The sequence below is a fragment of the Frankia sp. EI5c genome (genome assembly GCF_001636565.1).
GTDB lineage: Bacteria > Actinomycetota > Actinomycetes > Frankiales > Frankiaceae > Parafrankia.
Window position 1 is genome coordinate 287,061 of record NZ_LRTK01000007.1, and the last position, 43,931, is coordinate 330,991.

The window sequence follows — 43,931 nt, forward strand, 5'->3', positions numbered from 1 at the left end:
GGGTCAGCCCCTGGCCGCCGTACTCCTTCGGGAAGCAGAGGCCGGCGAACCCGGCGTCGAACAGCAACCGTTGCAGCCGGCGGTCCTGCGCGACCTCGGCCAGCTCCTCCTCGTCCGGCCGGACGACGAGCCGCCCCGTGGCGCCCGGCGCCGACCGCGGCATGTTCTCCCGCAGCCAGCCGCGGGCCCGCAGCCGGAACTCCTCGACCGACTCGATGCCGCCGCCCGCCACGGCTGCGCCGCCCGTCTCGGCTGCGCCGCCCGTCTCGGCTGCGCCGCCCGTCTCGGCTGCGCTACCTGCCTCCGCTCCCCCAACGCTCACGCCGCGGCCCTCCGTGCGATGTCCCTGGCTTCGAGAATGCTGGTGATCCGGAGGCGGTGTTCGCGAGGCGTGCCCAGAAGCGCGCTGCCGACGACCGTCCGGCGCAGGTAGAGGTGCAGGTCGTGCTCGAAGGTCACGCCGATGCCGCCGTGCAGCTGGACGCAGTCCTGGCACAGCTCGGGGCCGTGGTGCCCGATGTAGGCCTTCGCCGAGCTGACCAGCTCGGCGGCATCCTCGGCGTCGCCCTGCACGGCGGCCGCGGCCGCGTCGGCGAGGGCGTGGCTCACCTCCAGCCACATCTTGAGATCGGCGAACCGGTGCTTCAGCGCCTGGTAGGAGGCCAGCGGCCGGCCGAAGGAGTAGCGGTCGGCCGCCCAGGCGACCGTCAGCTCGAACGCCCGGTCCATCGCCCCGACCATCTCGGCGGTCTGGATGACCAGGGCGATCGCCAGCTGCCGCTCCAGCGCGGCGGACGCCCCGCCGGGCACGCCCACGACCGCCGCCGCGGGCAGCCGGACGTCGCGGAAGTCCACCCGGGCGAAGCGGCGGGTCAGGTCGAGTGTGCGCAGCGGCGTCACCGTGACGCCGTCGGCGCCGGCGGGCACGAGCAGCTGCGTCAGGCCGTCCCCGGTCCGGGCGGTGACCAGGAAGTAGTCGGCCTGGGCGCCGTGCTCCACCGGGGCCTTCACGCCCGAAAGCACCCACTCCGCCCCCGCGGCCGCGGCGGTCGCGGTGACCTCGCCCAGCCCGTCGTGCGGCGCGGGCTCACTCACGCACCAGGCCGCGACGGCCTCGCCCGCACAGATCCGTTCCAGCGCCGCGCCGCCGGCGGGGTCGGCCCCCGTCGCCCCGGAGCCGGACGCGGACAGCGCTGCGGACAGCGCGGCGGCGACGACGTTGCCGCCCAGCAGCGGGCCGGGCGCGGCGTGGCGGCCGAACTCGTACGCGACGAGCGCCAGGTCGCGCAGGCCCTCGCCGCTGACGCTCCCGCCGCCGTGCTCCTCGGCCACCAGCAGCGACGCCCACCCCAGCTCGGCCCCGGTCCGCCAGTAGCCCGGCGCGTACCCCCGCGGGTCGTGCCGCAGCTCGCGCAGCACCTCGCCGGGCACGCTCGCCTGCAGGAACTTCCGGGTCGTGCCGACCAGAAGTTCCTGGTCGGCGGTGAGTCCCACTTTCATGCATTCCTCCGGTCGTTCATCCGCGCCGCGTCCGCGGCGGCTCAGGCGAGCGAGATGCGCAGGACGTCGAGGGCGTTGTCGCGGGCCACGCGCCGGACGTCCTTCTCGGGCAGTCCGGCCAGCGAATCGGTCAGGAAGTCGACGGGTTCGCGGGTGCCCTCGGCGTGCGGCCAGTCGGACCCGAGCAGCAGGCGGTCGACCCGGACATCCGCGATGAGCTCGTCGATGTGGTCCTCCCAGAAGGGCGTGATCCACACGTGCTCGCCGAAGGTGTCGCGCGGGTGCTCCCGGAAGTAGCCCGGATTGCGGTTGGCGGCGTCGTCCAGCCGGTGCAGCAGCTCGGGGACCCAGGAGGCGCCGTTCTCCACGCTGGCGAACCGCAGGGCGGGAAAGCGGTCGAAGACCCCGTGGCAGACCGCGGCGGCGTAGAAGTCGCTGACCGCCCGGCCCTTCGTGACGATGCCGCGCAGCGGGGAGCGGAACAGCGAGGTCTCCTCGCCGCCCGGCTCCCACATCTGCACCAGGGCGTCGTAGCCGTCGAGGCCGGCGTGGGTCGCCACGGCGATGCCGGCCTCGGCGGCCAGGCCCCAGAACGGGTCGTACCCCGGGTCGAACGGCGATCGGTAGCCCCCGGCCACCGGCACCGGCGCGTTGCGGACGTTGACGGCGACGGCTCCGGCGTCGATCAGCCGCCGCAGCTCCTCGACGGCGAACGCGGGGTCGAGCAGCGGGACGTAGGGCACCGCGAACAGGCGGCCCTCGTACCGGTAGCCCCAGTCGTCGTCCAGCCACCGGTTGAACGCGCGGAACACCTTGCCGGCGGCGTCGGGGTCACGCCGGAGCGCGTCCTCGAGCCCGACTCCGAGGGTCGGGAACAGCAGCATGCCGGCGAGGCCCTGTTCGCCCATCACCCGCAGCCGGCTCGCCCGGTCGCGGTACTCGGGGCGCAGCGGCTCCAGCTCGCCGAAGGCGTCCTTGATCATCTGCTGGCGCGGGTTGCCGCGGTACCAGTCGAACAGCGCGCCGGGCTTCGCCACGGGGTCGAACGTGGGGTTGGCGATGTAGGAGTTGAGCGTGCCCCCCACGAGCAGGCGGCGCCGGCCGTTGACCTCGGCCCAGCGGACACCGCGGTTGCGCAGCGTCGGGTCCTGGTACCTGGTGAAGGCGTCCTCGGCCTCGTAGTAGTGGTTGTCGAAGTCGAAGATCCACGGTTCGGCCGCCGGACTGGTCACGATCCACCTCGCATCCCGATCACTGTGCACGCGCTCCGAAAAGAGTATCGAGGTCGACGTCGATGTCGACAACAACGGACGAGGTCGGCGGCCGGAGAGGGCGGGCGGAGGCGCGGCGCGATCTAGTCAGTCTGCCCCGTGACGAGCGCGGCCTGCAGGCCCGAATCGACCGGGACGTTCACGCCGTTGAGGTACCCGGACGCGTCCGAGCCGAGGAAGGCCAGGACCTGCGCGACCTCCGTCGGCGTGGCCGGCCGCCCGTTGCCCTGCCGGACCGACCAGTCGATGATCTCGTCGGTCATGGTGCGGCGGAAGTCGGGCAGCAGCGGGGTGCTCACCGGGCCGGGGCAGGCACTGTTGATCCGCGTCCTCGCCCAGCTGGCCGCCCTGGCCGCGTACATCGTGTAGAGCTGGGTGCACTGCTTGGAAAGCGCGTACGCGTCGGCCGCGTGCTCGGGATGGGTGTCCAGCCAGCCGAGGGCCTCGTCCCAGTCGTCGATCGCCAGCAGCCCGAGCAGCTCGTCCTTGTGCGCCGGCCAGCCGATGCCCGCCATCGACGAGGTGATGACGACGGCGCCGCCGGTGGGCATCCGCCCGGCCAGCCCCTGGGTCAGCCGCCGCACCGCCAGGTAGTTCACGCTGAAGACCACCGGCGCCGGCTGCGTACCGGCGACCCCGGCGTTGTTGAACAGGACCTGGACCGGCCCCTCGATCTCCGCGAGCGCGGCGTCGACGCCCGCCGGTGAGGACAGGTCGGCCCGGATGAAGCGATCGACCTTGCCGTCCGGCGGCTGCCGGTCGACCACGGTGACGTCCGCGACGTCGAGCTCGGCGAGCACGTCCAACAGGGCCGCGCCGATACCGGAGGCACCGCCGGTGACGACGACCCGCTTCCCCTGGTAGCTGAAGGGATGTGCCACGGGACCTCCATCGTGGAAATCGGTTGGGCGCCGACCGGACGACGCGGTGCCGGTGCTGGTGCTGGTGCCGGCCGCGGGCCGCGGGCCGCGGGCCGCGGGCGCGTCAGGACGCGAGCAGGTCGAGGACTCCCAGATCCTGGATCGCGGCGCAGGCGTTCGCGGCCATGGACAGGAACATGCGGTCGGAGCTCTCGGTCGGCGCGGCACTCGCGTACACACACCCGATCATCGTGATCAACGGCCCCTGCAGCATCCCGCGCCGGTAGTCCTCGAAACAGTCGTCCACGGTGTAGCCGGGAACTCCGTGTTCGACGAGCCGCTGGTGGTAGGCGGCGACCAGCGCGGCTTCGTGGGTACGCCGGTCGGCCGGCGCGAGGGCGGTGGAGACGAAGTAGGCGAGATCGCGCCCGGGGAACCCGGCCTCGACCGTCTGCCAGTCGACGGCCAGGACATCGGCGCCGCTGTCGCCGGAGCCACCACTGCCACGGCTGTCACCGGCGAACAGCAGGTTGTCGAGCCGGTAGTCGCCGTGCAGCAGCGTGTGGCGGGTGGCGGTGTGCCGTCCCCAGCCGGCGACGAGCCGCGCCGCCCGCAGCAGGGTCTCGGTATCCCGCGGCCCGAGCTGTTCCCGGTAGCGCCCGGTGAAGCCGTCCGCGGCGGCGGTCGCCACCTTCCCGAGGTAGGCCAGCCCGCTGTCGCCGGGACGTGCCAGCCACTCCGCGTCGTCCCGCAGGTGCTCGTCGTTCCAGAACGGCGCGTGCAGACCGGCGAGGTTCTGGACGGCGAGAGTCGCCTGCGCCGGGGTGCAGCCCGCGAGCTGACTGCCGGCCCGGGCCGGGTAAGCGTCCTGGAGCACGAGGGTGAAGCGCAGCGAGTCGCCACTGAGCGCGGCGCTCCAGCACCGCGGCATCCGGATCAGCGCGCGGTGGGCGAAGTGGCTGTAGAAGCCGACCTCGTTCCGGAAGCCGTTGCGTAACCGCCGGCGGACGTCGGGCGCACCGGCGGCCATCTTCACCACCACACTCGCCGGACCCGCACTCGCCGGACCCACGCCCGCCGGAGCCACGCCCGCCGGCCCGGCGGTGTCACCGGGGTCGCCGGCGTAGTCGAGGTGGAAGCGGTAGCTGACGGCGGTCTGGCCGGTGCCGACCGGCTCGAAACGCACGCCGGTGACCTCGGCGTCGCTGCCACCCGCCCGCAGGACGCCGGTCATCAAGGCCGCGGTGATCTCGGCGGGATCGTCGACGATCTCCGCCGCGCCGACGGCGAACCCCGGCTGGGCGCCGACCAGGTCGTGCGTACCGCCGGTCATACCGCCCACCCGGGGTTCGCCGGCAGGCCGCGCACATTCCGCGGACGGATCCCGCGGTAGGCCTCGACCACCGGCGCCAGTTCCGCCGGGGTCGCGCCGTGCATGATCACACCCGTCACGCCCAGGTCGAACTGACGGGCCACGGCCTCGGCGCACTGCCGCGCGGTGCCGGTGGCGCTGGTCGCCAGCCACTCCGGGGGGATGAGTGTCGCGAGGTGCGCAAGCTCCGCCGGGGTCGCCTTGGCGTCGAAGGCACCCCGGAAGCCGCGGACGAACGTGTCGGCCCGGAAGCGCTCCAGCACCGCCGGGTCCCAGTCGTTGACCCGGACCAGCAGATCGCCGTACCCCTGCAGGTACGAGGCGAGCCGGCCGACCGTCTTCAGCAGCCGGCGGTCCGCGGGGATCTCGTCACTGACGGTGGCGAGCACCGACCACACCCGCACGCTCGCCGGATCACGCCCCGCCGACTTCGCCCCCCGGGCGACAGCGGCCAGCGCCTCGGTGACGGCGGCGTCCGAGTAGAAGGTGTGCAGGACGACCGCGTCCAGGCACCGGCCGGCGAGCTCCAGGGTGCGGGTACCGAGCGCGGCGATCAGAATCGGGATGTTCTCGTCGAAGTCCCGGTCCTGGTGCAGGTAGGGGTAGCTGCCCGCCGGGCCGTCGTGCCCGAGCACCAGCTCGCCCCGCCACAGCCGGCGCATCAGCCCGGCGAAGTCCGCCAGCTGCGCGCTGGTGACCGGGGGCAGCCCCAGGGCCTTGAACAGGCCGTCGAAACCGCGGCCGAGCCCGAGCGCGAACCGCCCGCCGGTGAGCCGGTGCATCGTGGTCGCCATCGTCGCGGTCACGATCGGGTGGCGGGTGTTGTGGTTCGTCGCCGCGGTCGCGATGCCGATCGTCTCGCTGGCCGCGCCCGCGGCGCCGGCGAGCACCGCCGCGTCCTTCGTGCTGAACCGCTCCGAGACGAACGCGGAGCCGATTCCCAGCCGCTCGGCCCGGCGCACCTCGTCGACGAGGTCACGCGGGCTGCCGCTGTGCCCGGCGAGCGTGTAGAAACCCAGCTCGGTCAGCGTGTCCTGGGTTGATGTCGTCATCTCACACTCCCGGTACGGCGGCGCCGGCGGGCAGGCTGACGGTCTGGTACTCCAGGTAGGCCGCCAGCGCCTCCGGCCCCAGCTCGCGGCCGAGCCCGGAGTCCTTGACCCCGCCGAACGGCGCGGTGTTGTCCAGCATGAACATGTTGACGCCGAGCACGCCCACCTCGATCCGGTCGGCCAGGGCGTACCCGGCGGCGACGTCGGACGTCCAGATCGTCCCGCCCAGCCCGTACCGGGTGCCGTTGGCGATCGCGACCGCGTCGTCCACCGTGTCGTAGGGGATGACGGTCAGCACCGGGCCGAAGATCTCCTCCTGGGCGATGCGCATCCCGGGGTCGACATCGGTGAAGACGCACGGGTCGAGGTAGAAGCCGCCGCCCGGCAGCCCGGCGGGCCGGCCGCCGCCGAAAGCCAGCCGGGCACCCTCGTCCCGGCCGATCCGGATGTACTCCTCGACCCGCTCCCGCTGCCGTGCGCCGGCCAGCGGCCCGAGCTGGGTCGCCTCGTCCAGCGGATCGCCGACCCTGAGGGCGGCGACCCGAGCGAGCAGGGCCTCGACCAGCTCCGCGTACCGCTCACGGGGCGCCAGGATCCGGGTCTGCGCCACGCAGGCCTGCCCGTTCAGCATGAACCCGTACTGCAGGACGCCGGGCAGGGCGGCGTCCAGGTCGACGTCCGGCAGCACGAGTGCCGCGCCCTTGCCGCCGAGCTCAAGGCTGACCCGGCGCAGCCGCTCGCCGCACAGCGCCGCGATGCGCCGCCCGGCGGCCGTGCTCCCGGTGAACGAGATCTTGTCGACGCCGGGGTGTGTCACCAGGTACTCGCTGACCTCCCGCTCGGCCGGGACGACGTTGAGCACCCCGGGCGGCAGTTCGGCCTCGGCCGCGGCCTCGGCGAGCAACTGCAGCGACAGCGGCGCGTCCGGTGCCGGTTTGAGCACGACGGTGCAGCCGGCGAGCAGCGCCGGTCCCAGCTTGAGCACGCTGAGGTAGAGCGGCACGTTCCAGGCGACGATCGCGCCCACCACCCCGACCGGCCGCCGGCGCACGACCGCCGGCCCGAGCATGCCCGCCCTGGTCTCGGTGAGGGTGAGGTCGGACCCGAGCCCGGCGTAGTAGTCCAGCGTCATCGTCGACATCAGCACCTGCGCCAGCCGGCCGATCCCGATCGGGGTGCCGTTCTCCTGGCTGATCGTGACGGCGAGCTCCTCGGAGCGCGCCTGCAGCGCTTTCGACAGGCGGCCGATCGCCGCGCCGCGCTCGGCCGGGTCCAGCCGCGGCCAGGGGCCGGTGTCGAAGGCGGCGCGGGCCGCCGCGACCGCGCGGTCGATGTCCGCGCGCTGGCCCACGGGCACGGTGCCGATGCGCTCCCCCGTGCCGGCGGAGATCACCTCGAACAGCTCCGGGCTGGCGGGCGTGGTCCAGGCCCCGTCGATGTAGAGCTCGTCGTGCGCGCTCACCGCGCTCCTCCTGACCTGTCCGCCGCCGGTGGCTGCCCGGCCGCCAGGCGGTCGAGGTACTGCTGGCGGAGCGGGACCTTGTAGAGCTTGCCGGTCGGCAGCCGCGGGAGCCGGTCGGCGAAGTCGACGATCCGGGGCACCTTCGGCCCCGCGAGATGCCGCCGGACGTACGCCCGCAGCTGTTCACCCAGCTCCGGTGTCGGCGTGACGCCTTCGGCCGGCTGCACGACGGCGTGCACGTACTCCCCCATCTCCGGGTCGGGCAGGCCGAACACGGCCACGTCGGCGACGTCCGGATGGACCGCGAGGCAGCCCTCGATCTCGGCGGGGTAGATGTTCACCCCGCCCGAGATGATCGTGAAGGCGCTGCGGTCGGTCAGGTAGAGATAGCCGTCGCCGTCGACATAGCCCATGTCACCGAAGGACAGCCAGTTCGGGTGCACGGGGTGCCGGGCCGACCGGGTCTTCGCCGGATCGTTGTGGTACTCGAAGACGGTGTCCTCCCGCTCGAAGTAGATCGAGCCGGTCTCCCCGGCGGGCAGCTGCGCACCGTCCGGGCCGCAGATGCGGATGGTGCCCAGGGCCGACCTGCCGACGGAGCCGGGGCGCTCCAGCCATTCGGCGGAGGAGATCACCGTCATGCCGGCGCCCTCGGTGCCCGAGTAGTACTCGGTCACGATCGGGCCGAGCCATTCGATGATCTCCCGCTTCACCGGGACGGGGCAGGGAGCGCCCGCGTGCAGGACCCGCCGCAGGCTCGACAGGTCGTAGCTCCCGCGGACCTCCGCCGGCAGCCGCAGCAGCCGGACGAACATCGTCGGGACCGCCTGGAGGTGGGTGACCCGTTCGCGCTCGACGAGCGCCAGCAGCTCCCGCGCGTCGAACTTCTCCATGATCACGACCTTGGCGCCGAGCTCGTGCGCGCCGCGGACCCAGCCCAGCGGGGCGGCGTGGTACAGCGGCGCCGGGCACAGGTACACCGACCGCTCGCTCATGCCGCCGAGCGTCCGGCACATCCGCGCGCCCTTCGCCACGATGACCTTCGCGTCGGCGGGGTCCTGCAGCGGGCGCCGGATCCCCTTGGGGCGCCCGGTCGTGCCCGAGGAGTAGAGCATCAGCTCGCCCCACGGGCGGCCCGCCGGGACCTCCGCCGGCACCGCGGCGATCGCCGCCTCGTAGGAGTCGAACCCCTCGGCGGAGTCGAACCCCTCGGCGGAGGCGAGGCTCTCGGCCGGGGTGGGACTCTCGGCCGGGGTGGGGTGCTCCGTGACGTCGTCGATCAGCAGCCGGGTGGCGCAGCCCGGGGCGTCCCGCACGGCGGCGCCGGCCACAGCGGCCAGCTTCGCGGTGGTGACCAGTGCGGACGCCGCCGAGTCGCGGAGGATGTAGGCGATCTCCTCAGCCGTGCCGTACCGGTTGATCGCCGTCAGGTACAGACCTGAGCGCACCGCCGCCCACAGCACCTCCAGGAAACGCGGGTGGTTCTCCGCCAGCAGGGCCACGGTGTCACCGGCCGCCAGCCCCCGGTCGGCCAGCAGCCGCGCCAGCCGGGCGGACCGCTCCGCCAGCTCGCCGTAGGTGATGATCTCCCCACCGCGGCCCATGACGACGGCGGGCCGGTCCGGATCGGAGGCCGCGTAGGTGCTGGGAAACATGTGCCCTCCAGCCTCGTCGGGCGGTGCGCGGGGGCCCCTCCGGCCGTGATGGACGTGGACGGTCCGGGATGGGATGTTCGGTTTCCGAGCGTAACGCACCTCGATATCGATGTCGACATCGAGACTGGCTGGCGGCTATCGTGAGCGCGGCTCCGATCCAGCCATGCCACGGGAAGGTGTCAAAGGTGGCTCCCGCGCTCCCGCCCCCCGACGCGACCGACCACACCGGGCCCTTCGGCATCGGCGTGATCGACACGATGGTCGGGCTCCCCCAGGACCCCGCCGCGCTCTACCGGCAGATCCGCGCCTCGCTGCGGGACCGGGAGTCGCGGGAGGACTTCGTCATGCCGGCGTCCTACATGTTTCACGACGTTCCCGCGAGCCATGCCGACGGCGAAGCCGACCCGGTCGCCGTGGTGCTCGGCGAGCTGGACCGGCACGGTGTCGACGTCGCGCTGATCAGCCTGAGCGCCAACACCGAGGCCGCGCGGCGGGCGCTCACCGACCACCCGGAGCGGTTCGTCGGCTCCTGGACCTGCGACCCCAACCGCGGCATGGACGGCATCCGTGAGCTCGTCCGCGTCCACGAGCAGTGGGGCGTCCGCGCCGTCTCGCTGTTCCCGCACGGGGTCTCGCCGCAGGTGGCCATCGACGCGCCGCAGATGTACCCGATCTACGCCAAATGCGTCGAACTCGGCCTGCCAGTCTTCGTGACGGTCGGCGTCGCCGGGCCGCGGGTGCCGTCGATGGTGCAGCATGTCGAGCGCGTCGACCAGGTGATGTACGACTTCCCCGAGCTCGTCTTCGTGATGCGCCACGGCGCGGAGCCCTGGACCGACCTCGCGGTGAAGCTGATGCTCAAATGGCCGAACCTCTATTACTCCACCAGCGCCTTCTCGCCGCGCTACTACCCGGCGAACATCATCGAGTACGCGAACACCCGCGGCGCGGACCGGGTCCTCTACGGCGGCTACTTCCCGATGGGGCTGTCCCTGGACCGCATCATGACGGAGCTTCCCGGAGTCCCCCTGAAAGCGGAGGTGTGGCCGAAGTTCCTGCGGGAGAACGCCGCCCGCGTCCTCGGCCTCACCGACGCGAGCTGAGAGGAACACGCGTGGACCTCGCTTTCTCCGCGGAGCAGAACGAACTGCGGCGGACGGTGCGCGACTTCCTCGACCGGACCTCACCGGAGTCCGAGGTGCGGCGTCTCATGGAGACGTCCGACGGCTACGACCCGGGCGTCTGGCGCCGGTTCGCCGGTGAGCTGGGAATCGCCGGCCTGGCCGTGCCGGAGCAGTACGGCGGTGCCGGCTGCGGCTTCGTCGAGCTGGGCATCGTCCTGGAGGAGGCGGGGCGTTCGCTGCTGTGCGCCCCGCTGCTGTCGACCGTCGTGCTCGCCGTCTCGGCCCTGCTCGGAGTGGACGACGAGGCCGCCCGCGCCGATCTGCTGCCCGGCCTCGCCGCCGGTGAGATGACGGCGACCCTCGCGCTCACCGATGCCTCGGGCCGCTGGGACGATCCCGACGCCATCACCTGCACGGCCACCCGCACCGCGGGCGGCTGGGCGCTCTCCGGCGAGAAAGCATTCGTGCTGGACGGGCAAACCGCGTCGCTGCTGCTCGTCGCGGCCCGCACCGAGGCCGGTCTCAGCCTCTTCGCCGTGGCCGCCGGCCCCGGTGCGCCCGGGCTGATCCGTGCGCCGCGGGCCACTCTCGACCAGACCCGCCGCCTCGCCGACCTCACCTTCGACGCCACCCCCGCCCGGCTGCTCGGCGAGGACGGCGCGGCCTGGCCCGCGCTGGCGCGGGTGGGCGACCTGGCGGCGGTCGCCGTCGCCGCGGAGCAGGCCGGCGGCGCCGCGCGGGTGCTCGACCAAGCGGTCGACTACGCGAAGACCAGAGTCCAGTTCGGCCGGCCGATCGGCGCCTTCCAGGCGGTCAAGCACAAGCTCGCCGACCTGCACCTGGGCGTCGAGTCCGCGCGTTCCGCCGCCTACCACGCCCTGTGGGCCGCCGACGGCGACCCGGCCGGACTGCCCGCGGCGGCAAGCCTGGCCAAGGCCTGCTGCGGTGACGTCTACGTCCACGCGGCCACCGAGAACATCCAGGTCCACGGGGGCATCGGCTTCACCTGGGAGCACCCGGCGCACCTGTACCTGAAGCGGGCGCACAGCTCCCGGCAGCTTTTCGGCCACGCGGCGCACCACCGACAGCGGCTCGCCCAGCTGCTGATCACCGAGCAGGTCGCCGCCCGGACCGGGTGAGGCGGACGGTGCGCGAAGCCNGGCGCGATGCCCGGTGCGACGCCCGGCGCGACGCCCGGCGCGAGGCGGCGGGCGAAGCCGTCCCGAACACGACTGGAGGCGAGAACCCGATGCCGAATCCGTCCGCACCGGCCGCCGGCGGCCCCGAGGAGGGGCGGGCGGAGTTCCAGGCCCGGGTCCACGAGTGGTTCGCGGCCAACGCGCCGCGCCGGGGATCACCCGAGGACTTCTCCGCGGTGCACATCGTCAGCGCCCGCACGGCGCGGGAGTACCACGAATCCGAACAGCACGCGATCAGCGTCACCCGCGCCTGGCAGCGCAGGCTCTTCGACGCCGGTCTGGCCGGCCGGTCCTGGCGGCCGGAGTACGGCGGTCACGGCGCCCCGGCCTGGCAGGACGAGGTCGTCGTCGAGGAGCAGTCCCGGTGGGGCGTGTCGACGAAGATGTTCGCCGTCGGCCTGGAGATGGTGCCCGCCGTGCTGTTCCGGCACGGCACCCACGAGCAGCGCGTCACGTTCCTGCCGCCGATCCTGCGCGGTGAGCACAGCTGGTGCCAGTTGCTGTCCGAGCCGGGCGCCGGCTCCGACCTGGCCGGTGTGCAGACGAGAGCGACACCGGTGGACGGCGGCTGGTCCGTCACCGGGCAGAAGGTGTGGACGTCCAACGCGGGCTGCAGCGAGTACGCGCTGCTCATCGCGCGGACCGGCACCCGGGAGGAGGGGCGCGCGGGGCTCTCCTGCTTCGTGCTGGCGATGACGCAGCCGGGCGTCGAGATCCGTCCACTGCGGCAGATGTCCGGGGCGTACCACTTCAACGAGGTGTTCCTCGACAACGCCTTCGTTCCCGAGCTCGGTCTGATCGGCGGTCGGGGCGACGGGTGGGCCGTCCTGCGGACGATGCTCGCCAGCGAACGCGCCGCGATCGGCGGCGGCACCAGCGCACGCTCCGCCGCCCAGCTCGTCGGGCTGGCCCTGCGGCTCGGCTGCGCCGACGACCCGGGCGTGCGCGACCTGCTGGCCCAGGCCGCCATCCGGGAACGCACCCTGGACCTGCTGCGGGCACGGATCGCCGCCGGTCACACCGTCGCCGCGGCCGGGCCGACGACGAAGCTGCTCTACTCCGAACACGCCCGGCTCAGCGCGGACGCGGCGACCACGATTCTCGGCCTGGCCGCGACGGTCGTCGACGACCCGGTGTCGGCCCCCTGGCTCGAACGGCTGCTGTTCGCCCCGGGCCTGCGCCTGGGCGGGGGCACGGACGAGATCCAGCGCAACGCGATCGCCGAACGGGGCCTCGGCCTCCCCCGCTGAGGCTGGGAACGATCTGACACGTCTGACAGAGCTGGCGGGCCCGACCGGTGTAGCGGGCTACCCGGTCAGCCGGGGGTGCCCGCCGCCCGCGCGGGTGGGAAGACCGGCTTCGCGGTGGGCTTCGTCCTGCGCCCGAGAGCCGCGTCCACGGCGGCGAGGAGACGCCGCGCGGCCTCGTCCTCGGGCAGGTCGAACAGGTCGACGGAGACCACGGTTGCCAGCAGTTCGGGCGGGGGGCAGTCCTCGACCCGCAACGGGATCACCTGGCGTTTGAATCCCTCGGGGTCGCGGCGCAGCGCAGCCTGCCATTCGGCCCTTCCCCACACGGAGCCCAGGTAGGCGTGGGAGAGCACCGGGATCGTGCGCCTGGCATGCTGGATTCCCCGCGTCATCATGTTCATCCAGTTCGAGCCGGGAACGAAGTCCCACTCCTGGATGTAGACCGAGTAATGCGCGTCCTCCAGGCACCAGGCGATCCATTCCGCCCACTGCCGGTCCACACCGGTGTACGAGACGAAGAAATCCCACCCGTCGCCGGCTGACGGTTGTTCACTCACCACGGGCGCTCCCCCCAACGGCCTACCGCCTCCCAGGCGGCCAGGCGCCGCAGCCGCCGGAAGCCGTGGCGGCCGCCGGAAGCTCGTCCACCCACCACCGACTGATCGCCCTGAGTGCCTTCGGCGACCAGGGCGCCCGCCTGGCGGTGCCTGCCAGCAGGCACCTTGACGATCATACCGAGGCCGCGGGCGGCGACCAGCTCTCTCAGCACGGGGGGCCGGCGACCCACCGGCGCCGCTGTCGTACACCCCGGCCGCCCGCAGCCGCCCGGGGATCGGGGAGTGCGCGTCGTTGAACGCGATCCGCCGCCAGACCCGGGCCGGCGCGCAGTTGAACGCGCCCCGCCTCGGATCTTGGTGATTCACCGCGCGCGGCGGCTCTCGGTCTCGGAGAGGCAGAGGGGGCCATCGAGGGCTCCGTTCACGGAACGATGATGATCTTTCCGCGGGTGTGGTTCGACTCGGCGTCGCGGTGCACCGCAGCGAGGTCGGCGAGGGGGCGGGTGGCGGCGACGTCGANGCGGACCGTGCCGGCGTCGACGAGTTTGACGAGGGCGGCGAGCTGGCTGGTGTCGTTGCGCGCCACGAAGTGCATGGCCCTCACGGGGACACCGGCGGGCGGGGAGACCGGGAGGGNGATGGAGACGAGAACGCCGCCGGGGCGAACCAGCCCGACCATGGCCGCGGCGTGCTGTGGGCTGATCGCGGCGAGGTTGAGGACGGTGTCGACCGGCCCGTCCAGACCGTCGCCGATGGGCGAGGCGGTGTAGTCGATGATCTGGTCGGCGCCGAGGTGGCGGACCGCCGCGATGCTGCGGGGGCTGGCTGTGGCGATGACGTGTACCCCAACTTGACGACATTGCTTCCCGACCTCTTGGAACACTGCCCCCGCAGAGATCAGAATGGTCGCGTCGGATCGCTGCTACGCTGCCCGGGTGTCTGCGGACTGTGAGGCTGTTCTCGCTTCTGGCAAGATCTGTGGCGTGGTTGCGGCCGGACGCTGTTCTGGCCCGTGCGAACGAGCCTTCTGCGTGTCTCACACATCGAGGGACAGCGCTGCGACAGGTGCGACGCCCCGCCGCGGGCACCCTGGAGCGATCGATTCACACCCGTCGAGTACGCCGACGAGTCGCTGCGCGATCACGAGGACGACGTGGTTCGGGTTCTCGTGCGGGTCGCCGGTTCGACACACGCGACGATTCTGGAGGTGTGCCGGGCTCTCCGTATTGGACCTGGACCCGCGAGTTCCNTCGATGAGGGCGACCCTCGGGAGACCTCGGAACGCAGCAAGGACACGTACGCCTGGGCCGCCATCCGGGAGCTGATCCAGATCGGCGTGTTCACCACACACGACGACGTGACCGATGAGCAACTCTGGCGCAGCGAACTTGGTTCCTCCTGGCAGCGCGACTACGAGGGCAAATACAAGATCCAAGTCAGGCGGGGGGAGCTGATCGAACGCTGGGCTGGCCCACCGGCATACGACTCCGCCTTCTGGACCGAGTTACGTGACGCTTTACTGGCCCGGCGGCCGACCCGGCAGATGGTTGAGGCGTTCGCCGCCTTTCATGATCACGAACGCCGGGTGGATGACGCGCTCGCCGCTCTGTCGGCGGCCGGGCAGGCTGACCTGGTCCGGTATCTGCGCAGCGGGGCTCAGGAGCACCCAGACGCCTGGTCGCTGACCAACGAAGCGCGTTTGGGCGCGGTCTCCTGGGAGTTCTTGGCCGCCGCCCTAGCCGAGGCTGGTGTGCCGCAGAGGAACTTTCCGGTCGGCACGGTTCGGAACTTCTGAGCTTTAAATTTCGGGGTCAGGGCGGTTTTCTGTAGCTGTCTACCAGCGGGTTTGGGGCGGGTAGACCGGTTGTATGAGGTACGCGACGGGTGGCGGGTTGACGTCCGCCGATCAGGTGGAACGTGAACGGGTCCGGTTGGCCGCGGTCAGCCGGTTCGCGGCGGGGGCGAGCCAGGCCGAGGTCGCCCGGGAGTTCCGGGTGACTCCGAAGACCGCGAGCCGCTGGCACCACGCTTGGGAGACCGGGGGTGAGGCCGGGTTGCGGTCGGCCGGGTCGGGGTCGCGGTGCCGGTTGGATGATCGGGACCTGGCCCGGTTGGAGGCGGTCCTGCGCCGCGGTCCCGGACCGTACGGCTGGGATGATCAGCGGTGGACGTTGGCCCGGATCGCCCAGGTGATCGAGCGGGAGTTCGGGGTGTCCTACACGCTGGCCGGGGTGTGGCTGCTGTTGGACCGGCACGGCTGGTCGTGTCAGCTTCCCGCCCGCCGGGCGGTCGAACGCGATGACACCGCGGTCCAGACGTGGACGGAGCAGGAGTGGCCGGCGGTAAAAGACCGCGGCGACCCAGGATGCCTGGGTCTGTCTCCTCGACGAGACAGGGCAGAGCCTGAGGCCGCCACGGGCACGGACCTGGAGTCGACGTGGGCGGACACCGGTGGTGCGGGTACCCGGGCGGGGCGGGTCCGGGCGGGTGAGTGTGGTCGCCGATGGTCTGCTACCGGCCCGGGTGGCGGCCACGGCTGCTCTACCGGGCCCGGATCTGGCGTGGGCGTCCCGGGGAGCGCAAGGGCATCGGCTGGGAGGACTGCCGGGATCTGCTGGCCGCCGCGCACGCGCAGCTTCCCGGGGGCCGGCTGATCCTGGTCTGGGACGGGGTGAACATCCACCGCCAAGCGGAGATGGCCGCGTTTCTACAGGAACACGCAGACTGGGTGAGCGTGGTGGCGTTGCCTGCTTATGCCCCCGAGCTGAACCCGGCGGAGNGGGTGTGGTCACAGATCAAGCGGACCGCGCTGGTGCACCTGGCCGCCCGCACCCTCGACGACGTCCACCGGGCGGTCAAGCACGGGCTGAAACGGCTGCAGTACCGGCCCGGGGTGCTCCTGGGTTTCCTCNCCGAAACCGGCCTGGCCTGGGAAGAGCTGTGGTCAACATGACTCTCCGCACTAAAGCTCAGTTGCTGGGCCGCGAGAAGACCAAGATGGACGCCGGCTGGGTGGTGGCAAGCGAGCGGCGGGAGCAGTGGAACGGGACGTTCGACATTCCCACCGAGTTTCTCACCAGCCAGGGCGTTCTTCTCGGTGAGACGGATCGCACCCGGGTGACCGGCCCGCCGTTGAGCCCTTTGCCGTCGCCAGGGAAATGCCCGCCCAGACGGTTCCGTGCCATCGCACGCAGACACTGGTCGGCGTAGCGCCCGGCCATCGGTTTCCTGCCGCCGGCTGGAGACCACCCGGATCTACACCCGGCCCACCGACGCCGACCGCGTCGCCGCCCTCGGCCTGCTGCTCACCGACCGCTGACGATCCCNGCGGGCTTACTAAGAGAAAACTAAGGGGCCGGATTGATATAAGTTAGCCGTCTGGCTGGGTGATCGTGTAGTTCCAGTCTCCGTGAAAGTCATGCCTGGCGATCGGGATGTTCTTCTTTTCTTGTTCGGCGATCTTGACCTTGGTGGGATAGTCGCCGGGATCGAGCTCGCAGCGGACGGTGAGGCCGGTCGTGGTCGTCGTGCTGGCGATGAGGCTGACGATGGTCTGGAAGGTGGTCAGTGGCCGGCCGCGCCAGTTCGCAGTGATCCGGGAGAACAGCCGGTGCTCGATCTTGTTCCATTTCGAGGTGCCCGGCGGGTAGTGACAGACGGTGATCTGAAGGCCGGTATCAGCGGCCAGTTTCGCGAGTTCATGTTTCCAGAGCCAGGGGCGGTTCCCGTTGGAACCTCCACAGTCCGCGGTGATGAGCAGCCGGCGTGCGTTCGGGTACTTGTCCCGACCCATGTCCTGCCACCATTTCCTGATGGTGGCGACCGCGAACGCGGAGGTGTCGTGGTCGATACCGACCGACACCCAGGCAGAGTTGTCCGCGAGGTCGTAGACGCCGTAGGGAACGGCCTTCCCGTCGGCGAGCTGGGGGAAGTCGTGGGTGTTGACCTGTTCCGGCTCTCCCGCCCGGTGCCACTCCCGGCCTGCCTGGCCGAAGCGTCCGACCAGCTCCTTCTTCTTCGTGTCGACGCTGATCACCGGGTCGCCGGCGGCGAGGAACTCGGTGGCGGTGGCGTTGAGGTAGCGGAACTGGGCATCACGGTCCGGCTGCTGCGTGCCCTCCAACGTCTTACGCGTCGACTGCAGGCTGTAACCCTGGGTGCGCAGCATCGTGGCGACCGCGGAATGACTGATCGTGTGTCCCCGCCGGGTCAGCTCACGGGCCAGCTGCCGGGTCGACTTCGTCGTCCACCGCAGAGGCGATTCCGGATCTCCCCGGGTTTCGGGCTCGACCAGGCTGTCGAGTGCCTCGGCCAGACCGGGGTTGGCGATCTCCGCCCGCTTCCGGCCGCCACCGGTGGCCCGCACCCGCGTCGGTTCCGCAGGGTCGGTGTCTACCTCCGCGCGACCTCGGGCGACCGTCCCTTTCGCGACGCCAGTCGCCCGCGCGACCGCGGCAATGCCCCCATACCCCCAGGAACGCGCCTCCGCCCCCAACGCCAGCCGCCGGTCCCGCTCGTTCAACCGAGGCAACAGCACCTCAAGCCGTGCGGCCATCGCCGCGAACTCTGCCGACCGGTCAACTGCCACAGCCCGGACTCTATCCAGGCAATCACACAAGCCGATCACCAGCCGAACAAGAAAATTAAGTTATTTCATTACGGCTCATTAAACGTCCCACTGACGATGCGATGAAACTGGCTCATTGGGAATCCGTCGATTCAAGACCATTGAGATGCCCTTCCGCAAGGGCGGCCTCCTCAATACCAATTTTTCCATCACTGGCACTACGAACAAGCGACTTTCTCATAGCGGCGTAGTTGACGCCAGGCTGCACATCGATTGCCCACATGATTCCCGTCCCATCAATCTCCCAAGAGCAGTCAAAGCTTCGAAGTAGTGCTTCAAGAGAGCCTCTCACGGTAGGATCCTTGATAATTATACGAACCGTTGAATGGCCAGACTTGGAAACGAAGTCCTCGAACACGAACTCCCTACGTTCATGATCGGCTCGAACGCGCACGATATCCCCAAAGGCGACTCCTTTCTGGTAAAAGGGGGTGTTCCGAACTTGAACCTCCATCTTCACGGAAGTTTTCGCGGTCCATAGCCGCTCCGTCGACACGTGCGCCCAGCCGGCGGTATCGCCAGGAAGGTCGAATGCTACCCTGTACAGCCTCTCACTCCGACCTTCCGGCATGAAAGCACCGCCGCTAAGGCCCGAGAAATTCTCTGAGCTCATCATCCCAGCTTTCCAAAGACTTCGTTGACTTATCCCTGTTGCATCGACGACAAGCGACCGCACCATTGTGTGCGCCACCATGTCCACCACTAACTCTCGGCACTATGTGATCAATCTGAGCATCGTCCGGGAGTCCCCGTACACCCCGTGTCGAAGGCCGACGCACCACGCCCTGCCCACAGTAATCACATTTCAGAACGCCGCCGTTTCGCCCCAGTTACACCGAAAACTTGGCTCTGTGCCACATTCGGTGGTGACGGATTGTTAGCCGAGCAGGATGCGATGGCGGAGCAGGGTGAACCCGGCCCTGCCGTGCATCTGGCGCATGATCCGTTTGGTTTTGGTGTTCACGCCTTCGGTGCCGCCGTTGTGGTGGGGCAGGGTGAGCGCGGTGTCGACGGCCGCGCGGTCGAGGTCGAGACCGCGGGTGAAGGAATGCAGGTGGGGCAGGTCGGCGCCACGAGCGAGGGTGATCCACTCGTCGAGCCGGTCGGCGTTGCTGTCAGCGGGGTGGAGGAGGCCGGCGAAGCCGCGGACGAGTCCCGCGAGAGCGATCATTTCTGGGCAGGCGGTGGCGATGTCGTCGAGCCGGTCGCGTTGGCTGTCGGTGAGGCTGTCGGGTCGGGTGAGCAGGAGCCGGGCGACCCGCCGGGGCGAGATCGCGGGCCGGTCGGAGTCGACGCGGCCCTGGTTGATGTAGCGGACGAACAGGTTGTAGCTGCCCGTGTAACCCTGCTGTTTGATCTCATGGAACAGGCGCAGCACGGGCACGGCGGGCTGTTCGGCGCGGCGGCGTTTCAGATAGCCGCGGTAGGGATCGACCAGGGTGGGCCGGTAGAGCGGAGCACGGACGAGCCGTTCTGGTTCTGCGGCCCGTGCGTAGCGCTTGACCGTGTTCAGGCTGAGGTTGAGCCGTCGGGCGCAGTCGAGCAGGCCGACCCCCTGGCCGAGCAGGTCGTGGACCTGCCCCCAGCGTTCCCGCGTCGTCTGAGCGCGGGGACCGTCGTTCGGCGGCGGGCCGGCTTTCGCCCAGCAGCCGCTGTGCGCGGCGACCTCTTTGAGTGTCACCTGGGCGAGGCCGTGCCACAGATGCCACCGGTCGCTGGCTTGGACCGCCTCAGGCAGGGCGCGGCGGACCGCTTCGGCGTAGGTTCCGGAGCCGTCCCGGCAGACCACCTGGACGCCGGGGTGGGCGCGTAGCCAGGCCTCCAACGCGTCGGCGCCGCGGTCGGGCAGCACGTCCACCCGCCGGCGGGTCTGCGCGTCGATGAGGATCGTGGCGTAGCGGTGCCTGCGGCGCAGCGCGAAATCGTCCACGCCAAGCACCTGCGGCGCCGTGACCGGCGGGAGTGGCAGGCGCAGCAGGCAGCGCAGCGCGGTCTGTACCGACAGGCACACCGTCAACGCGGACAGCACCCGCACACTGCCGCGACCGGCTAACTCCCGCACGACCATGCCGATCTGCGCGGCCAGCCTCGGGGTCCGCCGCTGGTAACGTTCCAGCACTCCGGGTAGCTGCTCGCGGAACGTCTGCCGGCACCCGCGCGTGGGACACACCAACCGGCGGACCCGCACCCCCAGAAGCACACGGCGCGCGTCGAGCGCCACGTCGGCCACCGTCCGCTCGGCGTAGCCGTGCACCCGCGACGTGCGCACCCCGCAACCCGGACAGGCGACCGCCACCTCCGGTGTCCGTGCCCGCACCCGGACCAGCCCGTCCTCATCCGACACACCCTCGATGACCAGCGGCGACAGCCCCGAAAACACCAACTTGATCAGACGATCCGCGTCACACATGACACATCGTGTCGACCCGCAGCCAGCCAACCACGGACCTTCAAGGTCAAGACCAAACAGAGACCACGTTCCGTCACCACCGAATGTGGCACAGAGCCGAAAACTTTACAGACCCCCACCCGCCGCGGCGCCACCTCCGGCGTCACCGGCACCGCGCCCTCGACCGGCGCCACCCGCGCCGCCAGCTCCGCCGCCTCCGGCACGGCGTCCCGCGACGTCGCCTCCGCCGGCACCAGATGCTCCCGGCCCGCGGCGCTGCCATCGGACGACTCCGGCAGCTTCGCGTCCCGGAACGGGTTCCGTTCCGAGATCGGCACCAGCTTCGGATCCGTCACCCGATCCAGCACGACCCACATGACCCCGGACATGACCAGCGCCGGCACCAGCAGCAGCGCCACCCGGCGCAGCCGCCGGCGCCGCCGCCACAACCGACGGCCAAACGACGAAGAAGGACGCGGGGAGGAGTGCCGGGCGGTCATCACAGCTCCGAAAACTCGCGGGGAACAGGCACGAGCCACGTAGAACACGACCCCAGGCACACAGCCCGACGGCCGCGCACATCCCGGACCAGGCCACCGCGTTCCTCCCTGATGAGAAGGAGGGCACGGCAGACCCGCCGACATGCGCGAACCAACAAGGAAACGAGAGCAGGGAACGGCCAGGCCGCCCCGGCCACACGGACTCAGGGGATACAGCAGAACCCGCCGTCAAGGGCGGGCGGTGAAACGCCGGCGCCGGTGCCGGTGACCTGCCCAGTCACACCAGCTAATGGACGGCTGGCGATATGCGGGCAGCACAGATCGACAGTGATGGGACGAGAAAGGCAACAACACGCCGGCGCAGCGCTGTACACAGCGAAACCCCACCAGCGGCCAGGACGAACCCAGAGCAGCCGGCAGGGCAACGAGCAGGAAAACAAGCCGCCAAAGCAGTCTGAGGTGGCGCCGTGAAGCATGGCACATCCAATTACTACGCGCAAGGAACTACCCAAAGTCCCCACATACGATCAAAGTAACGCTCCGTATACCTCGGGCCATCTTTCAAGGAAGATGCGCGCGGATACCACCACCGCGGATCGGCGTCTGCCAGATGCAAAAAGCTGCCGGAGAACTGCGAGCTAACGGTGTCCCGCCGCGCGGGCAGGCACCACCCACGGACGCCAGGTCGCAGGCACCACCCACCGACTCGGCACCAGCTCACAGGCGGCACACAGGATTTCCAGCAAACCGCCAGCGCGGCCGGCCGCGGTCTGCCATAGTGACTCACCGTCCCCGGACGACCCCGCGCCAGTTCCTACACACGGACCCCGACCTGGCCCGAGCCCAGACCGCCGAGCGGCGGGCACAGGCCACCCCACCCCGCCCGGAAGAAACCGGAGCTACTCGCGACCAGACCCAACGAAATACGGATCTGGACATCACGAAACTCGCCGGAACCGTCCGCGGCGTGTACTTCGACCTGTACGTCATCCTCGACATCTTCTCCCACAAGGCCATTCACTTCGAGTTCCATCCCACCGGGAACGGGAACTCGCGAGGGCCTTCATCGAACACGCCGTCGCCGCGAACGGCGGGGTCCGACCGAACACTGTCTCCCCCGGCCAACCCGGCAGCTGCGTCACCCCAGCAGTAGGTCGAGTTCCGCGCGGTCGGTGTCGTCGAGCCAGCGGAGGGTCGCGCCCTTCGCCGGCCGCCAGACGACGCGGTCGGCCCGCCATGCCTCCCGCCGCAGCCGCATCTTGTCGATCTTCATGCTGGCCAGTTTCGGCAGCTCCTCGGTGACCCGGACGAACGCCGGGACCCACTTGGGGCCGAGGTCCGGCTGGTCGGCGAGGAAACGGTCGAAGGCAACCGGGTCGAACTCGGCGCCACCGTCGAGTTCGAGCGCGACCATCACCCTGTCCCCCACCGGATCGTCGGGCACGGCGTAGACGGCGACGGAGCGGGCGGCCGGATGCCGGGCGACGATCGCCTCGACCGGGGCGGCCGCGAAGTTCTCGCCGTCGACCCGCAGCCACTCGTTCGACCGGCCGGCGAAGTAGAGCCACCCGTCGGCGTCGCGGTAGGCCAGGTCACCGGACCAGTACCAGCNGCCTCGGAACCGCGACCGGGTGGCCTCCTCGTTGCGGTAGTAGCCCTCGAACCCACCGGCCGGCGCGGTCTGGACGATCTCGCCGACAGCCACGTCCAGGTTGGTGGGCCGTCCGTCCGCACCGAAGGCCACCGGCGGACACTCCTGCCCGGTGGCCGGGTCGAGCACCCGCACCGTCGGATCGGCGGTGCCCAGCGCGCCCGCGGGCATCGACGGGTCGCGGCGGATGATGATGACGCCCTCGGTGGAGCCGTAACTGTCCCGCACGCCACAGCCGAACCGGCGGGCGAACCCACGGATGTCCCGCTCCGACGCCTCGTTGCCGATCGCGATGCGCAACGGGTTGTCGGCGTCGTCGGGACGCTCCGGCGTGGCGAGAATGTAGTTCAGCACCTTGCCGGTGTAGGTGATCATCGTCGCGCCGAAGCGGCGGACGTCCGCCAGGGTGTTGGAGGCGGAGAACCTCGGCCGGGTCGCGATCGGGATGCCGGCGTTCAGCGCGGAGGACCATCCCGTGAACAGCGAGCTGGAATGGAAGAACGGCAGCGGGGAGTAGACCGCGTCGCCCGCGCCGAGGCCCGCGATCCGGGCGACATGGGCGCCGGTGCGCGCGTACCTGCCCTGGGTGCAGCGCACCGCCTTCGGCAGGCCGGTCGAACCCGACGTGAAGATCAACAGAAGCAGGTCCTCGGGCCGCCCCGGGTACTCCGGGAGCCGAGCGGGCTGCCGCGCCACCTCGGCGGCGTAGCCGGGGCCGTCGACGACGAGCACCCGTCCCNCGGGGATGCCGGTGTCCACGCCGGCGAGCAGCGGCTCCTGGGTGGCCGACGTGATCAGGAGCTGGCAGTCGGTGTGCCGGATCAGCTGGCCCAGCTGATCCCCGCGGTAGGTGGAGTTGACGCCGACGACAACCGCCCCGGACAGTGCCGCCGCGGCCAGCCAGAACAGGTAGTCGGGCACGTTGTCCAGCAGGACGCCGATGTGCGGCGGGCGCTCGGGGTCGCGGACCTGTTCGAACAGCGCGGCCCGGCGCGACGCCTCCGCGACCAGTTCCCGGTAGGTCCACTGCTGGTCACCGGTCAGCAGCGCGGGCCCGTCACACTCGGCCAGCGCCCGCAGAACCGCGGCTGCCGTCGTGCCTGCCGTCGTGCCTGGCGCGCCTGGCACACCTGGCACGCCTTCGGTATCGACACCCGCAGACGCCGCACCGCCAGGCGCTGCGCCCCCGGACTCCGCACCGCTCGCCGGCTTCACCGCGGGGCCTGTCGCGTCACGGACTCGGCAGACCGGTCCGCGGGAGCTGTCGGACCTGCCGACCTCGGCGCGTGTACTCGCGCCCACCTGCCCGTACGGAGCATGGTTTCTCCTTCGGCTGTGGCACCGTCAACCGCGGGCCGGCCGTCACCAGAGGCTGGCGATCGGCTCCAGCATGCTCAGATCGGCCGGCTCGACGATCATCGTCGTGACCGGCCCGTCTCGCCACGCGGCGAGCTGCTCGGCGATCCGGTCGAGGGGACCCACGAGAGTCAGGTCGTCGACCAGCTCGTCGGGAACCGCGGCACAGGCCGCCGCGCGGTCGCCGCCGAGGTACAGATCCTGGATGCGGCTCGCCTCGGCGGCATACCCGTACCGGGCGACCNGCGAGGCGTAGAAGTTCGTCTTCCGCGAGCCCATGCCGCCGATGTGCAGCGCGATCCGCGGGCGCACCCGGTCCCGGCACGCGGCGAGGTCGTCCNCGACGCAGGCGAGCACGGTGGGAGCCACCTGAAAGCCCGCCGGGGCCTTCGCGAGCGCCTCCCCCCAGGCATCCTTCCAGCGCGTCGGGCTCCACAGATACGGCAGCAGGCCGTCGGCCTCGGCCACGGTCATCGCCACGTTCTTCGGCCCCATCGCGGCCACGAGGATCGGCGTCTGCGCGGCGCCGGGCATCGTGGAACGCAGCGGCCGCCCCTGGCCGGTGGCGTCCGGCCCCGTGTACGGGATCGTGAAGTAGGAGCCGGTGAACTCCAGCCGTTCCTTCGCGGCGAGCGCCCTGCGCAGCACGGCCAGGTACTCGCGGGTCATCGCCACCGGCGGACGGAACGGCACACCATGCCACCCCTCGACGACCTGCGGCCCCGACGCACCGAGCCCGAGCACGAAGCGGCCCTGGGAGAGCTGCTGGAGGGTGAGCGCCGTCATCGCCGTGGTCGCGGGCGTCCGCGCCGGCATCTGGGCGATGGCCGTGCCGAGGCGTAGGCGGGTGGTGGCGGCAGCCATGCAGGCCAGCGGCGTGAAGGCGTCGTTACCCCAGGCCTCACTGGTCCACACCGAGTCGTATCCCGACTGCTCGGCCCGCCACGCCACGGCGTTGAGTGCGGCGGCGTCCCCGCGAATGCCGGCGAGACTGAGCCCGAGCGCAACCTTTGACACCGCCACGCCGGCACCATAACGTTTTCGCAACTTCGATGTCAATGTCGAGGTTCATGCTCCGGGATTGATGCTCCGGGGTTGATGCTCCGGGGTTGATGCTCCGGAGGTCGTGGGGCCGGCGGAACCCGCAGGAGGACGCAGTGGAGCCAGCAGGGCGTTCGGCGATCGTCACCGGGGGCGCGGGCGGGCTGGGTGCCGCGTGCGTCCGGCACCTCACCGGCTTCGGCCTGAAAACCGTGGTCTTCGACCTGCACGCCGACCGCGCCAAGGAACTCGCGGAAAGCATCGGGCCGGCCGCGGCGGCGGTGAGCGGCGACGTGAACGACGACGACGCGGTCCAGGCCGCGATCAGCGCCGCGCAGGCGCTGGGCACCCTGTCGGTCGTGGTGAACGTCGCCGGCGGCGGCATCGCCGGGCGCACCGTCGCCCGCGACGGCACCCCGCACGACAAGGACGCCTTCGTGAAGGTCATGCACATGAACGCGATCGGCACGTTCAACGTGACCCGGCTCGCGGCGGCGGCGATGTCCCGCAACGAGCCGAACGAGGAGGGCGAACGCGGGGTGGTCGTCAACACCGCGTCCATCGCCGGCATCGAAGGGCAGGCAGGGCAGCTCGCGTACGGCGCGGCCAAGGCGGCCATCCTCGGCATGACCCTGCCGATGGCACGTGACCTCGCGCCGGCCGGCATCCGCGTCTGCGCCATCGCCCCGGGAACCATGGGCACGCCGGTCATGCTCGGAGCACCGGAGGCGATGAAGGCGCGCCTGGTCGAGACCATCCAGTTCCCCAGGCGGATGGGCCGGCCGGAGGAGTTCGCACTGCTGGTGGAGTCGATCGTGCGCAACCCCTACCTCAACGGCGAGAACATCCGCCTCGACGGCGCCCTGCGCTTCCCACCCAAGTAGATCCACCGATCCACGGGTCCACGGCTCCACAAGCCCCGGGGTCCACGGCGCACACCTTCACCCACGGCACCTGCCTTCACCCGGCCCTTTCAGGAGGTCCCCGTGACCGAAGCAGTCATCGTCTCGACGGCGCGTACCGCGATCGGGAGAGCCCGCAAGGGTTCACTCGTCGGCCTGGACGCGTTCGAGCTCGCCGAGGCGGTCGTGCCGGGCGTGCTGGAACGCAGCGGTGTACCCGCGGCGGATGTCGACGACCTCGTCCTCGCCGAGTCGTACCAGGGCGGCGGGGTGATCGCCCGCAACATCGCCGTCCGCCTCGGTCTGCTCGGCGCCTCCGGGCTGGCGACGAACCGGCACTGCGCCGGGGGACTGTCCGCCGTCACGATCGCCGCCGGCAGCATCCGCGCCGGCATGGACAAGGTCGTCATCGCCGGGGGCACCGAGAGCCTCACCAACGCCGCTCGCAGCACGAAGCGCGACGCCGCCGGCCAGTACCAGCCCTGGATGGCACCCTCACACCCGAACACCCCGGAGGCGCCCGCCTTCGACATGTCCATCACCGTCGGCGAGAACACCGCGCGGGAGATGAGCCTCACCCGCCGCGACGTGGACGAGTGGACCGTCTACACCCAGGAGCGTGCACTCGCCTCCATCGACTCCGGGGCGTTCGTCGACGAGATCATCCCGCTGGACGTCACCCGCCCCGACGGGACCACGATCCGTTTCGACACCGACGAGCATCCGCGCCGCGGCACCACCCTGGAACGCCTTGCCGCTCTGCCACTGCTGCACCCCGAACTCCCCAACGCGACCGTCACGGCCGCGAATGCCGCCGGCCTCAACGACGCCGCCGCGGCTGTGACCCTGACCAGCGACGACTATGCCTCGGTTCATGGCCTCACCCCGCTCGCCCGGATCCGCTCCTGGGCCACCGCGGGCCTGGAGCCCGCGCTGACCGGCCTCGCACCGACCCTCGCGATCCCCCGGGCACTGGACCGCGCCGGGCTCACCCTGGCCGACATCGACCTGTTCGAGATCAACGAGGCGTTCTGCGCGGTTCCGGTGGCCGCCATCCGCAAGCTCGGCATCAGGCCGGAGATCGTCAACGTCAACGGCAGTGGTGCCAGCCTCGGCCACCCGATCGCTGCCACCGGCGCCCGGATGGTTGTCACCATGGTAGGTGAGCTGCGCCGTCGCGGAGCCGCGCTCGGCTGTGTCTCGATGTGCGCCGGTGGCGGCATGGGCGCTGCCATGATCATTGAATTGATCTAATTTTTCGGCAGGCGCTCCCGGCACCACCGCTTGTCAGCTCGACGCCGATCGTGGGCGTTGGCGCGCGACCAGGACGCGGACCTGGCGCTGCTCGTGTCGCGGACGCCGTTCGACGCGGTGCCCTGCGGGCGGCACGGTGCCCGCGGCCGCGTGGAAGCACCCGCCGAGCAGCTCAGCCGTTCGGTCGAGGGTCACTGCCGCCCGGCCCGACCCCGCCCTTCCGGTCCAGTTCCTGATCCGCCTACTCGCGGTTGGCCGACGATCGACGGAACTGACCGACGCGGGAGCCGCGGCCCGCCTGCGGAACCCCGTGTGGTCTCGTTCGGGCGGGACGAACCAGCCGTCCCCCCACCCATCTAATATCGAACGTGCGTTCGACTTCAGGTCGAGCGCGTCCAGTCCGAGACGGTGGACGATGGCGAGGTATCCCATGCCTGCACGTGGACGTTCAACCAGGCCGCAACCACGCACCGGCGCCGAGCGCGGCGCCCGCTCGCGCCTGACCGCGCTCCCTGCGGCTCGCGGCTCACGGCTTCACAACGAACAGCCCCGCATGGACCTTGCCGGGCAGGGCGGCATCGCCACCCCACCCGACGGGTTCGTCCGTAGCCGTGACCTGTCAGCCCGCGGCAGCTGCGGCGCGCTGGTGGTAGAGCTCCGCCCACTCCTTACGGGGGCGGACGGCGGTGTCGACGTCCGCGGCCCTGGCGCGCAGCGCGCCCACCGTGACCTGCTCCCGGGGAAGCCCGCGGAACGGGTCCCAGCCGAAGAAACGGCAGGAGTTCTGCCAGGTGATCTTGTCAATGTCCTCGTCGGAGGCTCCGGCACCGACCATTTCACTCATGACCTGCTCGGGCGCGTCCGGCCAGATCGAGTCGGAATGCGGGTAGTCGCATTCCCAGGCGATGATGTCGATGCCGATGTCATGGCGCACCTTCAGCGCCACCGGGTCGGTGACATAGCAGGCCAGCGAGTGATCCCGGAACNCCTCACTGGGCAGCTTGCCGCCGAAGTCCCGCCGCAGCCACTTCTGGTTGGTGTAGTGCCGGTCGCAGCGGCTGAGGTAGAAGGGGATCCACCCGATCCCGGCCTCCGACCAGGCAATCTTCAGGCTCGGGTAGTTCCGCATCGCGGGACCCCACAGAAGGTCCTGGGCGGCCAGCGTGGAGACCTGGGTTGCCAGGATGATGAAGTTGTCGATCGGGGCGTCCTGCGCTTGCTTCAGCGCACCGAAGCCCTGCCCGATGTGCAGGCACATCACCGTGCCGGTCTCGGCCAGCGCCGCGAACACCGGGCCCCAGTGGTCGAGGTCGTGGTAGCTGGGCAGGCCCTCGATATGCGGCAGCTCGGGCATCGAGACCGCCGGGCATCCCTTGGCGGAGATCCGCCGGATCTCGGCGACCATCAGCTGTGTGTCCCAGGTGGGCAGCAGTGCCAGCGGGATGAACCGCCCCGGGTAGGCCGCCGCCCACTCGTCGATGTGCCAGTCGTTGTACGCCTGGACCATCACGTAGGCCGTCTCGTTGCGGCCCCGGTTCAGGTTGCCGGCGCTGAATCCCGGGAAGGTCGGGAAGCACATCGACCNGAAGATCCCGTTGCGGTCCATGTCACGGACCCGTTCGTGGATGTCGTAGGCACCCGGTCGCATCTCCGGGTAGCCGGCCGGGTCCAGGCCCCACTCCTCCGGCGGCCAGGAGACGACCGCGTTGAGCGACAACGTGCCCGTCCGGTTGCCGTTGAACTCCCAGGACTGGAAACCCTCGTCGCTCGTGACGACCCTGGGTGCCTGGTCGGCCCACTTCGCCGGCACATGGCGGGCGAACATGTCAGGCGGCTCGACCACGTGGTCGTCGATGCTCACCAGCACCATGTCCTCGATCTTCATCGGAAACTACGCTCCCCTCGCGCCCGTGGATGTGCGGTCCGCCGCATCGTGCAGCAGCTGGTGGGCGATGACGAGCTGCTGGATCTGCCTGGTTCCCTCGTAGGTACAGCGGGTCCTCGGCAAGCGCTCCTCGCACCGAGGGAGAAGCCCACGCCGACAACCGTCAGGCCGGGATCAGCCGGGCCAGGTTGCCGCCCATTATCAGGGCCTTCTCCTCCTCGCCCAGCTCTTTCAACTCGCTGGAGTAGGCCGCCGGCTCGGCCAGGCCCTCCGGGTGCGGATAGTCCGAGCCGAACAGGACCCGTTCCACCCCCAGGAGACCGGCGAGCTCGGCCATGTCCTCCTCCCAGAAGGGGCTGACGTGGATGTTGCGCCGCAGCACCGACACCGGCTCCTCCAGGAACATCTGCGGAGCCTTCTTGTGGACGCTTCTCAGCGACTTGATCAACGGCGCGACCCAGGATGCTCCGTTCTCGACGACGGCCACCTTCAGCTCCGGGAACCGGGACAGGGTGCCGTGGCAGATGAGCGCGGTCACGGTGTCCTCGATCGGCCGCCACTGGCTGACCATCCGGAACAGTTCGGGCTGGAACGGCAGGTACTCCCGCGCCGTGCCCTCCCAGTCCTGGGTGTAGCGGTTGTAGCCACTGTCAGCGGAGTGGAACGCCACCAGCACACCGGCTTCGACGACCCGCCTCCAGAACGGGTCGAACTCGGGCAGACCGAAGGAGCGGGAGCCGCCGTGGCCCGGCACCGGGGCCGGCCGGACGAGGATCGCGCGGGCTCCGCGCTCCACCACCCACTCCAGCTCCTCGATCGCCCTTTCGACGATCGGCAGTGTGATGACGGGCGTGGCGAAGATGCGGTTCTCGTAGTCGAACCGCCAGGTGTCGTACATCCACTCGTTGAGGGCGTGGACGACCGCATGCGCCAGTTCCGAGTCGTCCCGCATCCGCTCCTCAAGGAGACTCGCCAGCGTGGGGAACATCAACGTGCGCTCGATGCCCTGCTCGTCCATCAGGGCGAGCCGGGGTGCCGGCTCACGGAACGCCGGAACGGACCGCATCGGCCTGCCGAGGATCTCGCGGAACGACTTCCCCTCCGGATTACCGACCCGGAAGTAGTCCTCCTGGGCGCCCGGGCGGGCGACGACCTCGAAGGTCGGGTTGGGGATGTACTCGCTGATCCGGCCTCTGATCGCAATCTTGGTACGGCCGTCGACCTGCACGTAGCGGATCGCGCCCCGGTAGCGCTCCGGCAGGAACCTGGTGAACGCCTCCTCGCTCTCGTACAGGTGGTTGTCCGCATCGAAGATCGGATACGGCGACACACTTGACGGCATGGACGTCCTTCCCTGTCAGAGGGCGTTCGGATCGACAGGCCCAGCCCCAGAACCAGACAGACCCAGAACCAGCCCCACCCCCAGACCTAGGTCGAGGTCGAGGTCGGAACCTGGTGGACCGGGACGGGTCGCCGGCCCTCGACCTGGAACCAGCACCCGAGCACCGAGCACCCGAAGGAATCACTCATCGTCACGAAAGACGGCGTTGATCGATGCCGATAGTCATATGCAACGTTGACGTCAATATAGGAACCTGCGAACCTCGAGGCAACATCGAGGTTCGCCGAGAGCGCCGAAGTTCGTGACCCCAGGGAGTGACGTGGCCGAACGCGAGGACCCGAACAGCCCGGTGATCATCGAGACTCGCGGTGCCGTCCGCATCGTGACGCTGAACCGTCCCGATGCGTTCAACGCCGCCGACGAGACCCTGCACCGCGCGCTTGCGGAGCTCTGGCCGGCCCTCGCCGCGGACCACGGCGTCCGCGCCGTCGTCGTCACCGGAGCTGGCGAGGCGTTCTCCGCCGGGGGCGACCTCGGCCTGCTCGACCGCATGACCCGCGATCCACAGCTGCGGGTCGAGGTGATGCGGGAGGCCCACGACATCGTCCGGGGTATGACGTCCGTCCGGGTACCCATCGTCAGCGCCGTCAACGGTCCGGCGGTGGGGCTCGGATGCAGTCTGGCCTCGATGAGCGATCTCGTCGTCATCGAGGAGCAGGCGTACCTGGCCGACCCGCACGTCCTGCTGGGCCTGGTCGCCGCGGACGGCGGCGCGTTGATGTGGCCGCTGCTCACCAGCCTGCTGCGCGCGAAGGAGTTCGTCCTGCTCGGTGACCGGATCCCGGCGCAGGAGGCCCTGCGGCTTGGGCTGGCCAACCGGGTCGTTCCGACAGGTACCGCCCTGACCACAGCTTTGGAGCTTGCGGACCGACTGGCCGCGCTGCCGCCGCAGGCGGTGGCCGAGAGCAAGGCGCTACTGAACAGCGGCGTCCGGCTGGCCGTCGATTCCCTGCTGAGTGCCGGTCTCGACAGCGAGACGGCGTCCTTCAAGGAGCCGGCGTTCCAGCGGAACCTGGCGACGATGCTGAGCCGCAGCGGATCGGCCTGACTGATGTTCGCGGAGCCGGAACAGGAGCCGGAGCAGCGGCAGCCGGCCTGCCCGACCGGCGCGGCGGCAGCCGACAGTTCGCCCCTCGGGGGCATGCCTGGGCGCGTGTCGCCCGAGCGGGCGGCGCGCTACCGGGCGGAGGGCTTCTGGAACAACCGCGGCCTCGCTGACGGTGTCGAGTCGGGGGCAGCCCGACGGCCGGGCGCGGTGGCACTCGTGGACGGCGAGCGGCGGCTCACCCACGCGGATCTGTCCTCCGCCGTGGCCACCGGGGTGGGGCTGCTGACGGCGCGGGGCGTGCGGGCCGGCGACGGCGCCGTTCTCATCAGCGGTAACACCCGCCACGGCGTGATCGCGTACCACGCGCTGCTTCGGGCGGGAACCACGGTGGTGCTGCTCGACCGACGCTGCGGAGCGGCGGATGTGCACCATGCCCTGGCAGCTCTGCGCACCGGGGCGGTTGTCGTCATGCCCGCCGCGGAGCGCGACCGCCTCGGCGACACGCTGGCCGCCACCGAGGCCGTGCCGCTGGAGCTGGAGTTGTTCGACGCCAGGACAGCTGGTTCGGCCGGGGTGGCGGCCCGCTGGGTCGAGCCCGATCGCGACCGGCCCGCGGCAGTCCTTTTCAGCTCGGGCACCACCGGCCGGCCGAAGGGTGTCGTTCACTCGTTGAACACGCTGACCGCCGGCGCCGCCAACCTGGCCCGCATCACCTCCGCCGACGAGGCGACCGTGCTCTTCCTCGTCAGCCCGTTGACCAGCATCACCGGGCTGACGCAACTTCAGCTGGCGGCGGACCAGCACGCAACACTCGTCCTGGAGGACCGCTTCTCTCCGGAGCAGAGCCTGCGGCGGCTGAACACCGCCGGGGCGACCCTGCTGGGCGGCGCTCCGGTCATCGCCGAACGTCTGCTCGCCGCCGCGACGGCCGCGGGGCCGGGCACCCGCATCAGCCTGCGGACGCTCGCGCTGGGCGGCGCGATGCTGCCGCGCCCGCTGCTGGAGCAGGCCACGAACGTGTTCGGCATCGAGATCGTGCGGGTCTACGGCTCGTCCGAGGCACCCATGTTCTCGGGAAGTCTCCCGTCGGACGGGCGGGAGCGACGGCTGTCCGACGACGGCGCTCTCATGCCTGGCGGCGAGGTGCGCAGCGGATCGGCGAACCATCCGCGGGAAGGACTGTTGCGGGGGCCGAGCGTTTTCCTGGGCTATCTGGATCCGGCCGACGACGACGAGGCGTTCGACGGCGACTGGTACCTCAGCGGGGACCAGATCGAGGAGCACCACGGTCGGCTCACGGTCGTCGGGCGGCTCCGGGAGGTCGTGAACCGCAACGGGCTGAAGATCTCTCTCGGCGAGGTCGACGCGGCTTTGCAGGGGCTGCCCGGGGTGACGGAATACGCGTCGTTCGGCGTGCCCGATCCCTCCACCGGCGAGCGGCTGGCAGTCGCCGTCGTCGAGGACGACACCTGCGACGCGGACGACACCTTCACCGTCGACGCGGCGGGCGGTGGGAACAGCGGCAAGATCACGCTGGACGACGTCGTGGCGTACCTTCTCGCTCGGGGGACGGCCCGGCGCAAGCTGCCCGAGCAGCTCGTGCGCTGGGACGGGCCGCTCCCCCGGACCGCCTCCGGGAAGATCGTCCGTTCCCGGCTCGCCCGCGACGCCCCGGCGTACCCCGGTGACCTGGCGGCGCGGTTGCATGAGCGCTGACCGCGGGAGTGCACCTCCTGGTCACAGCCCCTTCACGGCAACAGATATGATCTTCGCCGCCTTTCGCCGTACCGACGCCACACCTACAATATCGACGTCGAACTAGCAGTAGGTCGATACCGGATGCCCCAGGAACCAGGAGACTCAGGAGCACCGAGCCCGTCAGGGAACCGGCGCACGCCGGCCTGGCCCACAGGACTTCCGACCCGTAACTGGTCACCAGGTTCCGGCACCAGCCGACCGAGCCGGTTGAACAAGCGCCCGAGAGGATCTACCGTGCCGGAACGTACGCAACGCGGGACAGCCGTACCGATCGCCCCCCGCGCCGCGCGCGATGACCAGGAGATCGGCAAGCGCCGGGGCACGGGGCGCACCCGCCGCGGCCGGCAGACGCGCAGCCAGCTCGTCGACGCCGCCCGTGCCGTCTTCGAACGGGACGGCTTCCTGCACGCCCGGGTGGCCGACATCTGCGACCTCGCGGGTTTCTCGCACGGCTCCTTTTACACCTACTTCGTCTCGAAGGAAGAGATCTTCCGCGAGGTGGTCGACTCCGTGGAGCTCGACCTCCTCACCCCGGACCCGTCTGTCTCGACCACCGATCCCGTCGAGCGGATCCGGGCGGCAAACCGTCACTACCTCGAGACGTACGCGGCGAACTCGAAGATCATGCACGTGATCCAGCAGGTGGCCACGTTCGACGACGACGTACTCAAGATCCGTCTTCAGCGGCACGAGGTCTTCGCCCGCTCCATCGAGCGCCGGGTGCGGGCGTTGCAGGAGGCGGGGATCGCCGACACCGGTGTCGATGCCGCCTACGCGGCGCAGGCGCTCGGCGGGATGGTCGCCTACTTCGCGGACCTGCTGTTCAACACCGAGAACGGCGCCGGCTTCGACCTCGACACCGCCGTCGACCAGCTCACCGTCCTGTGGGCGAACGCGCTGGGCGTGCGGTCGACCGGCTGACGGCATCGCGACCACCGCGCCCCCGGCCGGAGCGGCTCCCGCCCGAGCACGGCGTCGGCGCGACGCCTGACACTTCGTGGCACGTTGTGCACGTTCACTGGGCAGTCCGCCGAGNGGGAAGAAACCGTGACAATCGCGCAGCACCCCGAGATCTACTATGACCCGTACGAGCCGGAACTTCAGATCGACCCGTTCCCGATCTTTCGGCGCATGCGGGAAGAACAGCCGCTGTACTACAACGAGAAGCACGACTTCTACGCGATCAGCCGGTTCGACGACGTGGACAGGGCCTTCGTGGACGTCACCACGTTCAGTTCCGCCCGCGGGAACATCCTTGAGTTAATCAAAGCGAACATGGAACTCCCGCCGGGGGTGTTCATCTTCGAGGACCCGCCGATGCATCCTGTGCATCGCGGCGTTCTCGCCGGGATCTTCACGCCGCGGAAGATGGCCGCCCTCGAGGACCGGATCCGCGACTTCTGCGCCCAGGTTCTCGACCCGCTGGTGGGTACCCGACAGCTTGACTTCGTCGCCGACCTCGGCGCCAAGATGCCGATGCGGGTGATCGGGATGCTGTTGGGCATCCCCGAGCAGGATCAGGAGGAAATCCGGGTTCACCAGGACGAGAAGCTGCGGCGGGTGGAAGGGGAACCCGGCGAGTTCAACGACGACCAGTTCGCCGACGGCACCTTCTTCGCGCAGTACATCGACTGGCGGGCGAAGAACCCGTCCGACGACCTGATGACGGCGTTGATCAACGCCGAGTTCGAAGACGAGACGGGCACCGTCCGGCGCCTCACCCGCGACGAACTTCTGATCTTCATCAACGTGCTCGCCACGGCCGGCAACGAGACCACGAACCGGACCATCGGCTGGTCCGGCAAGATCCTCGGCGATGCACCTGATCAGCGACGAGAGCTCGTCGCGAACCCGGCGCTCATTCCCAACGCCGTGGAAGAGATCCTGCGCCTGCAACCGGCCGCGCTGCAGGCCTGCCGGTACGTCACCCGGGACGTCGAGATCCACGGCCACACGGTGCCCGAGGGCAGCGTTCTGATGCTGCTCATGGGTTCGGCCAACCGCGACCATCGGGCTTTTCCGCCGGATGGCGACAGTTTCGACATCCACCGCAAGATCGGTCGGCACCTGACGTTCGGCCGCGGCAACCACTTCTGCCTCGGCGCTGCCCTCGCCCGCCTCGAGGCACGCATCGCCGTCGAGGAGGTCCTCAAACGCTTCCCCGACTGGGAGCCGGACATGGAGCAGGCGAAACTCGACTCGTCCCAGGTCCGCGGCTGGGCGACGCTGCCGGTACACATTCCGGCCGCGTGACCGCGGCTTCACGGAAGGCGCGTTACCGGAGGCCGACGATACGTAGCGCGAACTGGCTGTATTCCCAGACCACGGCATCCTCCGTCAGCTCGCCGTCCTCGCGGTACCAGACGGCTACGCCCATTCCGAGATCGAGGATGGCGTAAGAGGCGAGTCTCGCGGAGGTGACCTCGAACCGACCGGCCCGCACCCCGGCTTCGACCAGGTCCCGGAAGCACCGCTCGTACTCCGCGCGCAGGCCGAGGACCCGCTCCAGGTGCGGCTGGACGAGGCTGCGCAGCTCGCGGTTGCCGACGAACGCCTCCAGGCGGTGCCGGGCGTGGTAGCGCACATGCGCCTCGGTGGCGCGCCGCAGCCGCTCGACCGGGTCGGTCGTGGTACTCACAGCTGCCCGGTGCAGCGCCAGCAGGCTCTCCATGGTCCCGGTCATGATCTGCACCAGCACGTCCTGCTTCGAGGCGACGTGCTTGTACAGGCTGGGCCCGCGCATGCCGACGGCGGTACCGAGGTCGGCCATCGTGGTGGCCTCGTACCCGAAGCGGGTGAACAGATCGAGTGCGGCGGCGCGGATCTGGTCAGGGCGCGCCGAGCTGGTCCGGACCACGGCTCCCTCCCTGATCCGCAACGGATCGCGTGCCGATCATCAACGAGCTGACCCGCGGACGGCCACCGGACCGGCCAAGCGACCGACCAGCGGCCGGCCAGTGGCCGCCCAGTGGCCGCCCAGCCGATGGACCAGTGCCGACCGGCCCACGAATGCTAACGAGCGCTAGCACCGGCCGCTCGCGGCCTCGCCGCATCATATCGGCAATCACTTGCGGTTACGACAAGATCGTCGCTAGCATCTTGGCTAATAACCGTTAGCTCAGACAGGCGCCGCGCGGGCGGCCGGCTGGCCGACAGGCCGCGGCCCCGCACCAGGAGGACCGATGGCTGTTGATCTTGCCCACTCGCCGGCCGTCGCCGATCTGGCCCGGCGGGCCGGGGCCTTCACCCGCGAGGTGGTGCTCCCGGTCGAGGAGCGGCTCCGCGGCGCCGCCCCCACCGAGGCGGTGCGCCGCGAGCTGCAGGACGCGGCGCGCGCCGCGGGCCTGTTCGCCCCGCACGTCAGCGCCGAGTACGGCGGCCACGGGCTGGACATGCGGGGCCGCGCGGCCGTGTTCGAGGAGGCCGGCTACTGCCTGCTGGGCCCGCTGGCGCTGAACATCGCCGCCCCCGACGAGGGCAACATGCACCTGCTGGAGGCGGTGGCGACCGAGGAACAGAAGGAGCGTTACCTGCGCCCGCTCGCGGCCGGCGAGATCCGGTCCTGCTTCGCGATGACCGAGCCGGCCCCCGGTGCCGGCTCCGACCCCCGCGCGCTGAGCACCCGCGCGGAACGGATCGACGGCGGCTGGCGCATCAACGGGCACAAGTGGTTCATCACCGGGGCGGACGGCGCCGGTTTCGCGATCTGCATGGCCCGCACCTCGGGCCACGCCGGTGACGCCGGGGGCGCGACCATGTTCCTGGTGGACGCGGACAACCCGGGCCTGAAGACGGTGCGCCACATCGAGACCCTCGACGAGAGCCTGTTCGGTGGGCACATCGAGCTGCTCTTCGACAACTGCGAGGTGCCCGACGACGCCGTCCTCGGCGGGGTCGACGAGGGCTTCCGCTACGCCCAGGTACGACTCGGGCCAGCCCGGATGACGCACTGCATGCGCTGGCTCGGCATCGCGCGGCATGCCCAGGACATCGCCGTCCGGCGCGCCGCCGAGCGCGAGCTGTTCGGCTCCCGCCTCGGCGAGCTGGGGATGGTCCAGCAGATGATCGCCGACAACGAGATCGACATCGCCGCCTCCCGCGGCCTCATCCTGCAGGCCTGCTGGGAGCTCGACGCCGGCCGGTCGGGCGCGCAGTCCACCGCGGTGGCCAAGACGTTCTGCGCCGAGGCGGTGTGGCGGGTGGTCGACCGCTCGCTCCAGATCTGCGGCTCGCTCGGGGTTTCCGGGGACATTCCGCTGAGCCGGTTCCTGCGCGAGGTGCGCCCCTTCCGGATCTATGACGGCCCGTCGGAGACGCATCGCTGGGCGATCGCGAAAAGAGTGCTCCGGCAGGCCTCCGGCGCCGCCACCACCACCGCTGCCCCCACCACGACCACCGCCCCCGCCCCCGCTCCCGCGACTCCGGCCCGATGACCACCGCCGTCGAAGGGCTGGACCTGCCCGCACTGGAACGCTTCTTCGCCGCCCAGGTGCCGGGCTTCCAGGGCGGGCTGGCCGCGACACTGCTGTCCGGGGGCCGTTCGAACCTCACCTACCTGCTCACCGACGGACGGACGCGCTGGGTGCTGCGTCGTCCACCGCTTGGCGGGCTCACCCCGTCGGCGCATGACGTGCTGCGCGAGCACACCGTGGTCTCCGCACTGGCGGGCAGCGGCGTGCCGGTGCCCCGCGCGGTCGCCCACAGCGACGGCGACCTGCTGGGGGTGCCCTTCTCCGTGGTCGAGCACGTCGCCGGCCCGGTGATCCGTACCGTGGAGGAGCTGCACGCGCTGCCGCGGGCCGACATCGAGCGCTGCGCGTTCGCCCTGGTGGACGTCCTGGCCCGGCTGCACGCCGTCGCGCCGGACGGCGTCGGGCTGGGCTCGTTCGGCCGCCCGCAGGGTTATGTGGGCCGCCAGATCCGGCGGTGGTACGACCAGTGGCAGCGGGTCGCCACCCGCGAGCTGCCCGACATAGACGCCCTGCACGCCGGGCTCGCCCGCGCGCAGCCGGCCGAGGGCGGCGCGTCGATCGTGCACGGCGACTTCCGCATCGACAACGTCATCCTGGCGCCGGACGACCCGGCGACGGTGCGGGCCGTCATCGACTGGGAGATGGCCACGCTGGGTGACCCACTTGCGGACCTGGGCGTGCACATCGTCTATTCCGACCCGGCGTTCTCCTCCGTACTGGCCGGNTCGGCCGCGTCGACGAGCCCCCGCCTGCCGGGTGCCGGCGAGCTGGTCGGCCGCTACGCCACCGCCACCNGGCGCGACGTGGGCGACTTCCCGTTCTACCTCGCGCTCGGCTACTTCAAGGTCGCGGTGATCGCCGAGGGCATCCACGCACGGTTCCTGCAGGGTGTGACCCGCGGCGACGGCTTCGAGGGCGCCGGTGAGGCGACGGCCCCGCTCGCCGCCGCCGGCCTGCGGGCGCTGAGTGGAGATCTGGAGACACGTTGACCACCGTTCTTGACCTGTTCCGGCTGGATGGCCGGGTGGCCGTGGTCACCGGGGCGAGCTCGGGCCTGGGCGCGGGGTTCGCCCTGGCGCTGGGCCAGGCCGGCGCGGACGTCGTACTCGCCGCCCGCCGCACCGACCGCCTGGCCGAGGTGGCGGCCGCGGTACGACACACCGGCCGGCGCGCGCTCGCCGTCGCCACCGACGTGAGCGACCCCGAGCAGTGCGAGGCGATGGCGCAGGCGGCCGTCGCCGAGTTCGGCCGGATCGACATCCTGGTCAACAATGCCGGGCTCGGTACCGCGGTGCCGGCCCTGCGGGAACGACCGGAGGAGTTCCGCCGCGTCCTCGACATCAATCTGAGCGGCGCCTACTGGGCGGCGCAGGCGTGCGCCCGGGTCATGGAGCCCGGGTCGAGCATCGTCAACGTCTCGAGCGCGCTGGCCCTGGTCAAGTCGTTCGCTCCACAGGCCGCCTACTCGGCGAGCAAGGCGGGGCTGATCGGGCTCACCCGCGACCTGTCCCAGCAGTGGTCCGGGCGCCGCGGGATCCGGGTCAACGCCGTGGCCCCGGGCTACTTCGCCAGCGAGATGACGGACGAGATCCCACGGGAGAAGCTGATGGCGTTCATCGCGGACACCACTCCCCTGGGCCGCCTCGGTGAGCAGCGCGAGCTGGACGCGGCGGTGGTGTTCCTGGCCGGGCCGGGAGCCTCCTACATCACCGGCGCGACGCTCGCCGTCGACGGCGGGATGTCCGGGCACTGACGCCGCTCCCGCACGGGGCCGGCTTCGGGATCGGCCACCGGCGCGGGCGCGGGTTTCGGGCGCGGGGTCTCGGGCCCCGGGACGGGCGGGGCGGCGCGGGGCAGGGCAGGGCACGGGCACGGGCACGCGGGTAGCCGACGGGTTGACCTGTCACCGCGGGTGCCCTAGTTTTTCCCGGTAGGGAAAAACGGTTGCTGGGCAGCCGACGATACCGCCGGTCGACATCCCCGTGCTTGAGAGGCCGAAGAATGAGCGCACTGCTCGATGTCGAGGACCTCATCGTCGAGTATCCGGCCGGGGACCCGCGGGGGCGTCCGGTGGCGGCGCTGCGGGGGGTCTCGCTCGATGTCCGGGCCGGCGAGTGCCTGGGAGTCGTGGGCGGTCGCGGATCCGGTACCGCCACGCTGAGCGACGCGGTGCTGGGACTCGCGCCGGTCGCGTCCGGCGCCATCCGCTTCAAGGGGCAGGACATCGCCCGGCTTTCCCAGGGCCGGCGCCGCCGGCTGGACGAGAAGATCCAGGCCGTCTCCCGGGACCCGTACAGCTCGCTCAATCCGTTGCTCACGGTCGAGGCATCCCTCGCCGAGCCGTTACGGGCCGAGCGCGTCCCGGCCGGCGCCGCCGCCCGGCGGGTCCGGGAGCTGCTGAACCAGGTCGGCCTGCCGGCGGGAGCTGGCGCCCGGTTACCCGGTGAGCTCTCCGACGACCAGCGCCGGCGGGTCGCGTTCGCCCGCGCGCTCACCCTCTCCCCCGAGCTGGTCATCTGCGACGACCCCGTCTCCGCACTCGCCCCGACCGCGCGATCGGAGTTCCTGGAGCTGCTCATCACCCTGCAGGAGACCACCGGCACCGCCTACGTGTTCATCTCCGACGACCTCGCCCTGGTCCGCCAGATCTCGCACCACGTCGCCGTCATGGACCGCGGTGCGATCGCCGAGCGCGGCACGGGTTACCGGGAGACCGCGGTCCCGCCGCTCGCCTACGCACGGCGGGCGCCCGCGGTGGCGCCCGCTCCGAACCGGACAGCCGCGAACCCGGCCGCCGCCGACCCGGCCGCCGCCGACCCGGTCGGTCCGATCTGGCATGACCCACACCGGCAGCGGATGTTCCGGCGGCCGGTCGGCCGGACGCAGCGCCAGGCGCGGTGCGGCTGCGGTCGCGGCGACGCCGGCGGGCTCCCCCGGGGGCCGCGGCACCGCCCCGGTGATGTGCCGGCGGGCTTCCGCGGCGGCCGGCTCCCGCGGTCGAGCACCGCCCGGGCCAGGCCGGCCCGGGGGGGCCGGCCGCGTGACCACCGCCGCCGGCGGAGGCAGTGACCTCGGGCGGCGAGCTGGCCGGGCCGGCAACCGGTAGAAACGTCGAGGTGGAGACTGCCAGCAGCGGGCCGCGGGATGTCACCGGGACCGTCGTGCCCACCAGCCCCCGCCGCCGGCCCGGCCGGCCGGCCCGCATCAACCGGCAGATGGTCGTGGAGGCAGCCGCCGCCCTCGACCCCGACGGCGTCACCATCCAGGCTGTCGCCGACCGGCTCGGCGTCGACCGCAAGGCTGTCAGCTACCACGTGTCCAGCCGTGAGGAACTGCTGGAGCTCGTCACCGCGCAGACCCTGGCAGCCGAGCTGGAACACCTGGCCCTTCCCGAGGATGACTGGCGGGAGGCCGTCCGGGTCTACGCCCGCGGGGTGCGCCAGGTGCTGCTGCACGAGGCCTCGCTGTCGCTGCTGATCACCCGGCTCCCGGGCGTCGGCGTCCTGGTGCCGGCGGACGCACTCGTCGCCAGGCTGTTCGACGCCGGCTTCGACGAGACCAGCGCCGGGATCGCCCTCAACCTCATCACCCGGGTGGTGTTCACCAACGCCAAGGATCTCCTGCTCGCCAAGCGCTACCGGCGCCACCCGACGCTCAGCGAGGTCCGCAGCGTCCTGGCCGGCCTCCCCCCCGACCAGCTGCCCCACCTGCGCCGGATCCTCACCAACGGCGTGCAGGAGCCGTTCGAGGTCGAGCTGGAGTTCCTCGTGGCCGGTCTGGAGCATCTCCTCGCCCGCGGCACCGGGCTCGACGGGCGGGTCGACGGGTGACGTCCTGACCGGCGCGGCGGCGGACAAGCCTATGATTTCGGAACGTGTCCGGTGACGGCCAACCACTTCGGGTCGGGGCCGTCGCGACGCGGCTGGTAATCGCCCGGTGGCGCCTTCACGCCGCGCCCCCGGGTCGGTGCGCTCGTATGGAGGAGTTTTCGTGAGCAACAAGGTCGAGACATTGGAGTTCCAGGCGGAGGCCCGCCAGCTTCTGGAGCTGATGATTCACTCGATCTACTCCGACAAGGACGTCTTTCTCCGGGAACTGATTTCCAACGCCTCCGACGCTCTGGACAAGGCCCGCCTCGAGTCGCTGGTCGACTCCGACCGCCGGATCGACACCACTGACCTGCATATTGCCATCGAGGTCGATCGGGAACAGCGCACGCTGACCGTGCGGGACAACGGCATCGGGATGTCCCGGGACGAGGTCGTGAACCTCATCGGCACGATCGCCAAGTCCGGCACGGCGGAGCTGCTGGGCAGGCTGCGGGAGTCGGCGGACGCGGCGGCGCCCGATCTCATCGGGCAGTTCGGGGTCGGTTTCTACGCCACCTTCATGGTGGCCGACACCGTCACGCTGACCACCCGTCGGGCCGGCGAGAGCGGCGGGACCCGCTGGGAGTCGGCCGGCGCGGGCACCTACGTCATCGAAGCCCTCGACGACGCGCCGCAGGGCACCGCCGTCACCGTGCACCTCAAGCCGGAGGACAGCGAGAACCACCTCTTCGACTACACGGACGAGCGCCGGATCCGCGAGATCGTGAAGCGCTACTCCGACTTCATCGCCTGGCCGATCAGGATGGCCGTCGAGCGCACGGGCGCCGGCACCGCCGCCGGTGTCGCCGGTGCCGGCGACGGCGAGGGCCAGGCCGACGGTGCGAAGACCACCGAGATCCAGACGCTCAACTCGATGAAGGCGCTCTGGGCCCGGCCGCGCGGCGAGGTCGACCAGTCCGAGTACCACGAGCTCTACCGGCACATCAGCCATGACTGGACCGACCCACTGGAGATCATCCACATGAAGGGAGAGGGGACCTTCGAGTACGAGGCCCTGCTCTTCCTGCCGGCCCGCGCGCCGTTCGACCTATTCGCCCAGGGTGGCCAGCAGGGCATTCAGCTCTATGTCCGGCGTGTGTTCATCATGGACGACTGCAAGGCGCTGATGCCGAACTACCTGCGCTTTGTCAAGGGTGTCGTGGACGCGCACGACCTCTCCCTGAACATCTCGCGGGAGATCCTCCAGCAGGACCGCCAGATCCAGCTGGTGCGCCGCCGCCTGGTCAAGAAGGTGCTCACCACGCTGCGTGGCCTCCAGGAGAACGACGCCGAGCGTTACCGGGCCTTCTGGAAGGAGTTCGGCCCGGTGGTGAAGGAAGGGCTGATCGACGACGTCGACAACCAGGAGACACTGCTGGATGTCGTCTCCCTCGCCTCCACCCACGACCCCGACGAGCTGACGACCCTGCGCCAGTACGCCGACCGCATGAAGGACGGCCAGACCGACATCTACTACATGACCGGCGAGTCGCGGGCGCTGGTCGAGAACTCGCCGCACATGGAGGCATTCAGGGACCGGGGCTACGAGGTGCTGATCCTCACCGACCCGGTCGACGAGGTCTGGGTCGAGCGGGTGGCCCGTTACGACGGCCGACCGCTGCGCTCCATCGCCAAGGGCCAGGTCGACCTGGGCGGGCAGGACGACGCGGAGAAGGACTCCGACACCGGGCGGCAGCAGCGCGAGGAGGAGTTCGGCGCGCTGCTCGCCTGGCTCGGCGAGGCGCTGCGCGACGACGTCCGAGAGGTGCGCCTCTCCAGCCGGCTCACGTCCTCACCCGCCTGCATCGTCGGCGACACGCACGACATGACGCCGGCGCTGGAGCGGATGTACCGCGCGAGCGGCCAGCAAGTGCCGCGCCAGAAGCGCATTCTGGAGCTCAACCCGACCCATCCGCTGGTCACCGGCCTGCGGGCCGCGCACGAGAAGGACGCCACTGCCTCCACCCTCGCCGGGGCGGCGGAGCTGCTGCACGGGATGGCGGTGCTCGCCGAGGGCGGCGAGCTGCGGGACCCGTCCCGGTTCGCCAGGCTGCTCGCCGACCGGCTGACCACCACCCTCTGACCCTGGCCCTGGCCCTGGCCCGTCCGGTTGGGCTGCGCAGCTTCTCGTGGATCTGGGTCGGACGAAAATCGCGTAGATCATGATCTCGCGCCGGGCGGGCGGGGGCGGGCGGTGCTTGCGTACGCGGGGGCGGTTGGCACCCGCGTAGGCGGGGGATGGGTGGGTGCGTCCGGTGATCTGACGGTGGCGGTCAGCGTTTCGGGTGGCGGCGCGGNTGTGTCGTTGTGGCGACTGAAGACCTCGTGGTGTCTCTTCGGTGCAGGTGTTGACAACCCCGGTGGTGGTGGGGGCGCAACCCCGGGGGGAGTGGAGACACGACGAGGTCTTCAGTCGCTGTCGGCGAACATTCGCGGACGGGTGGCGCGGGGGTGGGTGAGGGTGGTTTCGGGGCC

34 protein-coding genes and 13 pseudogenes (1 of these 47 only partly in view) are annotated in these 43,931 nt (G+C 70.8%); 18 read left to right on the forward strand and 29 right to left on the reverse strand.

All coding sequences use genetic code 11. The features are described 5' to 3' along the window. The 8 genes from UG55_RS06285 to UG55_RS06320 form a co-directional block, all read right to left on the reverse strand. Nucleotides 1-232: the 5' end (the start) of an acyl-CoA dehydrogenase family protein gene (locus UG55_RS06285; RefSeq protein ID WP_066064036.1), read on the reverse strand. The gene continues 1,052 nt to the left of window position 1, outside the view; only the first 232 of its 1,284 coding nucleotides appear in the window; the start codon lies at nucleotides 230-232; its stop codon lies off the left edge, out of view. 86 nt (nucleotides 233-318) lie between these two features. Continuing rightward, nucleotides 319-1,500, reverse strand: a complete 1,182-nt coding sequence (locus UG55_RS06290) for an acyl-CoA dehydrogenase family protein (RefSeq protein ID WP_066064041.1) — start codon at nucleotides 1,498-1,500, stop codon at nucleotides 319-321. A gap of 41 nt (nucleotides 1,501-1,541) precedes the next feature. Then, complete coding sequence (locus UG55_RS06295) at nucleotides 1,542-2,732, reverse strand: amidohydrolase family protein (RefSeq protein ID WP_066064044.1); 1,191 nt, start codon at nucleotides 2,730-2,732, stop codon at nucleotides 1,542-1,544. A 122-nt stretch (nucleotides 2,733-2,854) separates the two neighbouring features. After that, nucleotides 2,855-3,652 carry a coniferyl-alcohol dehydrogenase gene (locus UG55_RS06300; protein ID WP_066064047.1) on the reverse strand — a complete coding sequence of 266 codons (798 nt, stop codon included), beginning with the start codon at nucleotides 3,650-3,652 and terminating at the stop codon, nucleotides 2,855-2,857. 103 nt (nucleotides 3,653-3,755) lie between these two features. After that, nucleotides 3,756-4,964 carry an oxidoreductase family protein gene (locus tag UG55_RS06305; RefSeq protein ID WP_083986479.1) on the reverse strand — a complete coding sequence of 403 codons (1,209 nt, stop codon included), beginning with the start codon at nucleotides 4,962-4,964 and terminating at the stop codon, nucleotides 3,756-3,758. Beyond that, entirely contained in the window at nucleotides 4,961-6,055 is a 1,095-nt protein-coding gene (locus UG55_RS06310) for a TIGR03857 family LLM class F420-dependent oxidoreductase (protein WP_066064050.1), read from the reverse strand. Before UG55_RS06310 ends, UG55_RS06305 begins: the two co-directional genes overlap by 4 nt. A gap of 1 nt (nucleotide 6,056) precedes the next feature. Next, entirely contained in the window at nucleotides 6,057-7,517 is a 1,461-nt protein-coding gene (locus tag UG55_RS06315) for an aldehyde dehydrogenase (protein ID WP_066064053.1), read from the reverse strand. Next, the gene (locus UG55_RS06320) at nucleotides 7,514-9,172 is read right to left on the reverse strand and encodes an AMP-binding protein (protein ID WP_066064056.1); all 1,659 of its coding nucleotides are present in this window, start codon (nucleotides 9,170-9,172) and stop codon (nucleotides 7,514-7,516) included. Before UG55_RS06320 ends, UG55_RS06315 begins: the two co-directional genes overlap by 4 nt. Nucleotides 9,173-9,429: 257 nt before the next feature. Between UG55_RS06320 and UG55_RS06325 the strand changes: the two genes are divergently transcribed. The 3 genes from UG55_RS06325 to UG55_RS06335 all read left to right on the forward strand — a co-directional run bounded on the left by UG55_RS06325 (nucleotide 9,430) and on the right by UG55_RS06335 (nucleotide 12,745). Further along, complete coding sequence (locus tag UG55_RS06325; protein WP_066064248.1) at nucleotides 9,430-10,275, forward strand: amidohydrolase family protein; 846 nt, start codon at nucleotides 9,430-9,432, stop codon at nucleotides 10,273-10,275. 11 nt (nucleotides 10,276-10,286) lie between these two features. Beyond that, nucleotides 10,287-11,435 (forward strand): acyl-CoA dehydrogenase family protein, encoded by a 1,149-nt coding sequence (locus UG55_RS06330; RefSeq protein WP_066064059.1) that lies wholly within the window; start codon nucleotides 10,287-10,289, stop codon nucleotides 11,433-11,435. A 110-nt stretch (nucleotides 11,436-11,545) separates the two neighbouring features. Next, entirely contained in the window at nucleotides 11,546-12,745 is a 1,200-nt protein-coding gene (locus UG55_RS06335; protein ID WP_066064253.1) for an acyl-CoA dehydrogenase family protein, read from the forward strand. A 65-nt stretch (nucleotides 12,746-12,810) separates the two neighbouring features. On the opposite strand, the gene UG55_RS28240 is transcribed toward UG55_RS06335, so the two are convergent. From UG55_RS28240 to UG55_RS32975, 5 genes and pseudogenes are all read right to left on the reverse strand, one after another. Next, nucleotides 12,811-13,302 carry a toll/interleukin-1 receptor domain-containing protein gene (locus tag UG55_RS28240; RefSeq protein ID WP_128422866.1) on the reverse strand — a complete coding sequence of 164 codons (492 nt, stop codon included), beginning with the start codon at nucleotides 13,300-13,302 and terminating at the stop codon, nucleotides 12,811-12,813. Beyond that, nucleotides 13,299-13,514, reverse strand: coding sequence for a hypothetical protein (locus UG55_RS29390; protein ID WP_066064062.1), 216 nt, complete (start codon nucleotides 13,512-13,514; stop codon nucleotides 13,299-13,301). Before UG55_RS29390 ends, UG55_RS28240 begins: the two co-directional genes overlap by 4 nt. A 209-nt stretch (nucleotides 13,515-13,723) precedes the next feature. Further along, nucleotides 13,724-13,821 (reverse strand): annotated as a pseudogene (locus UG55_RS32965) (NADP-dependent oxidoreductase); the annotation flags it as partial. Nucleotide 13,822: 1 nt separating this feature from the next. After that, nucleotides 13,823-13,938, reverse strand: a pseudogene (locus UG55_RS32970) (NADP-dependent oxidoreductase); the annotation flags it as partial. Nucleotide 13,939: 1 nt separating this feature from the next. Continuing rightward, nucleotides 13,940-14,185 (reverse strand): annotated as a pseudogene (locus tag UG55_RS32975) (NADP-dependent oxidoreductase); the annotation flags it as partial. 985 nt (nucleotides 14,186-15,170) lie between these two features. Between UG55_RS32975 and UG55_RS26935 the strand changes: the two are divergent. Both UG55_RS26935 and UG55_RS32980 read left to right on the forward strand, forming a co-directional pair. Then, nucleotides 15,171-15,709 (forward strand): annotated as a pseudogene (locus UG55_RS26935) (winged helix-turn-helix domain-containing protein). A gap of 96 nt (nucleotides 15,710-15,805) precedes the next feature. Then, a partial coding sequence (locus UG55_RS32980; protein WP_396230815.1) for a transposase occupies nucleotides 15,806-16,081 on the forward strand: 276 nt, incomplete at its 3' end. A gap of 609 nt (nucleotides 16,082-16,690) precedes the next feature. Here UG55_RS32980 and UG55_RS06365 read toward each other — a convergent pair. The 11 genes and pseudogenes from UG55_RS06365 to UG55_RS33015 all read right to left on the reverse strand — a co-directional run. Further along, nucleotides 16,691-17,857: pseudogene (locus tag UG55_RS06365) on the reverse strand (ISAzo13 family transposase); the annotation flags it as partial. A 145-nt stretch (nucleotides 17,858-18,002) separates the two neighbouring features. Continuing rightward, nucleotides 18,003-18,608 carry a DUF4265 domain-containing protein gene (locus tag UG55_RS26940; protein ID WP_396230816.1) on the reverse strand — a complete coding sequence of 202 codons (606 nt, stop codon included), beginning with the start codon at nucleotides 18,606-18,608 and terminating at the stop codon, nucleotides 18,003-18,005. Further along, entirely contained in the window at nucleotides 18,514-18,711 is a 198-nt protein-coding gene (locus tag UG55_RS46720) for an HNH endonuclease (protein WP_157901494.1), read from the reverse strand. Before UG55_RS46720 ends, UG55_RS26940 begins: the two co-directional genes overlap by 95 nt. A gap of 95 nt (nucleotides 18,712-18,806) precedes the next feature. Then, nucleotides 18,807-20,339, reverse strand: a complete 1,533-nt coding sequence (locus UG55_RS06370; RefSeq protein WP_066064073.1) for an ISL3 family transposase — start codon at nucleotides 20,337-20,339, stop codon at nucleotides 18,807-18,809. Then, the gene (locus tag UG55_RS06375) at nucleotides 20,318-20,737 is read right to left on the reverse strand and encodes a hypothetical protein (RefSeq protein WP_128422869.1); all 420 of its coding nucleotides are present in this window, start codon (nucleotides 20,735-20,737) and stop codon (nucleotides 20,318-20,320) included. Before UG55_RS06375 ends, UG55_RS06370 begins: the two co-directional genes overlap by 22 nt. Nucleotides 20,738-21,956: 1,219 nt before the next feature. After that, nucleotides 21,957-22,409: an AMP-binding enzyme gene (locus tag UG55_RS32990; RefSeq protein WP_396230818.1), complete on the reverse strand. Its 453-nt coding sequence runs from the start codon at nucleotides 22,407-22,409 to the stop codon at nucleotides 21,957-21,959. 21 nt (nucleotides 22,410-22,430) lie between these two features. After that, a pseudogene (locus UG55_RS32995) lies at nucleotides 22,431-23,208 on the reverse strand (AMP-binding protein); the annotation flags it as partial. A 1-nt stretch (nucleotide 23,209) separates the two neighbouring features. Continuing rightward, nucleotides 23,210-23,771: pseudogene (locus tag UG55_RS33000) on the reverse strand (AMP-binding protein); the annotation flags it as partial. Nucleotides 23,772-23,831: 60 nt separating this feature from the next. After that, on the reverse strand, nucleotides 23,832-24,069 hold a 238-nt coding region (locus tag UG55_RS33005; RefSeq protein WP_242423807.1), incomplete at its 5' end, for an LLM class flavin-dependent oxidoreductase. Nucleotide 24,070: 1 nt separating this feature from the next. Then, nucleotides 24,071-24,165 (reverse strand): annotated as a pseudogene (locus UG55_RS33010) (hypothetical protein); the annotation flags it as partial. Nucleotide 24,166: 1 nt separating this feature from the next. Further along, nucleotides 24,167-24,842 (reverse strand): annotated as a pseudogene (locus UG55_RS33015) (LLM class flavin-dependent oxidoreductase); the annotation flags it as partial. 140 nt (nucleotides 24,843-24,982) lie between these two features. Between UG55_RS33015 and UG55_RS06390 the strand changes: the two are divergent. Both UG55_RS06390 and UG55_RS06395 read left to right on the forward strand, forming a co-directional pair. Next, nucleotides 24,983-25,750 carry an SDR family NAD(P)-dependent oxidoreductase gene (locus UG55_RS06390; RefSeq protein ID WP_066064080.1) on the forward strand — a complete coding sequence of 256 codons (768 nt, stop codon included), beginning with the start codon at nucleotides 24,983-24,985 and terminating at the stop codon, nucleotides 25,748-25,750. Nucleotides 25,751-25,852: 102 nt separating this feature from the next. Beyond that, nucleotides 25,853-27,022 carry a thiolase family protein gene (locus UG55_RS06395; protein WP_066064082.1) on the forward strand — a complete coding sequence of 390 codons (1,170 nt, stop codon included), beginning with the start codon at nucleotides 25,853-25,855 and terminating at the stop codon, nucleotides 27,020-27,022. A gap of 619 nt (nucleotides 27,023-27,641) precedes the next feature. Here UG55_RS06395 and UG55_RS33020 read toward each other — a convergent pair. From UG55_RS33020 to UG55_RS06405, 4 genes and pseudogenes are all read right to left on the reverse strand, one after another. Then, nucleotides 27,642-28,008 (reverse strand): annotated as a pseudogene (locus UG55_RS33020) (amidohydrolase); the annotation flags it as partial. A 1-nt stretch (nucleotide 28,009) separates the two neighbouring features. Then, nucleotides 28,010-28,606 (reverse strand): annotated as a pseudogene (locus UG55_RS33025) (amidohydrolase family protein); the annotation flags it as partial. 1 nt (nucleotide 28,607) lies between these two features. After that, nucleotides 28,608-28,907, reverse strand: a pseudogene (locus UG55_RS33030) (amidohydrolase); the annotation flags it as partial. Between the two features lie 163 nt (nucleotides 28,908-29,070). After that, entirely contained in the window at nucleotides 29,071-30,249 is a 1,179-nt protein-coding gene (locus UG55_RS06405; protein ID WP_066064087.1) for an amidohydrolase family protein, read from the reverse strand. A 319-nt stretch (nucleotides 30,250-30,568) separates the two neighbouring features. Between UG55_RS06405 and UG55_RS06410 the strand changes: the two genes are divergently transcribed. The 4 genes from UG55_RS06410 (at nucleotide 30,569) to UG55_RS06425 (ending at nucleotide 35,368) form a co-directional block, all read left to right on the forward strand. Next, complete coding sequence (locus UG55_RS06410) at nucleotides 30,569-31,357, forward strand: enoyl-CoA hydratase/isomerase family protein (RefSeq protein WP_066064088.1); 789 nt, start codon at nucleotides 30,569-30,571, stop codon at nucleotides 31,355-31,357. 93 nt (nucleotides 31,358-31,450) lie between these two features. Further along, a complete protein-coding gene (locus UG55_RS06415) occupies nucleotides 31,451-33,073 on the forward strand; it encodes a class I adenylate-forming enzyme family protein (protein ID WP_066064259.1) in 1,623 nt (540 codons plus the stop codon). Between the two features lie 276 nt (nucleotides 33,074-33,349). After that, nucleotides 33,350-34,036, forward strand: a complete 687-nt coding sequence (locus tag UG55_RS06420; protein WP_066064092.1) for a TetR/AcrR family transcriptional regulator — start codon at nucleotides 33,350-33,352, stop codon at nucleotides 34,034-34,036. Nucleotides 34,037-34,162: 126 nt separating this feature from the next. Beyond that, on the forward strand, nucleotides 34,163-35,368 hold the full coding sequence (locus UG55_RS06425) for a cytochrome P450 (RefSeq protein ID WP_066064094.1): 1,206 nt from the start codon (nucleotides 34,163-34,165) through the stop codon (nucleotides 35,366-35,368). Between the two features lie 22 nt (nucleotides 35,369-35,390). Here UG55_RS06425 and UG55_RS06430 read toward each other — a convergent pair whose 3' ends face one another. After that, nucleotides 35,391-35,972 (reverse strand): TetR/AcrR family transcriptional regulator, encoded by a 582-nt coding sequence (locus UG55_RS06430; RefSeq protein ID WP_066064096.1) that lies wholly within the window; start codon nucleotides 35,970-35,972, stop codon nucleotides 35,391-35,393. Between the two features lie 325 nt (nucleotides 35,973-36,297). On the opposite strand from UG55_RS06430, the gene UG55_RS06435 reads away from it, so the two are divergent. The 7 genes and pseudogenes from UG55_RS06435 to htpG all read left to right on the forward strand — a co-directional run bounded on the left by UG55_RS06435 (nucleotide 36,298) and on the right by htpG (nucleotide 43,539). Beyond that, nucleotides 36,298-37,548, forward strand: a complete 1,251-nt coding sequence (locus tag UG55_RS06435) for an acyl-CoA dehydrogenase family protein (protein WP_066064099.1) — start codon at nucleotides 36,298-36,300, stop codon at nucleotides 37,546-37,548. Beyond that, a partial coding sequence (locus tag UG55_RS46725) for a phosphotransferase family protein (RefSeq protein WP_242423808.1) occupies nucleotides 37,545-38,311 on the forward strand: 767 nt, incomplete at its 3' end. The genes UG55_RS06435 and UG55_RS46725, both read left to right, overlap by 4 nt. A 71-nt stretch (nucleotides 38,312-38,382) precedes the next feature. Then, a pseudogene (locus UG55_RS46730) lies at nucleotides 38,383-38,576 on the forward strand (phosphotransferase family protein); the annotation flags it as partial. After that, entirely contained in the window at nucleotides 38,573-39,340 is a 768-nt protein-coding gene (locus UG55_RS06445; protein WP_066064103.1) for an SDR family NAD(P)-dependent oxidoreductase, read from the forward strand. The pseudogene UG55_RS46730 and the gene UG55_RS06445, both read left to right, overlap by 4 nt. A 248-nt stretch (nucleotides 39,341-39,588) precedes the next feature. Further along, nucleotides 39,589-40,656, forward strand: a complete 1,068-nt coding sequence (locus UG55_RS06450) for a dipeptide/oligopeptide/nickel ABC transporter ATP-binding protein (protein WP_066064108.1) — start codon at nucleotides 39,589-39,591, stop codon at nucleotides 40,654-40,656. Nucleotides 40,657-40,703: 47 nt separating this feature from the next. Continuing rightward, nucleotides 40,704-41,417: a TetR/AcrR family transcriptional regulator gene (locus tag UG55_RS06455; RefSeq protein WP_199865054.1), complete on the forward strand. Its 714-nt coding sequence runs from the start codon at nucleotides 40,704-40,706 to the stop codon at nucleotides 41,415-41,417. A gap of 160 nt (nucleotides 41,418-41,577) precedes the next feature. After that, a complete protein-coding gene (gene htpG, locus UG55_RS06460) occupies nucleotides 41,578-43,539 on the forward strand; it encodes a molecular chaperone HtpG (protein WP_066064113.1) in 1,962 nt (653 codons plus the stop codon). Nucleotides 43,540-43,931 lie beyond the last annotated feature (392 nt).

What these genes read in the sequence shown, in the direction of transcription:
- UG55_RS06415 (WP_066064259.1), top strand. Translation starts at nt 31,451, where the DNA reads ATGCCTGGGCGCGTGTCGCCCGAGCGGGCGGCGCGCTACCGGGCGGAG.
- UG55_RS06405 (WP_066064087.1), bottom strand. Translation starts at nt 30,249, where the DNA reads ATGCCGTCAAGTGTGTCGCCGTATCCGATCTTCGATGCGGACAACCAC.
- UG55_RS06450 (WP_066064108.1), top strand. Translation starts at nt 39,589, where the DNA reads ATGAGCGCACTGCTCGATGTCGAGGACCTCATCGTCGAGTATCCGGCC.
- UG55_RS06310 (WP_066064050.1), bottom strand. Translation starts at nt 6,055, where the DNA reads ATGACGACATCAACCCAGGACACGCTGACCGAGCTGGGTTTCTACACG.
- UG55_RS06335 (WP_066064253.1), top strand. Translation starts at nt 11,546, where the DNA reads ATGCCGAATCCGTCCGCACCGGCCGCCGGCGGCCCCGAGGAGGGGCGG.
- UG55_RS06305 (WP_083986479.1), bottom strand. Translation starts at nt 4,964, where the DNA reads ATGACCGGCGGTACGCACGACCTGGTCGGCGCCCAGCCGGGGTTCGCC.
- UG55_RS06325 (WP_066064248.1), top strand. Translation starts at nt 9,430, where the DNA reads ATGGTCGGGCTCCCCCAGGACCCCGCCGCGCTCTACCGGCAGATCCGC.
- UG55_RS06435 (WP_066064099.1), top strand. Translation starts at nt 36,298, where the DNA reads ATGGCTGTTGATCTTGCCCACTCGCCGGCCGTCGCCGATCTGGCCCGG.
- UG55_RS26940 (WP_396230816.1), bottom strand. Translation starts at nt 18,608, where the DNA reads ATGGTGCGGTCGCTTGTCGTCGATGCAACAGGGATAAGTCAACGAAGT.
- UG55_RS06290 (WP_066064041.1), bottom strand. Translation starts at nt 1,500, where the DNA reads ATGAAAGTGGGACTCACCGCCGACCAGGAACTTCTGGTCGGCACGACC.
- UG55_RS06370 (WP_066064073.1), bottom strand. Translation starts at nt 20,339, where the DNA reads ATGTGTGACGCGGATCGTCTGATCAAGTTGGTGTTTTCGGGGCTGTCG.
- UG55_RS06320 (WP_066064056.1), bottom strand. Translation starts at nt 9,172, where the DNA reads ATGTTTCCCAGCACCTACGCGGCCTCCGATCCGGACCGGCCCGCCGTC.